This window comes from Jatrophihabitans sp. GAS493 (genome assembly GCF_900230215.1).
GTDB lineage: Bacteria > Actinomycetota > Actinomycetes > Mycobacteriales > Jatrophihabitantaceae > MT45.
The window spans coordinates 4651163-4708833 of the sequence record NZ_LT907982.1; the positions used below are offsets into that span (position 1 = coordinate 4651163).

General features: G+C 63.8%; 44 protein-coding genes and 2 pseudogenes (2 of these 46 running past the window's edge). 21 read left to right on the forward strand and 25 right to left on the reverse strand.

Features of this window, described 5'->3' with window-relative positions; translation table 11 throughout:
* Positions 1-56 carry the end of a transposase gene (locus tag CPH63_RS20915; RefSeq protein WP_096304667.1) on the forward strand. It extends 316 nt beyond the left edge of the window, so only the last 56 of its 372 coding nucleotides appear in the window; its start codon lies off the left edge, out of view; the stop codon is at positions 54-56.
* A gap of 136 nt (positions 57-192) precedes the next feature.
* Here the strand turns inward: CPH63_RS20915 and CPH63_RS20920 are convergent, their stop codons facing one another.
* The gene (locus CPH63_RS20920; protein WP_096304668.1) at positions 193-1272 is read right to left on the reverse strand and encodes a glycosyl hydrolase family 18 protein; all 1080 of its coding nucleotides are present in this window, start codon (positions 1270-1272) and stop codon (positions 193-195) included.
* A gap of 313 nt (positions 1273-1585) precedes the next feature.
* Between CPH63_RS20920 and CPH63_RS20925 the strand changes: the two genes are divergently transcribed.
* Together CPH63_RS20925 and CPH63_RS20930 are read left to right on the forward strand one after the other, a co-directional pair.
* Complete coding sequence (locus tag CPH63_RS20925; RefSeq protein ID WP_206745601.1) at positions 1586-2125, forward strand: sigma-70 family RNA polymerase sigma factor; 540 nt, start codon at positions 1586-1588, stop codon at positions 2123-2125.
* 103 nt (positions 2126-2228) lie between these two features.
* Positions 2229-2900, forward strand: a complete 672-nt coding sequence (locus tag CPH63_RS20930; RefSeq protein ID WP_096304670.1) for a response regulator transcription factor — start codon at positions 2229-2231, stop codon at positions 2898-2900.
* Between the two features lie 23 nt (positions 2901-2923).
* Here the strand turns inward: CPH63_RS20930 and CPH63_RS20935 are convergent, their stop codons facing one another.
* Positions 2924-4240, reverse strand: a complete 1317-nt coding sequence (locus CPH63_RS20935; protein ID WP_096304671.1) for a cytochrome P450 — start codon at positions 4238-4240, stop codon at positions 2924-2926.
* Between the two features lie 500 nt (positions 4241-4740).
* Between CPH63_RS20935 and CPH63_RS20940 the strand changes: the two genes are divergently transcribed.
* Positions 4741-5676: a hypothetical protein gene (locus tag CPH63_RS20940; RefSeq protein ID WP_157749704.1), complete on the forward strand. Its 936-nt coding sequence runs from the start codon at positions 4741-4743 to the stop codon at positions 5674-5676.
* Positions 5677-5748: 72 nt separating this feature from the next.
* Here the strand turns inward: CPH63_RS20940 and CPH63_RS20945 are convergent, their stop codons facing one another.
* The gene (locus CPH63_RS20945) at positions 5749-5931 is read right to left on the reverse strand and encodes a hypothetical protein (protein WP_096304673.1); all 183 of its coding nucleotides are present in this window, start codon (positions 5929-5931) and stop codon (positions 5749-5751) included.
* Positions 5932-6345: 414 nt separating this feature from the next.
* Between CPH63_RS20945 and CPH63_RS20950 the strand changes: the two genes are divergently transcribed.
* The 7 genes and pseudogenes from CPH63_RS20950 to CPH63_RS23850 all read left to right on the forward strand — a co-directional run.
* Positions 6346-8166, forward strand: coding sequence for an AMP-binding protein (locus tag CPH63_RS20950; RefSeq protein ID WP_096304674.1), 1821 nt, complete (start codon positions 6346-6348; stop codon positions 8164-8166).
* Positions 8163-8429, forward strand: a complete 267-nt coding sequence (locus CPH63_RS20955) for an acyl carrier protein (protein WP_096304675.1) — start codon at positions 8163-8165, stop codon at positions 8427-8429. Before CPH63_RS20950 ends, CPH63_RS20955 begins: the two co-directional genes overlap by 4 nt.
* Before the next feature lie 89 nt (positions 8430-8518).
* Complete coding sequence (locus CPH63_RS20960; RefSeq protein ID WP_157749705.1) at positions 8519-9655, forward strand: cytochrome P450; 1137 nt, start codon at positions 8519-8521, stop codon at positions 9653-9655.
* Between the two features lie 84 nt (positions 9656-9739).
* On the forward strand, positions 9740-10723 hold the full coding sequence (locus tag CPH63_RS20965) for a hypothetical protein (RefSeq protein WP_157749706.1): 984 nt from the start codon (positions 9740-9742) through the stop codon (positions 10721-10723).
* A gap of 83 nt (positions 10724-10806) precedes the next feature.
* Positions 10807-11931, forward strand: a pseudogene (locus CPH63_RS20970) (transposase).
* Positions 11931-12731: an IS21-like element helper ATPase IstB gene (gene istB / locus CPH63_RS20975; RefSeq protein ID WP_096304678.1), complete on the forward strand. Its 801-nt coding sequence runs from the start codon at positions 11931-11933 to the stop codon at positions 12729-12731. Before CPH63_RS20970 ends, istB begins: the two are co-directional and overlap by 1 nt.
* A gap of 273 nt (positions 12732-13004) precedes the next feature.
* Positions 13005-13466 (forward strand): annotated as a pseudogene (locus CPH63_RS23850) (transglycosylase SLT domain-containing protein); the annotation flags it as partial.
* Positions 13467-13724: 258 nt separating this feature from the next.
* On the opposite strand, the gene CPH63_RS23320 reads toward CPH63_RS23850, so the two are convergent.
* A complete protein-coding gene (locus tag CPH63_RS23320; protein WP_241895755.1) occupies positions 13725-13955 on the reverse strand; it encodes a hypothetical protein in 231 nt (76 codons plus the stop codon).
* A gap of 297 nt (positions 13956-14252) precedes the next feature.
* Entirely contained in the window at positions 14253-25433 is an 11181-nt protein-coding gene (locus CPH63_RS20985; RefSeq protein ID WP_157749707.1) for a hypothetical protein, read from the reverse strand.
* A 263-nt stretch (positions 25434-25696) separates the two neighbouring features.
* On the opposite strand from CPH63_RS20985, the gene CPH63_RS20995 reads away from it, so the two are divergent.
* The 4 genes from CPH63_RS20995 to CPH63_RS21010 all read left to right on the forward strand — a co-directional run bounded on the left by CPH63_RS20995 (position 25697) and on the right by CPH63_RS21010 (position 28629).
* Complete coding sequence (locus CPH63_RS20995) at positions 25697-26482, forward strand: methyltransferase domain-containing protein (RefSeq protein WP_096304681.1); 786 nt, start codon at positions 25697-25699, stop codon at positions 26480-26482.
* Positions 26483-26695: 213 nt separating this feature from the next.
* Positions 26696-27813, forward strand: a protein-coding gene (locus tag CPH63_RS21000) for an IS3 family transposase (RefSeq protein WP_096303177.1) whose coding sequence is annotated in 2 segments (ribosomal slippage) — positions 26696-26963 and positions 26963-27813 — 1119 coding nt in all. Because the reading frame shifts where the segments join, the coding sequence is not laid out codon by codon here.
* Between the two features lie 37 nt (positions 27814-27850).
* A complete protein-coding gene (locus CPH63_RS21005; protein ID WP_157749708.1) occupies positions 27851-28114 on the forward strand; it encodes a hypothetical protein in 264 nt (87 codons plus the stop codon).
* 233 nt (positions 28115-28347) lie between these two features.
* Positions 28348-28629 (forward strand): hypothetical protein, encoded by a 282-nt coding sequence (locus CPH63_RS21010; RefSeq protein WP_096304683.1) that lies wholly within the window; start codon positions 28348-28350, stop codon positions 28627-28629.
* 808 nt (positions 28630-29437) lie between these two features.
* Here CPH63_RS21010 and CPH63_RS21015 read toward each other — a convergent pair.
* The 12 genes from CPH63_RS21015 to CPH63_RS21075 form a co-directional block, all read right to left on the reverse strand.
* Positions 29438-29731, reverse strand: coding sequence for a hypothetical protein (locus tag CPH63_RS21015; protein WP_096304684.1), 294 nt, complete (start codon positions 29729-29731; stop codon positions 29438-29440).
* Positions 29728-30090, reverse strand: coding sequence for a hypothetical protein (locus CPH63_RS21020; RefSeq protein ID WP_096304685.1), 363 nt, complete (start codon positions 30088-30090; stop codon positions 29728-29730). The genes CPH63_RS21015 and CPH63_RS21020 overlap by 4 nt, the downstream gene beginning before the upstream one ends.
* Positions 30091-31551: 1461 nt before the next feature.
* Positions 31552-31761: a hypothetical protein gene (locus CPH63_RS21030; protein ID WP_096304687.1), complete on the reverse strand. Its 210-nt coding sequence runs from the start codon at positions 31759-31761 to the stop codon at positions 31552-31554.
* A 106-nt stretch (positions 31762-31867) separates the two neighbouring features.
* Positions 31868-32575, reverse strand: coding sequence for a CHRD domain-containing protein (locus CPH63_RS21035; protein ID WP_157749709.1), 708 nt, complete (start codon positions 32573-32575; stop codon positions 31868-31870).
* 2 nt (positions 32576-32577) lie between these two features.
* The gene (locus CPH63_RS21040) at positions 32578-32850 is read right to left on the reverse strand and encodes a hypothetical protein (protein WP_096304689.1); all 273 of its coding nucleotides are present in this window, start codon (positions 32848-32850) and stop codon (positions 32578-32580) included.
* A gap of 275 nt (positions 32851-33125) precedes the next feature.
* Positions 33126-33863, reverse strand: coding sequence for an anti-sigma factor (locus tag CPH63_RS21045; protein WP_096304690.1), 738 nt, complete (start codon positions 33861-33863; stop codon positions 33126-33128).
* Positions 33860-34429: a sigma-70 family RNA polymerase sigma factor gene (locus tag CPH63_RS21050; protein ID WP_096304691.1), complete on the reverse strand. Its 570-nt coding sequence runs from the start codon at positions 34427-34429 to the stop codon at positions 33860-33862. Before CPH63_RS21050 ends, CPH63_RS21045 begins: the two co-directional genes overlap by 4 nt.
* Before the next feature lie 312 nt (positions 34430-34741).
* Positions 34742-35485 carry a GntR family transcriptional regulator gene (locus tag CPH63_RS21055; RefSeq protein ID WP_096304692.1) on the reverse strand — a complete coding sequence of 248 codons (744 nt, stop codon included), beginning with the start codon at positions 35483-35485 and terminating at the stop codon, positions 34742-34744.
* Between the two features lie 181 nt (positions 35486-35666).
* Complete coding sequence (locus CPH63_RS21060) at positions 35667-37721, reverse strand: DEAD/DEAH box helicase (protein ID WP_256385803.1); 2055 nt, start codon at positions 37719-37721, stop codon at positions 35667-35669.
* A 92-nt stretch (positions 37722-37813) separates the two neighbouring features.
* Positions 37814-38704 carry a carbohydrate ABC transporter permease gene (locus CPH63_RS21065; RefSeq protein ID WP_096304694.1) on the reverse strand — a complete coding sequence of 297 codons (891 nt, stop codon included), beginning with the start codon at positions 38702-38704 and terminating at the stop codon, positions 37814-37816.
* The gene (locus tag CPH63_RS21070) at positions 38701-39681 is read right to left on the reverse strand and encodes a carbohydrate ABC transporter permease (protein ID WP_096304695.1); all 981 of its coding nucleotides are present in this window, start codon (positions 39679-39681) and stop codon (positions 38701-38703) included. Before CPH63_RS21070 ends, CPH63_RS21065 begins: the two co-directional genes overlap by 4 nt.
* 7 nt (positions 39682-39688) lie before the next feature.
* Complete coding sequence (locus CPH63_RS21075; RefSeq protein ID WP_206745603.1) at positions 39689-40843, reverse strand: extracellular solute-binding protein; 1155 nt, start codon at positions 40841-40843, stop codon at positions 39689-39691.
* A 679-nt stretch (positions 40844-41522) separates the two neighbouring features.
* Here CPH63_RS21075 and CPH63_RS21080 point away from each other — a divergent pair.
* Positions 41523-43172, forward strand: a complete 1650-nt coding sequence (locus CPH63_RS21080) for a phosphodiester glycosidase family protein (protein ID WP_096304697.1) — start codon at positions 41523-41525, stop codon at positions 43170-43172.
* A gap of 1091 nt (positions 43173-44263) precedes the next feature.
* Here CPH63_RS21080 and CPH63_RS21085 read toward each other — a convergent pair.
* A complete protein-coding gene (locus CPH63_RS21085) occupies positions 44264-44611 on the reverse strand; it encodes a hypothetical protein (protein ID WP_096304698.1) in 348 nt (115 codons plus the stop codon).
* Between the two features lie 205 nt (positions 44612-44816).
* On the opposite strand from CPH63_RS21085, the gene CPH63_RS21090 reads away from it, so the two are divergent.
* Entirely contained in the window at positions 44817-45920 is a 1104-nt protein-coding gene (locus tag CPH63_RS21090) for an SMI1/KNR4 family protein (protein WP_157749710.1), read from the forward strand.
* A 155-nt stretch (positions 45921-46075) separates the two neighbouring features.
* Positions 46076-46756, forward strand: a complete 681-nt coding sequence (locus CPH63_RS21095) for a hypothetical protein (protein ID WP_096304700.1) — start codon at positions 46076-46078, stop codon at positions 46754-46756.
* A 48-nt stretch (positions 46757-46804) separates the two neighbouring features.
* On the opposite strand, the gene CPH63_RS21100 is transcribed toward CPH63_RS21095, so the two are convergent.
* Positions 46805-48049 (reverse strand): cytochrome P450, encoded by a 1245-nt coding sequence (locus CPH63_RS21100; protein WP_096305329.1) that lies wholly within the window; start codon positions 48047-48049, stop codon positions 46805-46807.
* Positions 48050-48403: 354 nt separating this feature from the next.
* On the opposite strand from CPH63_RS21100, the gene CPH63_RS21105 reads away from it, so the two are divergent.
* The gene (locus CPH63_RS21105; RefSeq protein ID WP_157749711.1) at positions 48404-49675 is read left to right on the forward strand and encodes a cytochrome P450; all 1272 of its coding nucleotides are present in this window, start codon (positions 48404-48406) and stop codon (positions 49673-49675) included.
* Between the two features lie 13 nt (positions 49676-49688).
* Here CPH63_RS21105 and CPH63_RS21110 read toward each other — a convergent pair whose 3' ends face one another.
* Complete coding sequence (locus CPH63_RS21110; RefSeq protein WP_157749712.1) at positions 49689-49988, reverse strand: hypothetical protein; 300 nt, start codon at positions 49986-49988, stop codon at positions 49689-49691.
* A gap of 106 nt (positions 49989-50094) precedes the next feature.
* Here CPH63_RS21110 and CPH63_RS23855 point away from each other — a divergent pair, with 106 nt between their 5' ends.
* The gene (locus CPH63_RS23855; protein WP_172892261.1) at positions 50095-50844 is read left to right on the forward strand and encodes a 4'-phosphopantetheinyl transferase; all 750 of its coding nucleotides are present in this window, start codon (positions 50095-50097) and stop codon (positions 50842-50844) included.
* Here CPH63_RS23855 and CPH63_RS21120 read toward each other — a convergent pair.
* From CPH63_RS21120 to CPH63_RS22500, 5 genes are all read right to left on the reverse strand, one after another.
* Complete coding sequence (locus CPH63_RS21120; protein ID WP_157749713.1) at positions 50752-51846, reverse strand: cytochrome P450; 1095 nt, start codon at positions 51844-51846, stop codon at positions 50752-50754. The two genes, CPH63_RS23855 and CPH63_RS21120, sit on opposite strands and share 93 nt — an antisense overlap.
* A gap of 129 nt (positions 51847-51975) precedes the next feature.
* Complete coding sequence (locus tag CPH63_RS21125) at positions 51976-52716, reverse strand: thioesterase family protein (protein ID WP_096304705.1); 741 nt, start codon at positions 52714-52716, stop codon at positions 51976-51978.
* A 26-nt stretch (positions 52717-52742) separates the two neighbouring features.
* Positions 52743-53552, reverse strand: a complete 810-nt coding sequence (locus CPH63_RS21130) for an alpha/beta fold hydrolase (protein WP_096304706.1) — start codon at positions 53550-53552, stop codon at positions 52743-52745.
* Positions 53549-54565: a zinc-binding dehydrogenase gene (locus CPH63_RS21135; protein ID WP_172892262.1), complete on the reverse strand. Its 1017-nt coding sequence runs from the start codon at positions 54563-54565 to the stop codon at positions 53549-53551. Before CPH63_RS21135 ends, CPH63_RS21130 begins: the two co-directional genes overlap by 4 nt.
* 32 nt (positions 54566-54597) lie before the next feature.
* Positions 54598-55701, reverse strand: a complete 1104-nt coding sequence (locus CPH63_RS22500) for a class I adenylate-forming enzyme family protein (protein WP_172892263.1) — start codon at positions 55699-55701, stop codon at positions 54598-54600.
* A 423-nt stretch (positions 55702-56124) separates the two neighbouring features.
* Between CPH63_RS22500 and hutH the strand changes: the two genes are divergently transcribed.
* Positions 56125-57671 carry the 5' portion of a histidine ammonia-lyase gene (hutH, locus tag CPH63_RS21140; RefSeq protein WP_096304708.1) on the forward strand. 52 nt of this gene lie beyond the right edge of the window, so only the first 1547 of its 1599 coding nucleotides appear in the window; the start codon lies at positions 56125-56127; its stop codon lies beyond the right edge, outside the window.

A 57671-nucleotide genomic window follows, 5' to 3' on the forward strand; every position in this document is an offset into this window, starting at 1 on the left:
GCTTCGCGATCGGCTCCAAAATCCGCGAACCGGATTACCTCCCGCTTTCAGCCTGACGCGGCACTAGAATGATTGGGTTTCAGTCGAGGGACACGACAGGGCGCGGCGAAGCGGTGAGTACCACTTGTCGGTGGCCGCCATCGTCTGGCTCGGTCGGGAGACTTTGGCGTCGAGAATGCGATGGCCGGCGACTTAGCGGCTCGAGATCCGGTTGAATATCGACGAGTATTCAAATCCGGTCGGCCGGTCATAGTCATGAAGTTCCCAGAATGACAGCAGCTGGATTCCGTGTTCGGTCGTGTATGCCTGCAGATCTGCGGCGTCAGAGAGGCTGAGAAACTCCTTGTCGTCATTCTTGCCAGCGATCGGCGTGATTCCCAAACGCCCCCATGCCTCGGTCGCGCCGATCCGGTAGACCTTCTGCAGCTGGGCCACCGTGCTTCGAGCCGCGGCGAGGGTGTCGGTGAAGGCGTCCTCCCCATCGCCGAAGTCCATCGTCATCACGTTGACGGCAGCCACCCGAAGGCCAGTCTGATCGGCGTCGTGCAGCAGATCGAGTTGGGGCGACTCCATGCCCTGAGGGTCGACGGCGAGCGAGTACTGGATCTGCAGCACCGGATCCGATGCTTGCAGGGCGGCCAGGGCAACGTTGCGGCGATGGGTCGCGGCGTGGTCGTCGATAGCGCCGCCCTCGATGTCGAAGTCGAGGCGGGTAACGCCATACGTGTCCACAATCTGCTGATAGGCCGCGCGGAGCCGGACCGGGTTGGTACAGGTCTGGGCAAGTTCGCGGGCCGCGTCGCCGCCGAAGGAAATAATGACCTCGCCGCGTTCGCGTCGAAACGCCGCGATCTGAGCACGGTAAGCGCCGATGGCGTGACCGCTGGCGTCCCAGACGCCCGTGCAGTCGTGACTCGCCCGAATGAATCCGAGGATGTAGACGCGGGTGCCAGTCTTCGCCCGATCGGCGGCAATATCGGTGATGCTTGCGTCAGACACCTGCAGGAAAGGCGCTGCGAAGTGGGCGGGGAAGCCGACCGTCGTCTGGGGAATGGTGGCGGGTGAGTCGTGGGTGGGCGAAACGTGGGTATCCGAAGGCAGCGGGTGACTCTGCCGCCCGCATCCGGCCAACACGAAGCTGGCGAGCGCGGAGACGACGGCCGCCGAGATCGCGGCTCTTTTCAGGGTGAACATGCTGGCGTGCTTCCTTCCCGTTACGTATCGCGGATAGGTCGTCCACGACCGCCAGATGAAGGTGTGCAGCGGCGGCATCTGCCCACTCTGGCATCTGCGGCGTGCGGACCATGCACGGGGCGCGCTCTGCGTCGTAGAGCCGGCAGGCGCACACAGGCGAGTCGATCGGGTTGCCGCAGGACGCGATGGTGTGTGCAGGGCATCAGTTGTGGCTTGGTTGTCATGCGTACCCCACGTGCTCTCGGTCGTTGACGGTTGTGCTGACCGTGGTGAGGATGCCGATAATCGCTGGGCAGGTAGGGGTGTCCCTACCTCAGCCGGAGGGCGCGCACCGACCAGTAGGGGGCTGTACTCCGCTGTAATTCAGCTATGAATTTCCGAAGCTCTATGCATGACAACAGACAACGCATTTCAGACTTCATCGGACACCGAGCGACGCACCCGGGAACTTGTGGATGAACACCGCCAAGCACTTCTCGACTACGCCATGCGGCTCACGCATGGCGACTCGGTCTGGGCCGAGGACGTAGTACAAGACACTTTCATCCGAGCTTGGCGACACCTCGACCGACTCACGCCGGAGTTCGGGTCGGTGCGTGGGTGGTTGATGCGGGTCGCCCACAACAGGGTGATGGATGGATACCGGGCCGCTCGTTGCCGTCCGGTGACCGTCGACATCGACGAGTCCTACGGCAGCGCTACCGAGGATGGCAGCGAGGACATGATTCGCAAGTGGATGGTGACCAGCTTGCTCAAGAAGCTTCCTGAATTGCAAAGAGAAGCGCTGGTCGCGACCATTCTCTACGATCGGACCATGGCTCAAGCCGCCCAGGCGCTCGGCGTGCCGGAGGGAACCGTAAAGAGCCGTGTCTTCTATGCCCTTCGTGCGCTGCGCGGGGTGGCCACCGCTGATCTTCAGCTCACGGCGTAGCGGCACCAGTTCGACCCACTGGCCCTCGAGCTGAGGAAGGCCGTGCTCAGTATGGGAAGGTATGGTGGTCGTCTCGGCAGTGCGACGATCTGAGGAGACAAGCATGCGTGTGGCCGTCGCCGATGACAGCGTGCTTCTCCGTGACGGCCTGGTACTACTGCTAGAGGCCGCCGGTCACGAGGTCATGACCGCGACGTCATCCGGTACTGAACTCCTGGCCCAGCCGCAGATCGTGCAGGCTGAAGTTGCCATCCTTGACATCATGATGCCTCCCGAGCCGTTCGGTGGCCTGACCACCGCGAAGACACTGCGCGAACGCTATCCAGATATGGGCATACTTCTGCTATCGCAGTATGCTGAGGCGAGTTTCGTCAATGAAATGCTGTCGATCCACACTGCATCTATCGGGTACCGAATTAAGGATCGGATCGTCAGCGTAAAAGCGCTGACCGATACTCTGAACCGGATCGCCGACGGCGAGCTCGTGATCGAACCGGTACTCGCCGCCGCCTTGGTCGAGCGATCAGCTGGAAAACCTCGGAGCGGAATCGAGGCACTGACCGCGCGTGAACGGGAGGTGTTGCGTCTGATGGCCGAGGGGCGCTCCAACCCGGGGATCGCCGGTGAGCTCTATCTATCGGTTAAGGCGATCGAGAAGCACATAGCGTCCATCTTCACAAAGCTCGACCTTTCGGATGAAGGTGGCTCACAGCACCGTCGAGTGCTCGCCGTTCTGGCCTACCTGGACGCTCAACCACGCTGGACTGCAAACTAAGTCCGCGCTCGCATCGGCGTTAGTCAACGCTGCCGAACATGGAGCGTGAGTCCCACCGGGCGGAACACCAGGACCTCTTCCACCTGAAGTGTGTAGTCGGGTGGGAGTGTTAGGTGGTAGCGGCGGATTAGCAGTCCGAGTGTTAGTACGAGTTCGTGTAGGGCGAATTGTCGTCCGATGCAGGCTCGTTCGCCGGTGCCGAAGGGTTTGTAGGCTCCGGGTGGTCGGCGTTTTATTTGTTCGGGTAGGAAGCGGTCGGGGATGAAGGACTCGACGTCCTCGCCCCATACCGGGTCGCGGTGTACGGCTGGTAGCAGTACCAGGACCCAGTCCCCGGCGTGCATCGGATGGATCCCGCCGAGGACGGTGTCTTCGCGTGCCTGCCGGGCGTAGCCGGGTGCGGTCGGCCAGAGGCGGAGGGTTTCGTCGACGACTCGACGTAGGTATCGGAGTTTGGTGACTTGGTCGAAGGTCGGTTCGTCGTTACCCCAGATGGCGTCGACTTCGGCTCGGGCGCGGTCCAGCACTTCTGGATCCCTCGCCAGGTAGTACAGCGCAAAGGCCAGGGTTCCCGAAGTTGTCCCATAGCCGGCGGCGAGGAAGGTCAGCACCTGGTGTCGGATCGCGACCGGGTCAAGGAGGTCTGAGGCCAGCATGATTGCCAGCAGGTCCTCAGCTTGGTCGTTCGCCGAGGTCAGTCGGTGGGTGATGACGTCATCGACGACGCTGTTCATGTAGGCGATGTTCTGTTCCGCCCGCTGCGCGGCACGCGCACCGATCAGACTGCCCAGCATCGGTGGGCGGGTGACGGTGCGCTGCCCGTTGGCGACCGTGTCAGAGAGTGCGAGCACGAACGGGTGGGTCGGCCCCTGCTGGAAGGAGTCGAAGGAGTAGCCGAACCCGGAACGGCCGATGACCTCCAGGCTGAGTTTGGTGGTGTCGGCGACGACATCGACTGGGTCGCCGTCGGCCTGGTCCCAGGTCTCGATGAGCTGATCGGCGGCGTCCAGCATGACCGGGTGATACTGGCGCATCGAGGCCTGGCTGAATGCCGGCATGAGCAGCTCATGCCCGACCCGCCACGCCGGATCATCGCCGTCGGCGGAGAGCAGCCCGTCGCCAAGAAACGAACGCAGCACCGCGACGCTCGGGTGCACCAACTTCCTAAAACGCCGTTCATCGGACAATTCCGTGGCGAGCGCCGCACTAGAGACGAAAGTGAACTCAAGGTGGAACAGGCTGCGATGAAAAACTGGGCCCCGCTCACGGGCCATACGCGCGGAATCCTGCATAAAGGTCGTGACAAGACCCGATGCCGTGGACGACACGGGAACGGCCATGTGACCTCACTCCAAGCCACCGGAATTTCCCCAAGTCAAACACACCGAAGGCGCTTTATCTACTGCCCGTTGAAGTCCGCACCTAGCGGCGAGGTCTCTCCACGCCGCCACAACTGGGCGACAGAGGACCAGGCCAGGGTATCTCAACCGCTAAGAGCCAGACGCGCTCAACCACCTGAGCGTGAGCCCACTGTTCGGCAGTCATGCCCTTGTTGACCTGGGCGCGTGACCACGACGATACTTCGCGGAAGACTTGTGATGGACAGGACCGAGCGCGTTCGGATGCGAGGTACTTTCACCAGTTGGCCGGTTCCAGGGCCCCTGCCGGCGTGGGCTTACGTGACAGGTTGGATTGATTGTTGACTGAAGGCGTGCGTACCCCGACGGCTGTGAACCGACGACGAGTTTCACGATGAATAGAGGCGAAGATGCACCCAACAGGTGACGTGTTCGTCAGAAGTGCGGTCGTGAGTCTGCCAGCCGGCACTACTCATGTCAGCGTGGCGATTGAAGCAGGCACAGTATCGGTGCAAGAAGCCGAGAATTGCAGCTCCCCACTACTGCCAACCACGATTGCTACAACCGATGCGGTTGAATTGGCCGTGGAAGCTGGGAAGAAGGCCCTGGTGCACGCGGGTATTTCGGCTGCAGCTGTGGGAATGATCCTGGTTGCAGGGATGACTGAGTCTCCGTCCGAGTGGAAGCGGCCCGCGCGGGTCGCCCGGTTGCTTGGTGCAGATAGCTCAGTTGTGCTCGGCGTTCGTCAGATGTCCAACGGTGGAGCGATGGCGGTCCAGCTGGCGATTGCCCAGTTGCGCGTAGACCCGGCCCTGGGGACCGCAATGGTGATAACTGCCGATGCGCTGGGTGCCGACGCGCCGCAGCGCTGGCAACTTGGTGAGATCGGTGTTGCGCTGGGCGATAGCGGTACTGCTTTGATCTTGTCAAGCCATGGCGGGCCGCTGCGAGTTCTTTCGGCCGCGTCACGTGGGTATGTCGGCCACGAGGTTGGGTTGCCTGATGGGAATCCCATCGGCGCGAGCCCGGTCCGCAGTCCCGAGGCCGTCGCTGCAGGTCAAGCGCACCTCTTCCAGTTTCGCACGTGCGTAAGCTCGGCCGTGCGAGATGCTGCGCAGCAAGCAGGGATTTCCGTTGACGATCCTCGGATTGATCTGGTCGTGTTGCCGCGCGTCGAACGGCGACTCGCAGAGGTGTTGATGAGCGGCGTCCGGTTTCGTCAAGACGTGCAACCAAGGCGCGTGCATTTGGCATCAGAGGCCGGCCATTTGTTCTCGGGCGATTTGCTAGGCAATCTCGAATACTTGTTGCGAGAAGGGACATTGAGCCCAGGACGGATCGCGATGGTTTTGAGTGTGGGTAGTGGATTCGCGGTTACCTGTGTGATGGTAGAGCGCTCGGCGCATTCGTCGCTTTAGTCCGGATCCTTCGTAGCGATCTGCGAGATGCGGAGTCATCGTCGGGATTGTTGAGTCGGGTGTGAGCCTGATTCAGGATGCGGTGTTCTGGCCGATACGACTCGGGTGGCGCCGGCTCCACGGTCCGGTTTGATCGCCAGACAGACCACTTCTGACGGCAGCCTCGACCAGCAGCACGCCACCGGCATGAGACTCGACACCCGTCCCGGCCGCGTCGGTATGGACTCGCGGATCCAACCCGATGCTCTTCACCACGAAGGTGCTCCTCGTTCAACGACGATCTGGTCTCAACAACCTCGATCACCGCTGGACAGGAGCACTCTTCAATTCACCGGCACGCCGACACCATGAAAGTCCCAGGCTAGAGGCGATTGCACCTTGCGGGGACGGTCCTCGTCACCCCGGCACACGCTCGATGCGCTCGTCTGATGCACGCGCTGCGCTCGTTGCGCTGAACCGGCGGCCGTCGGACCCCTTGCCGGACTTGGTAGAAAGTCATATATTCGCCTGGGAAACATAGTCCTGACACAACGGTTGCGACACACGCGGTTGGGGGTGTGGTGGCGGAAGCGGTCGAGCGAGGCTACGTGCTGCTCCAGTCGGTATGCGGCTTGGACGGGTACCACGTAACCCGATTTCGCGTGAATGTGAGTTCCTTCCGCGGTAGATATGGCCATCGGCCACGCACATACGTTCTTGCGCGGACACTGGTCGAACGCCCACGATCCTGAACTCGGACCAGTCAGAAGCGTCGCGCAGAGCGACATCCAGAAAGTAGATGCGATGGAGCCCGAGCATGACTTCGCCACAGTTCCGGACCTCGTAGCATCGCTACATTGCAGTTCCGGTCGGGTTGTGTTCTGCGAGACCGGTGGAGAGTTGGCCCACGTGGACATTCCGGCCGCCGCCGAGCGGGGGGCAGCGAGGCTACGCAGCGTCGGCGTGGGCAAGGGCGATGTGGTTGGACTACTGGTACCCACAAGTGCCGAATTCATCTGTGCTTTCTTCGCAGTGCTTCTTACGGGTGCCGCGGTAGCGGCCCTCCCGATCCCGCCGGTTGTAATGGATCCCGTCGACGTCGCCGCACGGGTGGTGCCGTCGGTGAGGAAAGCAAGGATGCGGTTCCTGCTCGTTCATGGAGTGGGCGAGCCGGTCGGCCAGGCGGTGAGCGCCCGACTGAATGGGCATGGGGAATCGGTAGAGGGGCTGCTATGCAGTGACTTGCTAGCTCCGTTGGGTGCGCCAGTCCCCAATGCTGCGGGGATGATTCTGGCCGATGTCCCTCAGCCCGAGGACATCGCGCTCATCCAGTTCAGCTCCGGAAGCACCAGCGATCCGAAGGGGGTCATGCTCAGTCATCGGGCGGTTCTTGCCGCGCTGAGTTCTACCAATGCGCGTGTGCAGACCGTACCGTCGGACGTCGTGGTCGGCTGGGTCCCCTTGTTCCACGACCTAGGGCTGATAACGCTGCTGTCGTCGTTGGCGGCGGGCATCGAGGCCCGTCTCTTTAGCCCGATATCGCTGGTTCGCGCCCCGGAGGACATCCTTCGGGATATCGCTCGTTCGCGTGGCACTATCACGGGTGGTCCGAACTTCGCTTTCGATCGGATGCTCTCCGCCGCTGAACGTCTTGCCCCGGAGGAGGAGCTGGATCTGAGTTGTTGGCGCATCGCCCTCAATGGCGGAGAGACTGTACGCCCAGAGACCGTCCGACGATTCCGGCGAATTCTAGGTCCCCGCGGGGTCTCGTCTGCGACCATGTACCCGGGCTACGGGCTGGCTGAAGCCACGCTGGGGGTGACGTTGCCGCTGCCAGGCGTAGATCCTCGCGTGCTCACCATTGACCGGCGAAGCCTCGCCCCCGGGTCGCCAGTGGAGATCGTCGAGGACGCAACGCCGGGAATGACGGAACTGGTCGGACTCGGAGTGCCGGTCCCGGAGATCGAACTCTTCGTCCTGGGGCCGGATGGCACGGCTCTACCGGAGCGGCATCTCGGCGAGTTGTGCATCCGGGGAACGACTGTGACGAGCGGCTATCTGCACGACCCTGAGGCTACAGAGCGAGCGTTCACTGGCGGTCTCCTGCACACTGGGGACCTAGGATTCATCGATAATCGTGAACTGTTCATCGCTGGCCGGGTTCAAGAGATGATCATCGTCCGCGGGCGAAACATCTTCCCCTACGATGTCGAAAACGTGGTCCGCGATGTCATCGGCGTGTATCACGGCCACTGCGTCGCGGTGGCGAGACCCGAAGCCGAGGAGATCAACGTGGTGGTCGAGTCCGCGTCCTATGACGATGCCGACTCGGCCGCGGGGCTGATTGACGCCGTTCGGGCCGCGGTCGCCGCCCGACTGGACGTTCACGCCATTGTTGTGGAGATCGTCGCACCGCTCGCGTTGCCGCGGACCACGAGCGGCAAATGGAAGCGCAACCAGGTGCGGGCACAGCTAGCGCCGCAGATTGCTCGATTGGAGACGCCCGCATGAGAACTCCCACATTGACCGATATCAGGGACTCCGTGCGAGCTAGCCTGGCCGAGGTTGTGAGGATAGCGCCGGAGAGCGTCCAGATGGATCGTCGCCTCAACGAGTTCCCAGACGTCGACTCGTTGGCATTGATCGAGTTGATCACCGACTGCGAGCAACAATGGGGGATTCTCCTCGACGAGGACGAGCTGTTTGATATCCGAACCGGTGACGATCTTGCTCAACTCATCCTGCGCTCCCTCGCTTCGTTACCCACGGCATGACCAGTCCTTGTCTGGCCAGCCTTGACCTACCTCCGGCGACTCGTCCGGCGGCTGACGCCGCTTTCGCGTCGCTTCGCGAGCTTGCGCCTGTGCTGCCGGTGCAGCTGCCGGAGGGACTAACGGCGTGGGTGATCACGCGCTACGGCCTGGGACGCGCCGCGCTGACCGATCCCCGATTCATTAAAGATTTACGGAAGGTCCCGAAGACCGAGCATTCGCCGCGCGGGCGGCGCTACGCAGAGGACGTGTTCGCGGTCGAAGGTCGCCACATGCTAAACAGTGATCCGCCGGATCACGCTCGTCTGCGCCGCGTCGTTGCGAAGCATTTCTCAGCGAACGCCGTGGAGCAACAACGACGCGAGATCCAATCCATTGCCACCAATCTGGCTGCCACCTTGTCTAGTGAGCTGGTCACCTCGGCCCAGGTGGATCTGATGTCGACCTTCGCTCGTCCTCTGCCCGAACAGGTGCTGGGTCTTATCCTTGGCTTGCCCGCGCATAATCTGCCGATGGCGACGTCACTCACGCGCGCTCTCGGGCACCGCGAGAACCCTTCTACGCCGGCCATGAGAACAACATTCAATCAACTGGTCGACATGATCCATGACCTCATTCGCGACCCAGACTCCCTGGCCCCCACGTCGCTTCTGGCGAGTCTATGCAACGCAGTAGCGGACGGCGGATTGAGCCGTCGAGAGTCGGTCTCAACCTGTCTGATGCTACTGGGGGCGGGGATCTCGTCGACCGCGATCGCGATCGGGCATGGCGCCGCGATGCTGACTACCCACAACGCGCTGCTGCGACAACTCGTCAATGGCGGTCGTGCGAGTGAGGTTGTCGAAGAACTGTTGCGCCACCATCCGCCGTTTTCGTTTTCGCCGTGGCGCTACGCTCGCGAGGATGTGACGATCGAAGGTGTGACGATTCCGGCCGGCGCCGTCGTCTTTGTTCTGATCGCTGCTGTCAACCGCGACCCGCTGCTATACGAACGTCCCGAAGAATTGCTGATCTCTCGCAACCGTGTCGCGCATTCGTTGACCTTTGGGTATGGCAGCCACTTCTGCGTCGGCGCGCACCTCGCTCGAGCCGAGTTGGAGATTGGACTGCGGGCAATCTTCGAGGCGATCCCCACCCTGCGTCTCGCGTCCAGCTATGACAGCGTGCAGTGGCACGGACTTCTCTTCGACCGAGCACCGGTTTCGTTGCCCGTAGCAATTGGCGAATAGGTGCGTGGACGAGGCCCGGTCCAGACCGACTCGGCGGCAGGAGCTCTCAGGATTCTTGCTGGGCAGCGCTCGACCGATGAATGTATGGCCGAGTTGCTCAACTGGTTTGGATATGTGTGGGGCGCACTGAAAGTCGCTTGGATGCCTGTGCAACCAGGCTGGCCGGCCGCCGCCGCGTGGACCTTAAGTAGCGATTCGACAGTCGTTTGGCGTGACGAGATTCCTGTATATGACGGGACGAACGAGGTTGGACGACTCGTTGTTGCCAGTCACGAGGTCATTGGCGAGACTCGGGAACTCGTTGCTGCTGTCCGTCTGTTGGTCGCCCGATCGAGAGAGCAGGCGGCATCCCGACGGATGCGTGCTGCCGAGGTACAGTCCCGCCTCGACCTGCGCACGACTCGGCATCAGCTATTGGTCGCCCGGGATATCGAACGTCAGAACCTCGTTGCCTCCGTGCTTCGGCTCGCCGGTGCGCCACTGCGGGACGCGCGTCAGGTTGTTGATCGCCTAGACACCTCGCTCGTCTCATCTAGTCCAGACGTGGGTGACGTCCTAGGACGGCTCAGCGAGACACAGCAGGCGCTGGCTCATGCAAGTGAGACCTTCCGTGCCGTTACCAGAGCCATTCATCCAGTGCTGCTGGGTCAGCACGGGCCGCAGACAACGCTGAGGGAGATTGCGAGCTCACTACCAGCCACTGTCGAATTCAGCGGGAGCCTCGGCACCCGCGCCGCACCGGAGATCGAATCAGTGCTGTATTACGCCGCGGTGACGGTGATGACGACGCTCGGTGCCCTTGGAACGAATGTGTTGGCTCGATTCTCGCGGGACGGGGATCAGCTCACCGTTGCGTTCACGGTGACAATCGTTCCGTCGGCACGGAATCGTGTCGCCGCCGATCTGGTCACAAACTCGTTGGGTGAAGAGAATCAGCGAATTCGTGCGCTTGGTGGAGCACTGACCGTCGACTGCGTCGAAGACAACGTGATTGCTCGACTCTGGCTGAATGACGCACTCAGGTACCAACCACCAGCTCTGCTCACGGGACGAGGTCATCCCGAGTAGTCGGTCTGGTTTCTGTCGCTGCCGGGTGAAAACTAGGCCAGTGTTGCCGACTGAAATGAGGGCCATCCCTGACAGTGAGGGGTGTGCTTGCCGTGGAGGATTGGGCGGAGATCCGCCGGTTGAATAGGGCTGAGGGTTTGGCGGGTCGTGCGATAGCGCGCCGGCTGCGATCCGGGTGTTGTTGGCGGAGTTCCCGTTGATGCCGGCGTCGGTGATCGGTGAACGGGTCGGTTGGACCCGTTCCGCGAGTGTGCTGCGGGATCGGGTGTCGCAGTTGCGGCCGCTGTTCGCGCCACCGGATCCGGCGTCGCGGACGGGATATGACGCGGGCGAGTTGGTGCAGTGCGATCTGTGGTTTCCGCCGGTCGATGTGCCGTTAGGGCACGGCCAGTTGGGGCGTCCACCGGTGTTGGTGATGGTCTGCGGGTATTCGAGGGTGATGACCGCGGTGATGTTGCCGTCGCGGCAGGCGCCGGATTTGATTGCCGGGCACTGGCTGCTGCTGCAACGTCTGGGGGCAGTGCCACGGGCGTTGGTGTGGGACAACGAGTCCGCGGTCGGGTCGTGGCGGGCCGGGCGACCGAAGCTGACCGATCAGTTCGAGGCGTTCCGCGGGATGCTCGGCATCAAAGTGATTCAGTGCAAACCGCGTGACCCGGAATCCAAAGGTCTCGGCGAGCGGGCAAACGAGTATTTGGAGACGTCGTTCCTGCCCGGGCCGCGGGTTCAACTCCGCCGACAATTTCAACACTGAACTCGAGGACTGGCTGGTCCGGGCCAATCAACGTCAGCACCGGGCGTTGGGATGCCGCCCGGTCGATCGGTGGGACACCGATAAGGCCGCGATGCTGGCATTGCCACCGGTCGCGCCGGTGACAGGGTGGCGCAATAGTCAACGACTACCGAGGGATTGCTACGTTCGGGTCGATGCCAACGACTACTCCGTCCACCCGTCGGTGATCGGGCGTCGCGTCGATGTCAGCGCCGATCTGGACACAGTCACTGTCTACCACGCCGGGCGGGTGGTCGCCTCGCGTGAGCGGTGCTGGGCGAAGCATCAGACCCTCACCGATCCCGAGCACCGGATCGCGGCCGAGACGCTGCGCCAGCTGCCCAGGACAGCAGCGGTGGCAGTTGCCGACGAGGTCGAGCAGCGATCACTGACCGACTACGACCAGATCTTCGGCCTCACCGAAGACGTGGCCTGATGGCCACCCCCAAGACTGCTGCTGCGGCCCGCGATCTGAGCGGGGAGATCTCGTTTCTGACGCGGGCGTTGAAGGCACCCACAATGCGTGATGCGGTGGCCCGTCTCGCCGAACGAGCCCGGGCGGAGTCGTGGTCGCATGAGGAGTTCCTCGTCGCCTGCCTGCAACGCGAGGTGTCAGCCCGGGAGTCGCACGGCGGGGAAGGTCGGATCCGGGCCGCTCGGTTCCCGGCCCGCAAATCGTTGGAGGACTTCGACTTCGATCACGCCCGCGGCCTGAAACGTGACCTGATCTCCCACCTCGGGACGCTGGACTTCGTCACCGCCAAAGACAACGTCGTGTTCCTCGGTCCGCCCGGCACCGGAAAAACTCACCTTGCCACCGGGCTCGCGATCCGGGCTTGCCAAGCGGGGCACCGGGTCCTGTTCGCGAGCGCCAGTGAGTGGGTTGACCGGCTCGCCGTCGCGCACCGCAACGGCACACTGCAGACCGAGCTGATCCGGCTCGGGCGTTACCCGCTGCTGGTCATCGACGAAGTCGGCTACATCCCCTTCGAACCGGAAGCAGCGAACTTGTTCTTCCAACTCGTCTCCTCCCGCTACGAACGAGCATCGCTGATCGTCACCAGCAACAAACCCTTCGGACGGTGGGGCGAAGTGTTCGGCGACGATGTCGTCGCCGCCGCCATGATCGACCGCCTCGTTCACCACGCCGAAGTCGTCGCCCTCAAAGGCGACAGCTACCGACTCAGAGACCGAGACCTCGGCCGCTCCGCGGCCACAACACCAGACCAAGAATGACCAACAACAACGAAGGTGGCCCCGTTTTCAATCGGCATTGACAGTTTCTCCCCGGATTGGCTTGTGTGGCTCAACCCGGATCAACCAACCGGGTCAGACCACTCGTGCTGACGCATCGAGCCATCCGTCACCCACTCACTGATGCTGTACGAAGCACCGGTCTGCACATCCTCGTCGTCACACCAACCGTTGTTTGAACCTGACGTTCGGGCTCGGCCGTGAGTCTGGGGAAGTCCCTACGACAGTTGGAGAAATGTGATGTTCAGAGGACGTATGCTCCGCCCCGCGCTAGCCCTGCTCATCGTGGCGGTAGCCGCAGTGACGGTGCCAGCCGAATTCGCATATGCGTCGGGTTTCCGGTCGGCTCATACCACTGGTAGGGCATCGATTCCGGCGGCGTACCGGCAGTTGGTCGAGCGTGCCGGTACCCGGTGCGCTGCCGCTCCTGTGCGCATCATCGCCGCACAGATCGAGGCGGAGAGCAACTGGAATCCACACGCCGTCAGTCGGTCAGGAGATCGAGGCATCTCGCAGTTCCAGCCCGGAACTTGGCCTAACTGGTCCAGTCCGGGACAGTCCCCGTTCGATCCGTCCGCCGCAATTCCTGCCCAGGCGAAGTACGACTGTGCGCTGGCCGGACAGATGGCCGGTTGGCAACGACAGGGAATGCTTTCTCGTTCGATTCCGCTGACCAGGCTTATGTTGGCCGCGTACAACGCCGGCGCACATGGGGTGCTTCGTGCCGGCGGCATCCCGAACAACGGAATCACTCCCGGGTACGTCAATCGCATCATGAATCGCTCGCAGGACTACGCCTGGGCTGACAAGCCTGTCACCCAAGCCCCCCAACCGGCCGTAGCCAAGTCGCACCCGGTGGTGGCCAAACCGCGACCTAGCGCTGCCAAGGCCCGACCGGCCTCGGCCAAGCCGCATCCACCAGCCGTGCTTAGGCCGAGCGTCACGGTCGCCACTCCGGCTTTGAACTCAAGAGTGTCACAGAGTGGAGGTTTCAGCGCGCGGGGGACGGTGAGTCAGATCGGGACTCGGACCCTGTGGCTGCTCGACAACCACGACGGCTTCACCGTTGACGAAATGGTGCCGGTCATTGGCGCGCAGTGGGCCGCGGATGACCGCCCCCTCGGCGACACCTCCGACCCACTGCCGTTCTCGCTTAGCGTCGTCCTCGTTCTTGCCGATGCGAAGTGCGGTCAAATCCTTGGCCATGCGGCTGCGACGCCTAGCGACCACCTGGACGCTCTGCCCGCGGGCTGCACGATCGCCTCAACCATTCGTGTCCGGGTGATGAGTCGGTAGGCGCTCTACGATGAACCGCTCTGTTGACAGATTGCGCTGACGCATCCGACCGGGTGGGTCTGCTGCACGGATATGTGACAACGCCGTCACCGAACCGTGCAGCAGACCCCTTTCTTGCGGCGGGACGTAGTGCTGTACGAATGCGCGTGATGGATCTCCGTCGGCTTGATGTCCTCGCTGGCTCACGGGATCCGGGCTCTCCGCCGACTACGGGGTTCGCGGTGTATTGCCCCGATGCTGCCGGCCGCCGCGTCTGTTTGGGTCCGGTGGCGGATTCGTGCGTGTTGGGGGGCGTCGGGTACCGGTCGGGCGGCGAACAGGTGCTGTCTGGGCAGGGGTGGTGGTGGCCGGTTCTCCACTCTGAATTGATGAGTGCTGAGCCTGAGGCTGGGCGGAGCGCAGCATCTGCGCGAAGCGCTCCGGTTCGACGCTATGCACGAAGACTTCTAGGAGGGGACCATCGTCGCCGCTGATTTCGCTGACTGCGTGCGTGCCGTCCAGCCACGCCGTGATAGATCGGTGCGGCAAACCCGATCCTGACCGCACTGTCCTGCCTGGCTCGATCTGCCAACGCCCGTCGGCATCGGTCTGAGTCCTCACCTCGACAGCGTTCTCCAGTGGTGGTAAGTGGCGTATCCAGCGTTGCTGAGACTCGTGCACGATCCTGGACAGGCGGCGGTAAGCATCCAAGCGTTCGTCGGAGAGCGGATAGACGCTCACCTCGGGGTAGGGGCCGTTCGGGCCATTGACCACCCTGACCATATGCCTGCCGTTGTACCAGGCGTAGACCGGCTCGCCGGCGCCGATCGGGCGATCGGCGTAGCCGAACGGCATCCAAGGTTCACCTGGCTCTAGCTGCCAGAAGCCATCTGTTGTAGTCAGTAGAGTCACGGCAACCCCGTCAGCCAGCGGGCTTTCGTTCGCCCGCAGCCGTAGCTGGGCGTCCTGAGCTACTGCGAACTCTTGGTCTAGCGAACTAAGTTCGCGGGCGGTCATGGGGTACGGGAATACTTCGACCACAGGTTGGTCATCCCGGCGGCTCGTGCCCACGAACAGATGCGTGCCGGTGAGAAAAATCGTGACGTTTGGGTTTCGTTCGGAAACTTCGGAGTGCATCAGGGGTCCATGCGGGGTTACCCGCCACCCGCCACTGGCGTGCGGGCGACGCATAGCGGTTACCGCGCCGTCCACCATAGGCATGCCCAAGGCCACCCGGGCGCGGGCGTCGGCAAGTAGCGCGGCTTCCTGTCGGATGGCATGCAGCTGCGCGACAGTGAAATCATGATCCAGGAGTTCGATTTCGCTGACTCCGCTCCTTCTGGTGGTAACAGCGAGAACTCGGGCGTTGTTCACCGCTATCCTGACTGGTCGACTCCACTCATTTCGTGCAAACATCGCCTGATCGTGGCCGTAGCCGAATCGCCAGTCGCCAGTCTCATCCGTTCGACGAGTTATCTCGACAGCATTGTCAAGTAGCGGCTGGTCGCCGCGTAGCAAGCGTCGTCGAGCCTCAGCGAGCTGCGCGGCCTCATCTCTTAGGGTCTGGACTTGCTCGGGAGTTAGCTGATGTTCCTGGAGGTCCACGTAGGGATGGCCGTCAGGACTGGTCTCGTGGCCAAGCTGGTGCGTATCGGTCACCCAAGCGACGATGTATGCGCGTGCCCCGGCGGTGACGGATTGTGTCGTGACCTGATCGATCAAGCGCCAAAGGCCGCCCTCATTGGTGGCGCGGGTGACGGCGACGCCACCGGCCAGCAAAGCGCGTCCGCTCCGAAGGCGGGCCCACGCTTCTGCTTCTAGTCGCAGGTCGGGCAGGAGATTTGCGAGGGCGGGGTATTGAAAGAGTTCGACCAATTCCTCGCTCGAAGTTTGGGGGATGGCGGCTCGCACCTGCGCGCCGCGTACAGCGATCCGAACCAATTCGTTTGGCCGCCGGTTATGCGACGGCATCGCTGGCTCGCCCGCCGACAGCCGCCACGCTCCCGTGGCGTCGGTGCTCCGGATCGTTTCAACTGGGTCACTCAGAGAAAGTTCGGTGCTTCCGCGATCCGCGGTCGTGCCGGTCAGGCGCTGCGGCTGGCTCAACCGTTGCAGTTCTCTATCGTCTAGTGGGAATTCATGTATTTGATATAGGTTTGAATTGTCAGCAAGGACGGCGTTGGTGATCAAGTGCGTGCCGTCGACGTGCGCCCGAATCAGCGTATTGGATGGGCCGATCTCGACCCGGCGTCGGCGTTGAACCGGACGAACTGTGCCGTCTTCATCGGTATCGAGGGCGAGCTCAATGGCTCCCTCCGATGCTGGCATTTCCCTCTGCAGGCGATCCACTGCGCGCTCGAGGAGCTCGTTGTGGCGTTGCAGTCTGGCCATCCGATCAGTTGTTAGGCGGAAGGGGCGGACGTGGACGTGGCGCTCACCATCATCATCGATTGCGTCACTGACTAGGTGCCTACCGTCGAACGACAGCGACACGAGTCCCCCCTCTCGACGCCGTCCGGACGGCATCGGCTCGTCCTGCGGCTCCAGTCGCCACTCTCCGTCAGCGATCGTGCTGCGACGCGCCTGGACGGCATTGTCGAGTGCTGGCTGGCCGCGCGTCACTCGGCCTCGCACTTCGGCGAGTAGATGCCCTGGCTCGTTCTGGATCAATTCGTCGGCGGCATCCTGCCATGTGGCGTCATCGTTGTTGCGGAGGTTCCTACCACCGGCAGGCAGGCCGATGACACGAACCTGATCGTCGATCGTTAACTGATTCCACCATCCGAGTATCTCGATCGGCGCGCGATCGGATCTTACGAGATCGAAGTTGAGGCCGATTCGCGGAACAGCGCCGGGCCGGAGCACGCCCTCGCGTTCGCCTTCCTCTCGTGAGAGAAGAGAGGGATGGACATCGAGCGGTAGACGCATGAGCGCTTCATCGACGTCCCAATTCACGTAGGTACTGTTCTCGTGTTGTCGGGCTCCTGGAGCTTGAAGGAGGTAAGCCACCACTACCGCAGCGCGTAGGAAGGGGTAGGCCTCTATCGTCGTGGTGCCGTCTGCCGTCGTCTTTACGGTGAGGCCGAGACGGGTAGCGATCTGCAGCACGATGTCGAAGAGCAGATGCTCCGTCTGGTGACCCAATGACCCTTCGAGCTGAACGGCTAGCGCGAATGCTTGACGGTCAAGGCCGGCGAGGAGGCTTCGCAACGCTTCGCGTTGCAGGTCAGAAACTGCGCGTTGCGGACCGTGGACCGGGAGATATCCATGCGCACGGGCGATCCGCTCCCAGCTCGGCACGCCCGTGCGATTGCGATGTCCGAGTCGTCCGCCGTTTTCGCGCACGGGCCGGTTGGTTGCGCTGGCAACGGCGCGGAGATTGGACCGCAGCGCGTCCACCTGCTGCTGCAGCTCATCAAGCGTCCCACCGCTCGAACTCCGCGCGGATCGCATTAGGCCTGGCAGGTCGTTGTGCTGCCCTGATCTTAACCTGGCGAAGGCGTCATTTCGGAGCATGCCGAGTTGCGTGCCCAGCGCGGCCGTCTCCACCTGCTGTCGGCCTGCGGCGTCTAGTGTCGCGTGCCAGCTCCAGGCTGCGGTCACGCTTGGATTCGCGATGGTGGCGGTAGCGGCGAGTACGACGGCGGAATCGTCAGCTGCGAGGAGGACGACTTCACCGAACTGCGGCCGCCCGTCGCGGAATCCCGTCGTGGTTTCGGTGCTGAGATCCACCGTAGATACCGTCGTTCCATTGACGTGCACGGTACCGTCGGGAAGCAACGTCGCCGTGGTGATGTGGGTGGGCCACCTCGTCAGCCCAAACGGTCCAACCCTCCCGGCGGGGCGTGCCGGCTCCGGTTGGTACGCCGTGGCAGAGAGCGTGTTGAAGATCCGCGCCGCCCACTGAGCATCGGCGGCTGTGACCAGCTCGGCGAGCACAGCGTCGGTGATCGAGGCACCTTCAGTTGAGAGGCGCGTCAGCCAATCGCTGAGATTTACCCGATGTTCTGAAGCGTCGTCGCCCTCGGTGAGTGTGACCGCGCCGGTCCCGGCTGGACGGACCGTGGTCGAGCGGATCGCAATCGCGGTGAGGTCTTCGGCTGCTGCCGGGAAGTCCGAGTCAAGGTTGAATTGGCGCCAGACTCGGATGGCCTGCAGCGCATGCTGCACGTCTGCACTTAGGCCGGAGTAGGTGGGCACGCCGCGCAGGCTTTCGGCGGATGTCCCGAGAAAATCGACTACCAGGCTTACCCAGGTGCCGGCTCGAGCATCTAGGTACGGGCTCCGCTCGTTCTCCGGCAACGACTGGTCGCGCAGGACCGCCTTGAGCCTTGCAATATGCCGGCTCAGTGTCCCGGTCGGTCCGTCTGCTAGCAGACGGGACCGCAGCAATGTGTCGAGCTGGCTGATCCACGGTCTCAGTTGCGCGATTCCAGTGTCCGGTGGCCACTCGTGATGCAGGGAGCCAGCACTTGGTGCGGGGCTGAGTTGCTCGTGGATCGGACGCGCGAAGCCCGCAACTTGCGCCGAGAGTGGACGTGTTCTGACCCAGGCCCCGATCGACTCGGGTGCTGCCTCTGCCGGTGCGGTGCCCTCGATCTGTTGGTTCAATCGCCGCAGGGTTCGAAGGTCTTCTGCATGCGTGCGGATTGCGGCGAGATCTTGCTGAGCCTCGGGTAGCTCATCTAGCGCGCGTGGATCGAGTAGGTGCACCTGATCGATCTGGTGAGCGCGGAGTAAAACCCTCTGCACAGCACCCCAATCAAGTTCCGCGGACGATTCGGTCTGGGTGCTGCCGGTGCTTTGAGATCCGCTTGCCGATTGATTGTCGGCGGATTCTTGCGATGTCCCTTGATCGCTCGCCTGATCGTCGGCAGAAAGACTGTCCCGCAGCGCCTGTAGCTCCTCGGGAGTGAGCGAGTAGGTATAGACCCGGACGTGGTGAGTCCCGTCAGCTGCGTGGAAGTCGCTGACCAGGTGGGCGCCATCAACCCAGACGGCAATCTCTTGGCCAGCCATCACGGTTCCCGAGCTCATCCAGTCGTCGTCATCGGCCAGCCGCCACTGCCCGTGCAGACCGGTGGTGACGTACAGCTCGACTGCGCCTGCCAGCGCCGGCTCGCCTCGCTCCACCCTTGCTCGAACCTCAGCAGCCATCCGCCTCGGATCGATCTGGATCAGTCGGTCGTTGTTGTCGAGCCATAAGTCGTCGTCGCTATCAGGTGGCGGACGCAGACCGAGCGCGACTTGTTGGGCAACCGGGAGTCCGTGCCACCACTCGAGAAGAGCGACCGGATCGTCGTCTGCGCGAAGGTGGTCGAGGTTCAGACGAATAGTGGGAGTGAGGATCGATGAGCGCTGACCGCGGGCGCCGGCCCTCCAACCGACATAGAAAGTGTTCCCTGGCGCTCGAGCGCCACGGACGGTGCGTGCGTAGGCGATGAAGAGCATGTGGTGGAAGTACCGGTGCGCTTGCGGTGAGGTGTCGCCGGTCTGCTCGCCAACCTGGATCGCAATGTCGCGAAGGACACCATTGGTAAGCGGCCCAACGCGTCCGAGCGTGTCGACGGCCTCCATGAACCTGAGCCGATCCGGTTCGCGGTAGAGACCGCGCAGTCGCCGGCGTTGTTGGTCGCTAACGGTGCCCGCCGGATCGTGGACCGGAACCCATCCGGTAGGAACCCCTCTCGTTGGGGCCTGACGGCCCGGCTCGCGCGTGTTGCTGGGCGCCGAACTGAGCGTGGCGGTCAGAGCATCGACGTGCCGACTGAATTCTCTTGCGCTGATACGGATGTTGGGGTGACGGGCGTCGCGAAGTAGCTGCTCGGATTGTGGGTGGTCTCCGCGCCGTAGTGTAGTGAACGCGGCTTCGCGAAGCTGCGCCATCCGCAGGCGTAGCGCCGACCGAGTGATGTGTTGCCGAGTGTTGAGCCCTGTCACAAACTGGTGCGTCCATCCCGCACGAGTGATGAGAACCGCGTGGTTGCCGGCGCTGATGACTAGTGTGTCGCCTGGTACCGGGCCGGCGCTCCGCGTGGCTGATCTGCCCCGGATCTGCGTAACAACGTGCCCGTTGTGGAGTTGGACGCTTCCGTCATGTGTCAGCGATGCCGTGAGGAAGTGTGTGGGCCAGGTCGAAAGGCCGAATGGTCCGGTCGGCCCGTCGGGACGCGACGGACCTGGTCGGTATGCTGCGCTGGGTACGCTGCTCAAGACGCGCGCGGCCCATACAGGGCCAAAGGCGGCGACAATCTCTACGATGAGGGTGTCCGTCATCTGGATCTCGCCTCTCGAGAGTTGGGCCAGCCATTCGCCGAGATTGACTGTGTCTGTGCTCGATTCAGCGGTCGCATCAACGGGGGTTATGCGGATCGCTGAGAGGTCGTCGGCCACGGAGGGAAAATCTCGGTCGCCGTTGGTCCGCCGCCAGCTGCGGGCCGCCGCTAGTATCCGCGGAACCGGCTCGCCGATACCGGCGTGGCCCGGGGCGTTTGGCGTACTTGCGCCCAGCGCGCCGAACGGCCGAGCCTCGGCTAGCCACTGTTCGGCGCGGATCTGTACGTAAGGGTTTCGGTCGGCGACCGGCAGAGCAGCGTCCCGGTTGATGGTTTGCAACCGGACAATGTGGCGACTCAAGGATGTGAGGGCGGCGCGCTCTGCTCCCGCACGCACGCGAAGACGTCGTGTCTCGATCAGCTGGTCAAGTAAGCCGGGGAGTTGGGTGATAGTGGCCTCGTCCGGCAGTCGGGCGCGGCCCAAATCGGGTTGGGGCGTGGCGTCGAGAAGGGCCTGCGCCGCACTGACCCAGCGAACCGCGTGCGGGACCAGCAGCGCTGTACGTGTCCACGCTGCCGCGTGATCGCTTGTCGTCATGGGCGCAGCGGCCGCGAGATCGTCGTGAATCCTTTGCACTACTTGAAGATTTGATGCGTGGAGGTGAAGGGTGCGCGGGTCGCGGTGGGCCTGTGGCAACTCCGGAATCGCATCGGGATCCAGCATTCTCACCTCGTTCATCCACTCGAGCCGAAGCTGCATCCGCTGTGCCGTGGCCCAATCCACCGCAGCCAGCACCTCGTCGGTGCCCAGGCGGGTATCGCCGGTGACCCGAACCGACGGGTGTGCAGGTGCGGCTGCCGCGGTGTTGGGCCAGGCGGGTTCGAGAGTGTTTTCCGACCTGAAGGCATGGATGGTGGTGAGTTGGCCGGGGTTGAGGTCAGTGGCCGTCCCATTTTCGTGGTGGAGAACGATGGTTATGCCGAAGATGTGGGCCGTGCGGTCTACGACGAGGTCGTATAAGTCGCTGTCCCACGATTCGGCGGTGCCGCCTCGGCGGATGGAACGATTGACCATTTCCGCCACATTGAAATCCCCGGGGTATCGCATGCGATGGGAGCGGATGGCCAAGCTGAGCGCGGCGTAGAACGATTCGGGCGCGGCCCCGGCGGTCATGAACAGGGCACTATCTGCGGGCGGGGGTTGGTAGTTGTTGACGACGAGATGGTTCATGTGCGGTTCGAACCAGTCGGCGAGTACATGGCGAATGTTGACAATCACGGAGTCAATGTCGGTGACGGTATTGGGATAGCGGAATCGGGCGAATAGCCGGGAAAGGAACTCCGGCGTGAGGACGGAGGCTAGGCTTTCCGGCCAGCAGTTGCCGACGTGGCGAACCGCGCCGACGGTCAACCAGGTACCCAGTGGTTGATAGATCTGCTGTCCGGGTCGAGGGCCAGTCGTCGCCCCGTTCTGCGGGGCCGACACCTCATCCGATTGCGCGGCGCCGGCAGTGGGGTTGAGGTCTAGGGCGCGTGTCGCAGACGTAATCCTGACAGTCTCATCGCCGGTCGGACTCGATGGCTGGTTGTCCAACCGGCGGCGACTTGGTGGTGGTTGGCTGTCCTCGGAGTTAGAGCTCTGCTCTGCTCGCCGCCGCCGCCGGCCATCATCGGCACCGGAGCGGTTTCCCGGAGTGTCGTCTCTGTCCGGGCGGCGTTGGCCAGGTTGGTTGCGTCGGTTGGAGCGGGGGGGTGCGCCGATTGACTTGGCCTGGGAGGGGTCGAGCGGGCCGGTGCCTCGACCGCCGGGAAGGCTCGTGTCCGGGGCGGTCGTGACGATGCGGCGGTTGCGGCGGATTTGCATATGCGCGGTGTTCGCGGAGTCCAGCGCCTCGAAGTCCTCCTCCGGGTGCTCGGCAGGGACCGGCTCACGCTCGCTGAGGAACCCGACGTCGCGTATCCGGACCCCGTGCACACCGAAATCGAGGAGGGTGCGCCCGTCGGCGTGGTTGAGTAGCAGGTAGATATGCCGGGATTCGCCTGGCGGGTCCACCACCACCCGCGCAATCGCACCCGCGCCGACCTCGTCCAACCGCCTGGCCACTTCCTGCCACCGAGTCGGCGCCAACGACCAGTCCGCGTGCATGCCGTGCTGACGCGGCCAGCTATCTTGGCCCGTCTCCCGCCACAGACCGAGCTGGCTAGCGAACTCGTCCATCCGATCCATGCACCAACTCTCGGCCACCGCCGCCGCGACCCCGACCCGCTGCCCATCAGGCTGTGTGAGCAACCGCTGCCGCGCCTCGTCATGCACCGATTCCGCGGCCTGCTCGATATCCGCGCGGGACAGCTGCGCCACATCTACGGCTGGCTCGAACAGTGAGCCGCCTCGCTGGGGACCGGTGCTGGTGTTGTTGCTGCGGCTGGGGTTGTTGGCGGGGTCGGCGAGGTGTCGGAGTCCGGTGGTGGTGTGGATGTGGGGGGCCCAGGTGTTCCAGTTGTGGTCGGCGGTGGGGTGTCCGTGGGTGGTTTTTCGGGGGTTGTGGGTGGTGATGTGGGTGGGGAGGAGGGGGCCGAGGGTGTCGGTTCGTGGGGTGCGGAGGGTGCGGTGGACGGCGCGGGCCCAGGTGCCGGGTTCGGCGACGGTCCCAATCCCGATCCCGGTGGTGGTGGGTGTGGTGGTGGGTGTGGTGGTGGGGAGGAGGTGTCCGGTGGGGGTGGTGTGGAGGGTGGCGGCGAGGCCTTGGAGTTGTTCGGGGCCGGTGCCGGTGAAGGCCCAGACTTGGCCGTGGGGGGCGGTGGTGGTGCGGCGTAGGGATTGGGTGAGGGGTTCGGCCAGGTGCGCGGTGTCGCAGGCCAGTAGCACGATCGGGAGGGTGGTGGGGTTGATGTGGGTGATCAACGCGGCGAGGTGGGGTGCGGTGAGGATGGTGTCGTTGTCCAGTCGGATCCCGCCGTGGGCGCCGATACCGACGACGGTGAACTCCTCAGCGCCCATCCGGGTCCGGTCCTCGGTGTGCGCGTCGGCCACCTCGATCAGGGACGGGTCGTGCCTGGCCCCGACGACCAGGGTCCGCCCACCCCCGACGATTTGTAGGTCACCGCTTTGCAGCAACCCACGGATACCGGCCCGCACCGACGCCGTATCCCCGACCAACACCCCCGCCCGCCCCGACCCAACATGACCCGGCCCAACATGACCCGGCCCAACATGACCCGACCCCACATGACCCGGCCCCGCATGACCCGGCCCAGTGGGGGCCGGGTTGTGGGGTGCGGGGTTGGTGTGGGGTGGTGGTGCGTCTGACAGCGGGGTCGTCGTCAGTGGTGGGTCTGCTGGTGGTGTCGTGTTTGTCGTGGTGGTGGTGGTGTCGGGGGTGGTGGGTTGGGTGGTGTAGGCGGGGGGTGGGGTGCTGGCCCGGCTCGACGGGCCGCTCCCCGACCCGGTGACCGGGTCCAGGGTGAGCGGGCCGGTGAGCGGGCCCGGGGTGAGCGCGGGTGTGGGTGTGGGTGTGGTGGGGGTGGTGGGGGTGGTGTAGGCGGGGGGCAGGGTGCTGGCCCGGCTGAGGCTCGGCTCCCCACCGGGGGTGGTGGTGGGGTCGGGTTCGATGCCGGGGTTGGTGTTGGTGATGGTGGCGTTGGGCAGGGCGGTGGTGTTGGTGACCAGACTGCCGGTCACCCCGCCACCAGTCACCCCGCCACCAGTCACACCATGGCCGGTGGTGGTGCCGGTGGTGGTGCCGGTGGTGGTGCCGGTGGTGTGACCGGTGTCCCCGGGCCCGTGTCTGTGTCCGGGTCCGGTGGTGGCGTCGATGAGAGTGGGGTGGGGCAGCAGCAGCCCGTGGGTGTGGAGGTGGTGCAGCAGAGATTCGGAGGTGAGACCGGCTAACGCACCGAACCCGCCGGAAGTGAAGTCGTAGCCGTTGGCCTGAGGCTGCCCGGTAGCGATGGTGGCACCGAGCCCGGTGAGGAACTCATGCACCCCTTCCGCGGTGAAACGGTAAACCGCGGCCCGTAACCCGGCCGAGACCGCCCCCCCACCATGAAACAGAATCCCCTCCGCGATCTGGGCCGCGGCCTGCTTCACACCGGCCACATCAAAACGAGCCGGGACCGGCACCCCGGCCATCACCTTCGCCACCACCCCATCCACCTGCCCCACCCCCAACCCCGCCCCCTCCTGCGAGACGGGCAACCCCGCCTTCTGCGAACCAGGCAACCCAGCCTTCTGCGAGACGACAGCGGGAAAGGTGAAATCCTTCTCCAACAACTCCTTCTCCGGCAACACCTCCGGCAACTTCTCCGGCAACTTCTCCAACAACTCCTTCTCCGGCAATGTGTGGGGCAGTTTCTCCGGCAGTGTGTCCGGCAGTGTGTCGGGTAGGTGGGGGTGGGGGTGGAGGTGGGGGGCGTGGTCGGTGTCGGCGAGGTAGGTGCGTAACAGCGCCGCGATTCTGTGGCCGAGTTTCTCCCACATCTTCTCCAACGGCAGGTGCAGCAACCCCCCGACCGTGCCGACCACCACCGCCATCACGGTGGACTGGTTGTTCCAGTGGGTGCGGTGATCAGCGAACTGGATCACCTGCACCAACGCGTCGAGACTGTTCTGCAACGCGATCCCCGTCACCACCGCCGTCGCGATATGACCAGCAGTGGAGACCAACAACTCCCGCAGCGTCTGCCCGGCCGCTTCCTTCGCCAACGTGATGATCGCCGCCGCCACATCAAGACCGATCAACCACGCCCACGTCAACGCCCACGCGATCGTGCTGATCAACAACAAGATCTCCATGATCGAAATCAACTTGACGTACTGCACCTGCAACCCGGTGTCCAACGTCAAATCCGCTAACCCGACCAACCCATCCGACAACAACGGCAGATACGCCTGATCACCCTGCACATACTGCGCTAACGCAACCCCCAACCGCCGCTGCGCCTGACCCGACCACGACGCATTAATCCGCGCCACCGCCGCCCGGATCTGCGGCGCCGCCGCCAACACATCCCCCGAACCCGCACGCAACCCATCCGCCCACCCAAACAACAACTGCTCATTACCCGCCGGAAACTGCTCACCGGTCAACACCAAAAACAACCCACGCCACGCCGGCGGCACCACCAACTCATCCACACCCACCACCCCCAACCCACACCCACACCCACACCCAACAAACCCACTCCCCACACCCACACCCACAAACCCACTCCCCACACCCACGCCCAACACCACCCCCCACGTTCACCGACGAGGTAGCCGTCGGGGAGAGTTCGGCGGGAAGGGGCGGCGCCTGATGACGGCCACGCTGAATCGCGACGGTTCTGGGCACTACTTCGTGGATGCGATATCTGCAGCACTGGTGACACGGCGCCGCCCTTTGTGCTCTGCTTGCGGGCATGACCGGATATTCACTACAACTGAACGGAAGTGAACGCGAGCGTTTTCGTGTCCTGGCCCGGATGGCCGCGTTGGATGAAGCCGCGGATTGGTCCAGCGCTGGGATCGTTGAAGGAGCCCGCATCGCTGACGTCGGATGCGGGCCCGGCGCGACTCTGCGGTTGCTTGCAGAGCGGGTGGGGCCAACCGGCCGTGTCGTGGGAGTGGATGCCGATCCGCGCAGTGTCGAGGTGGCTAACGCAGTAGTGGCCGCCATGCCGCAGGCGTCGGTTTGCAACGGCAGGGCTGATGCGACAGGGCTGACACCAGCGACATTCGACGTCGCTATGTGTCGACTGGTGCTTACGCACAACGGCGGGCGTGAGGCTGCCATCGTTTCCCACTTGGCTTCACTGGTGCGTAGTGGCGGTTGCGTGTATCTCGCCGACACCGATATCAGTAGTAGTTGGGTGACGGATCCAGTGTTCACTGAGATGGCCGATCGATTCTCCGACTTCCATACGGCGTGCGGCAATGACGTTTCGGTTGGCCGCAAGCTCGGCGACCTCATCGAGGCCGCCGGCTTGAGCGTCGAGCGATATCGCACCACCGGCCACGTCCGCCGAGTGCCACCTGGGACGCGCGGGCCCGTCTGGGCGGCCAAGGATGCCATGCTGGCTGCGGGTGTTATCGATGCCAGTGATGTGGAACGGTATGAAGCAAGATTCAATCGTATCGAGGAGAGCGGAATTCGACCTTGGGCGTTTATGCCCGTCTTCGTCGCAGTCGGACGCCGCGACGCCTGACCCGACTCAGCTGCGACAACCGAGTCGCCCGATAAGGTCCGTTGCGTCGCCGCCGCTTGGTGATCCGAACATGGCCGAGAGACCGCGGACGCGACCGGTGACCGTGAACGCCACCGGGCTGACCCCCGGCCTGCATGGCCTGACCCCGGTTGGTTGATCCAGGTCGAGTGAGAGTCTTGCGGCCCACGTTGTGGGCAGGAAGGCTTGACCACGATGACTACGAGGAAGCGGCACAGCCCGGAGCAGGTCGTGCGGAAACTGGCGCAGGCTGATCGGATGCTGGGCGAAGGCAAAGACATTGCCGATGTCTGCCGGGAATTGCAGGTCTCTGAGCAGACCTATTTCCGGTGGCGCAACCAGTTCGGCGGCCTGAAAGCTGACGACGCGAAACGGTTGAAGGACCTGGAGCGGGAGAACGCCACCCTGAAGCGGCTGCTCGCCGACGCGGAGCTGGAGAAGGCCGCGTTGAAGGAGATCGCCCGGGGAAACTTCTGAGCCCGGAACGCCGGCGCGCGGCCGTTCACCACCTCATCACCACGATGGGCGTGAGTGAGCGGTTCGCGTGCCGGGTGACCGGGCAGAACCGCACCACACAGCGACACGAACCACAGGCGGCGACGCCGGCCGATCCCGACGCGGCGCTGCGGGCTTGGTTACGGGAGTACGCGAAAACGCATCCGAGGTGGGGATTCCGCCGCGCGTATCACGACGCCCGCGGCGAGGGGTGGACGGTGAACCACAAGAAAATACAGCGACTCTGGCGCGACGAAGGCCTACGCGTGCCGCAACGCCGCCGCCGTAAACGCCTCGGCACCAGCACCGCCCCCGGCCTACCGAAAGCTGACGCACCGAACACGGTGTGGGCCGTCGACTTCCAGTTCGACGCCACCACCGACGGCCGACCGATCAAGATCGTGTCGATCATTGACGAGCACACCCGCGAATGCCTCGGTGGGCTCGTGGAACGGTCCATCACCGCTGATGCGTTAGCCGACGAACTGGACCGCGTCGCCGCCGGTCGTGGGTACCCCGTCGTGCTGCGCAGCGACAACGGCCCCGAGTTCGCCTGCGCGGTGATGACCGATTGGGCCGGTGAACAGGTCGGGCTGTCGTTCATCCCACCCGGCGAGCCGTGGCGCAACGGCTACGTCGAATCGTTCAACTCACGCGTCCGCGACGAATGCCTCAACATCAACATCTTCTGGTCCCTGGCCCACGCGAGGGTCGTGATCAGCGACTGGAAACAGGAATACAACGAACATCGGCGGCACTCGGCTCTGGGCTACCAAACCCCAGCCCGCTACGCTGCCATCTGCACCCACCGAAACTGACTCTCACAAACCGTGGATCAATTCACGGGGTCCGGCCATGCATGCTGCGCATATCCACACCGGGACCTGCACCACCCAAGGCCCACCGGTGTACATGCTGAGTGATCTCACCGCCGACTCCCATGGTGACATCACCAATCAAACCCGCACCATCACCGGTGTCACCACCGGTCCCCCGAGCAGCGGCTGGTACCTCAACATCCACCGAGGCGACAGCAACTCCATCCTCACCAACGGCCAACCCGCCCTCAGCTTCCGGCCCCTGCTCTGCACCAACATCCCCACCACCGGCGGAACCTGACACCGCGTCTTCCCTGGACCAGTCCGGATCCGGTCTGGTCCAGGGAAGAGGGGCGGGTGTCGACCCACCCCCACCCGTCGAGCACCTCACCTCGCCGAGAGGCCGATCCCGACGCCGCCCGGTGTCAGAGCCGACAACAACGACCACCCGCTGCAGTAGCCCCATTCGGTAAACCACCGTCCCTGCACCATCCGTGTACAGATCAAAGCACCACCCACAAAAGGGAGACCGTCATGATCACACAACAGAGCGTCATGATCACCCGTGACCAGCAGTCCGCACCGACCGGTGACACGGTCCGAGCAGCGGCGCAGCGCCTCTACGACGCCGAATGCGCCCTACACACCGCCCACCAAACCCATATCGACGCCTGGATCAACGCCGCCAACAACAAACACGCCGACGCCGACGCCGACGCCGACGCCGACGTCGACGTCGACGTCGACTACCACCGAGCCATCGGCTCGGACCTAACCGGCAGCGACACGCCACCACCCGCAACTGAATGCCGCTGAACTACACACCCTCAGCGCGGCTGAGCCCCTGCTGATGCTGCCGGTCGGCGGGCCCAACCAGCGCAAATTTGCGCTTACCAGACTCCTGCGGGACGAGTGGCTATTCGGGCTCACCCGTCCGCAGGATACAAATCCGACGCGGGCTGCCTCGTGCCGTTGCTGTTGGTCGACACAAGGTCCAACTCACCCCCAGAGTGAGGACTGCAGCCCCTGGCTGCAGCAGCCCATTGTCGGTGCATAGGGTAGGCCCGCTCAACCCCTTGAGCGGGCCAACCCACCAACACCCTCCGCAAAACACTACAACTGCGGTGCGGGGTCAAGCCCCCTGAACGGACACCTGAGCCCTGCAACAGCCTTGCATCCTGTCGCGCTGGTTCAGCGGCTGCGTCAAGGCCGATATCGATCGACCTTCCCTAATGGTTGCGTGGAGAGTTACGTGGAGTCACCGCCGCGGGCAAGTCCCGAGGGGCGTTCGGGCTCTGGTACGGTCGCGCGAGTGCTGGTCGGCGGTGATGACCGTGATCAACTGGAGGAGCTGTCCGCCCTATAGATGCACGTATGATCGCGAGGATCTCTTCGTCACCGGCGCTGACGTTACGCGAGGAACACGGTCGGTGACGCGGCAACGTCAGGTGAGTCAGCGACGCCCTTCCGCACGCCTGACGCCGGAAAATTGGTGTGTTTCCGACACGGAGGGGTCGATCCGCCACGTTTGGTCGTTGCCGTCAGCGTTTCTGCGACGGCAACGGCGCGGTCGGGTGACGACGTCGGAATCCCCCACCCGGCACGTGGGTAGGGCTGCGCGGTGTCAGTTGCTGGTTGGTGTGGCCCGGTGCGTCAGGTCGGCGTGGCTGTGTTCGCGGCGGGCGTCACTCACGCCGGGGTCGAGGGTGGTATCGAGGGCGGTCAGCAGTGCGCAGGCCTGGTTCAGGTGGGTCACGACATCCTCGAGCGCGATGCGGGTTGGCCGGTCGGCGGCCGGCCCGGTCATCGCAGCGAGCTGCGCCGCTGCCTGTCGCAGCATGCTGCGCCACGCGTGGGTGGCGCCGAGCAGTTCCGGTGTGTTGGCCGGGGCCGGGAAGTGCTGGTCGACGCTGGTCATCGGGTTCCTCCGAGCGCGATGAGCCGGTCCTCGAACGCGCCGCCGCAATGTTGGCAGTACCGCCATTCGACCTCGTCGTCGCGGGCGTGGGGTCGCCAACGGGTCATCTCGTGACCGTGTTGGTGGCAGTCGACGAGGTTGCTGCAGATGCGGCACAGCCGCCCCTCGGCGCGTTCGGTGCAGCCGCCGTCGTTATCGCTGTCGTTCTTCTTATTGTCGTTCTTGTCGTCGGGTAGGTAGGCGCGGGCCTCGGCCGCAGCGGCGACGTGCGGCGTTCCCGCGTCGACGCAGTTCGCACCGCACCTGGCGCAGCCGATCCAGACGCATAGTCCGGCCCGACCGCGGGGGTGGCTGGTCATGACGCCTCGACCGTTGGACCGTCGGGGGGCGTCGGTGGGTCGAGGGCCGCCGCCGGGTGGCTTGTCGGGTCGGGGATCATTGCCGCCCTCCTCCGGCTGCCCGTGACCGCTGCGTACGGTCGTTCGCCGGCGGCGATCCAGGCGGTGATCCAGGCATCGACGTGGGTGTGATCTGCGATCTGTAGCTCGGCGCCATGACGGCACCGGGTCGCTGCCGGAACCTCGGTGGTCTCTCTCTGTCGCTGGCCGCAACTGATCATGACAATCTCCGTTCAGAGCACTCGAACCAACCACGGATGACCGACCGCAGATGTCTCACCAATACATCTGCGACACCGGGAGGCCTCGAACGGTTCCGTACTGAATACCAGGGCCCGCTGCCTCCCATCCCGGATCCATCGGCGCTGACGGCATCGCTTCTACCGACGACCGGCGACCGACGCTCACCGGTCCGACGCGGCAGGTTCCTTTGATCTGCGGGCTGTACCCGAGGATGAACTCCGCGACGAACCACACCCAGGCGCCAAAACGCCGGCCGCACCAAGGGCCCGGGGAAATTACCTGTCCGGGTGACAGGGGATGAACCGCTGCGACTTCGTCGCCGCGAAGCACGACGGTGACCCCGACGGTGGATGTTCTTCCTGGTTTTCGCTGGGGGTTAGTGGTGGTGGGCGTCCATGCTGGTCTGGTCTGGAACGGCCTCGTGGTCACCCATGACCACCGCCCCGCATGTCACCCGCGTGGCTCTGCGCCGGATGAACTCGATGGTCGTGGGTGGCCGTGGGTCTGGCTGAAGCCCCTGCGACCGTCGGAGACCGCCGCACTGATTCGTCGCCTCGCGCGGGTCTTTGAGTTGGTAGGCAACCCGGTGCAGCTCATCTATCAGGCGTCTAACGATGAAAGATGGATGACGACGTCGCTTCGTGTACCACGGCCCGTATCGCCAAAAGAAGCCCAACCCGACCGCGAGCCGGTAGAGCAGCGGCGGGCAACACCGCGCTCACGCCGACGTCCCTGCTTCCCGGCGACGTCACGGCGCGTAGCACCAGAAGGGTCGGATGGACGGCTGGCCATCAGCGCGCCCAGGGCGCAGCGGCCCTCACAGCGCCCCGGGCGAGGGGGTCAAACGCGACGACCAGGTCGAGAACGCAGCGTCAAGCGGTCATCCTGGCCTCAATCGCGGTGGCACGTCAAGAAAGGCGACCGCGGCACAAAACCCGACCGCAGACCGGTCGTCCGATCAGCTACGTCGGGCTGGATGCGTCGTTTCTGCGCCGTTAGTACTGCTTTTCACGGGGCTGCATCAAGCTCGAGGCCCAAGAGAAGCTGAAGTTCGTCCCACTCGGGTCCAGCGGAGAAGGGTCGTAACCAGTCGTGCCTTCGTACGAACTCGGCGACTGCTCGTCGGCCTCGGGGCCGAACCGACCGATTGGCTGACCGTTCACACTAGCGCCCGGCTCCTCAGCTGGCACGGTTGAGCGAGGATCCGCTCTCGGCGACCGCATGCTGGTATTCGATGTCGGCTTCGTGGAGTTTGTCGTTGGCCGCCGCGATCCAAGGATCTACGTGTGTTTGATGCGCGATGTGCAGTGCGCACTCCGCGTCGTACAAACGCTGTGCCGCGATCCGGACGGCGACCTCACCTGCCAGCTGGTGGCCATGATCAATCATCACGATCTCCTTTAGGGTGCTTGAAATCAATTGACGTTGGGCGAGCCGACTACGGCTCATTGAGAAATAACCGGGCCGCACCAGGTCTCATGCGGAGGCCGCGGCATCAGGCCGAGCCGCTGGTGGGGAGGTCCGTGCAGAGCAGGGGACGAAAGCTGAGTGCGGGTTTGCCGTTGACGAGGATGGAGTTGCTGCCGCCTTGGTGGATGTTGATGTACCAGCCGGCAGCCGGCGGCGGGCTCGTGACACCGGTGATAGTGCGAGTCTCATTGACGACGTTGCCGTTCTGGTCGGCCGTGAGATCGGAGAGCATGTAGATCGGCGCGCCCTGATCAACACAGGTACCGATATGGATATGCGCGGCGTGTTGCCCCGGAGTCAGACCGGTCGCGTTCACCGTGACAGTCACCGTCCCTGCCGCCGGGACATAGGAGAATGTCGCCGAACCGGCCAGGACACCGGTGGAGTTGCCATTGGGATCGACGCTGACCGGATGCAACCGGTAACTGGTGCCAAGCGGCGCCGCAGTCAGATCACCAGAGAAGGCGATAGGTTCCCCGGCCACCGCATTAATATTGTTGTCACCGCCGTAGCGCCCGAGACGAAGCAGGAAACGAGCACCGGACGGCAGCGGGCCGGCAAGCGTGTCCAGGCCATCGAGGATCCCATGCACCTGCCCACTCGCGTCCGCAGTAAGGGTGTCCAACCGGACAATCGGCGCAGTACTACCCGACCCAACGATCTGCGCGGTATGCACCGACCCCGGCGTCAACCCCGACACATCCACCCGCACCATCACACGACCCCCAACCACGTTCAAACCAACACTGCCAACCGGCTGCGCCGCCAACCCAAACGCTTCGACATCACTGCAGCTCGTGCAGAATATTCCTTAATAGCAGTGGCATCGTCCGCAGGCGTCGCGGCGGCGCTGGACCGGGACAGGTGCACGTCGGCCCGCTCCGGGGCGGCGGTCCCGCCCTTGTGGGCTTCGCTCGCGGCCATCGAAGCACCTACGGAGCCGAGCAAAATCGCTCCGACGAGTGTCGAGAAAATGATCGTCTTGCCTGTCAGCGGTCTAAACGACATCTGCCTGGTCCTTATCAGAAAAGGGAGTTATCAATGAACCGGTCGTAAGCGTTACGGGCAATCAGCCATCGGGGTTCATTCGTCTGTCGAACGCAGTGTCCAAACGTCGCTTTCGCCGATCAGGGCGGGAGGGACGGGCGGCCACCGCGGTGGCACCGGAACCGCCGCCGCTCGTCAGATGACGCGGCGCCGCCAATTGGGGTGGCCGCGACATCGACGGCGGGCGGGAATGGCGCACGCGCGAGTGCGCTCAGGTGACCGAACCGGGGTGTCGTCTAGACGGCGACGGTGACTATGTGTGTTCCGGAGAGCGTCCGAACCTGCAGTTGCTGGACATCGCTAAGCGGCACAGCTGCGGACCCGGCAACCTGAGTGCCTCGGGAACCGCTGCCACCAGGCTCGACCGCCCAACTGCTCACGACCTGCTGTTCGCCACTTCGAGATACCACAATCAGCTCGCAACGCGCGTTGCCCGGCTCATCGGTCACCCGAGCGGTAACACGCGAGTAGCCATTCTCGGGGGTGAGCGTCGCAACGATTGACACCCCACTCACCGGATCACGGGCAGTGCGAGTTGTTGAACCCGGCCCAGCCACAGAGGCCGTTTCAGGAGCACGGTCGTGAGAGTTCAACGCGGCACCGGCCACGCCGCCGCCAATGACCAACACCGCGGCGATTGCAGCAACAGCGAGCATGCGCTGCCTCCTGGCGCGCGATCGTTGCGAACGCAGCGCGAGCAGCGTTCGCGGCAGGATCAGCTGATTCTCCAACTGTGCTCCTTCGGCCTCCAGTTGAGCGAGATCCATCTCGCTCATTTCACCGGAACTGGGCTCTGTCACTTCGTTGCCTCCTCTCAGGCTGTCCAGGCGATGGCTGACGGCGGTCAGCTCGGCCACCTCCTGCCGGCATTCGGCACAAGTGCTCAGATGCATGGCGGCTAAGTCACGTTCGTGCTCGTCGAGAATCCCGCAGATGTACGCGCCAAGAAGAGACCTGTAGTGGATCTCGTTCATGCTGACACCTCCTGCCCAAGCGTCCCGCGTAGCGCCCTGAGTGCGTAGTAGGTGCGCGATTTGACCGTCCCAGGCGGAATGCCGAGTGCTGCACCAGCATCTTGGGCCGACTTGTCCTTCAAGTAGACCTCAACCAGCACTGCACGATGCTCAACGGACAGCGAGGCCAGTGCCTTCTCCACGGTGAGCTTGTCATCCATCTCCCGCGCCGGGTCATCTAGCGGCTCGACCCCGGTGACTTCGGCCAGCTTGCCGTCGACTTCGACCGGGCGCACCTGCCTGGCCCTGACCATGTCAATCCACACGTTCCGCGCCACCGTAAATAGCCAGGCCCGAACTGAGCCACGGTCGGCCGATAGGCGCTCGCCTTGGCGCCACGCTCGAAGCAACGTCTCCTGCACGATGTCCTCGGCCTGCTGCTGGTCACGACACAAGCGGCAGGAGTAACCCAGCAACGCTCGTCCGTACTCTTGGTAAAGCATGATTACGAGCGCTTCATCGGGCGTGCGTTCCGGCGCCGCAAGACGTCCCCGTCGAGCCGGCCCAGAACCAAAACCGAATGACATGTGCAGTCTCCTGCGCCCCGATTCGCTACCGCGCATGCAACGCGCATACGCCGCCGCAAGCAATACGAGCGAACCTACGGCTAGGTTCACACTAAACGTGATTCGGCCAGGAAGCGCCACTGGTCTCGGTCAAGCCCACGAATTTCGCCACCGGCAACCCGAACCCTTCTGGGAGCTGGCCCGGACGCGGGCGGCCAGGCCCGGGGTTGTTGTTCGAGATCGAAAGCAACGGCCCGTGTAAACGTCACCGGCAGATCCGCCAATCGATGTCAGGCGGTCTACGGTCGGGACCGTGCTGCCGGCGTGGATGCTCTAAGCAAACTCGGTCGGCGCGGCCGGCAGGTCGGCGACGAAGGTAACTCGGTCCCCGCGATACCAGCTGGTGACCCACTCCAGCGGAGCGCCTGTGGCGTCACGGCTGTGCCTTCCCAGGACCAACATCGGGGCCCCAGTGTCGGTGCCGAGCAGAGCCGCCTCTCGTGGTGAAGCGGGAAGCGTCGAGATGAGTTCCGCTGCACGAGCCGGAACAACGTTAAAACGTTCCCGCAGCAATGCGTACAGCGAGTCGTGTGAGCGGATGAGACGGGCCAATCCAGGAAACCGACTGGCCGAGAGGTACGAGGTCTCCACCGCAATCGGGCTCCCGTCAGCCAGTCGCAGGCGCTCGATCCGGACGGCGAGTCTCCCATCTGCTAGGTCCAACCGGGCCGCCACCTCATCAGTCGCGCGCACCCTGGCCGCCGAGATCAACTGCGTGGTCGCGGCAAATCCGTTAGCCGCTGCCTGCTCGGTGAAGCCAGCGAGATACAGCGGCCAGCTGACCTTCGGTTCTGCGATGAATGTACCGGCGCCCTGCCGCCGCACAAGCCGTCCTTCACCGACGAGATCCCCCAGCGCCTGGCGCACCGTGGTTCGCGATGTCGCCATTGCACTGGCGAGGTCGCGTTCGGTCGGTATCACCGAACCGGGGGGCAACGGCCCGATCAGCTCAAGTAGATGCCGTTTGACGATGTAGTACTTCGGCTCCCGGATCTGGTTCGACTCGACGGAAGTCACGTCCGCGGTTCCTCTCTGGGTTCCTGCTCTCTCGTTACCGGGCCTGTTGACGGCAACTCCGCCCCGTCAGGCAACGCCAACTCGATGCACGCGACTCGGCGCGGCCGGCGTCTGTCGAGGTTTGCTGTACGCCATTTCCTGAGGGCGGCATGCATGACACCACCAGATTCGCATCGCATCGTCACTCCTGAGAATTGGATACTTCTAGCGCGTCCTGGCCGTGATGAACCGCTCGAATGAGTGAGTCCCGCTTACTGGCCGGCGCTCGGCGGGGAGCGGTTCGGCTCGGCGTTAGTCGAACGGGGCTGGCCCGCCACGACCATCCGGGAAGCACAGCGAGACGCGAGGCACGTTCCGGAGCGAGACGGCCCTTGCGGAAGGCCTCGCGCTGCGCCTTCACCCACGGGCCGAGGCCGAAGCCGTCGACGCGAAAGCTCTGCGGCACCCGGCTGGTGCCGCAGGCCTGCACGTACCGCTCGAGACTCGCGAAGGCGCGTTCCCATGCAGCATCATGCGGTCGCCACGCCCAGCCGGGAAGTGACTCGAGGGCGCACTCTCGTTCTCGGGCCAGCAGTCCCCGCGCGCGCAGGGTTCGCTGTTCATGAGCCCACCCGCCAAGACGCGAACCCTCGTGCACCGTCGCCACCGGAATGCTGCTGTGCCCGGTCGTGCTGGACCAGCGCTGAAGCGACCCGTAGTGCTCCAGCCAGGGCGACGTGGTGCCTTCGACCAAGCGCAGGGCGAAGTCGGAGAGTTCAGCCATCGCCCTGGCGTCAGAGACGGCGAACCGCAGCGGCCCGTCCGGTAGGTTCGTCGACGCCAGCCATCCAGGTTGCCGACGGAACTCGACGGCCCGGGCTCGCAGCTCGGCAAGTTGAGCCGACAGGCGAGCGTCCTGGTCCCGCAACACGCGCAGGATTCGTAGTGTGTCGGCAAAATGCACGTCGGTTGAGGTCAACCGCAGCCGACGGGCATTGTCAGGTAGCAGCACCGGCAACACGACGAGTCCGCGGGTCTTACCCGGATGAGGCCGCATGACGCGCCCGACAGCCTGCGTCACATCGACGAGTCCGCGGCGTGGATCCGCGAACAACACAGCGTCCAGGGCCGGCAGGTCGATTCCTTCGGATAGGCACCGCACGTTGGTGGCAACTACTGCGTGCCCCTCAGTCGCGTCATCAAACCGGCGGAGCACATGTCGTCGCTCGTGAGCCGCCATACCCGAATAGGCGGCCGACGCAGACACACGAATATTGCTGCCGCCGAGGTCCTGACGGGCCAGCAGCGTCGGAAGGACTGCAGCGTACATCCGCGCGTCGCGAACTCTCGAATGAAAAGTGAGCACTCGCCGAATACGGTGACGCTTCATCGTGCGGCCGAGCGCGATCGTGGCGGCCAGCAGCGCCGGCGATACCGAGCCTTGAAAACGCGATGCCATGACCACGTCGGCCGCTGCACCTAATGCGACCCGTTCAACAGATCGCACACCGACAACGGCAATCTGGTAGTCACAGAGAAGTCCTGATTCGATGGCCTCAAGCATCGACAGCCGGTAAACCACCGACCCGAAGGCAGCAACGTCGTCCATGTCCAGGAGCCCGCTCTCCGTCTCGTCGCGACGCGTACGAGGCGTAGCGGTCATGAACAACCGCGTCCGGAGCACCCCCGAATCCTGAGGTCCATGTCGGGCGAGCGCCGCTGCGGCAGAAGTGGGTGAACCCGCGCAGTGATGTGCCTCGTCAATCACAGCGAGGTCGAAGACTACCCCCGCCTCCCGCGCCGCTCCCAGTGCCCGATCGACGCTGGCATATGTCGCGAACGCCGCGGCGACCTGCCTGCCCTCACACCAGAGCCGCAGTGTCCGACTCAGCGCAGCGACGTCGGTGGTCACTGGAGCGTTGAGCGCCGCAGCGACCTCACCGCGGTCGTCCGACACCGCATCCTCACCGCTGCCCAGGGTGTGGTCGCTGCAGGCGAAGAGAACGGTCAGGTCGTGGCCGGTCGACCGCCACCGTTCGGCCGTCTGCCGGATGAGTGCCAGGGTCGGTACGACGACCAAGATGAGCCGCGCCCGCAACTCGGTCGCAACCCCGATACCGACGAGAGTCTTGCCCGTTCCGCACGGCATGATGACCTGGACGCGATCAGCCTCGCGCAGGCCGTCGACGGCGGCTCGCACGGCGGCCGTCTGATGGGGTCGAAGGCCTATATCCTGACAAAACGCAGTGTTTGACACGATGGTGATTCCCCGATCACTTCTAACGTCGCCGCCAGGCGCGCGGATGCCGCCGAGACGGCGCGGATGCGACAGATACCTAATGAATTTCGCTACTTGACCGATCCGGCGGTCAGACCACCGACGACCTTGCCCTCGATGAGACCGAAGAGAATGATCACCGGGACGGTTGCCACCGCAGAGGCAGCGAAGAGGTGACCCCAGTCGATCTGGTACCCACCGATGAAATTGTCGAGGGCGACACCCAGTGGCTGCTGCGACTGCCCAGAGGTAAGAATCAATGCGACGACAAACTCGTTCCACGCCGCGATGAACGTGAAGATCAACGCGGTGACCACACCGGGTAGAGCCAGCGGAAAGGTGATATGCGTCAGTGCCCGGAATCGCCCGGCGCCGTCGACCATCGCCGCCTCCTCCAGTTCCTCGGGGATCGAGGCGATGTAAGCGTTCAGAATCCAGATCGCGAACGCCATGTTGAAGCCGGCATTCACCAGAATGAGGGCCAGCACTGGATTGACATGGATCAGCGCGAACTCACGGTAGATCCCGACCAGCATGGCCGTTGGCTGGAACATCTGGGTCACCAACACCAGCAACAGAAAGGCGTTTCGTCCACGGAACCGATGTCTCGCGGTGTAATAGGCGGCCGGCAGCGAGACGGCCATAACCAGCAGCGTCGCTCCGCCGGCGATCTTGAGGCTGGTCTGGATGTTTCCGCCGAGCCCGATAGACCAGAGCGTCGTGAAGTTCGAGAACGTCCAGTGCGAGGGGAAGTAGCTCGGGTCGCGCAGCTCATCGGTCGGGCGCGCAGCGGTGACCACCATCTCGGCATAGGGCACCAGAAACACGATCGCGATGAAGTAGGCGGCCGCCGTGCAGACCGCCACCTTGAACGAGGGGAAGCGACGTACCCGTCGGCCGCGGTCCGGGCCCGCCCCATCCTGCGATGCGACGGGTACGTGTAGATCAGAAACGCTGCTCATAGTGCGTCCTTCCCGCGCCGCGTGACCCGCATGAAGGCGAGCACGACGACAATGACCAGACCGAAGTTGACGACCGACATGGCCGCTGACTCGGGAATGCTGCTCGCCTTCACCTGGTACATGAAGATTGTGGTTGTCGCTGTCTTGTTACCGGGCCCGCCCCGGGTCATCGCCCAGATGATCGGGAAGCTGTTGAAGACATTCATGATGTTGATGAGCACGGCGACGCTGAGGGCCGAGCGGAGCAGCGGAACGGTGATGAAGATGTAACTCCGCAAGCCTGATGCGCCGTCGAGCTTGGCCGCCTCGTAGACGTCCTCGGGAATCGTCTGCAGGCCGGCGAGAATCGCGTACGTGGTAAACGGCACTGAGACGAAGACTGCGACACCGATCATCCAGATGAACGCAGCGCCCGGACGCCCAAGCCAGTCGGCCTGGCTGCCGCCGAGCGAATGAACCAGGCCGACATCATGCAGGAAGAGATTGATCAATCCCGAGTCCCGGTTCAGCATCCAGCGGAAGACGATGCCCGTCATGAATACCGAAGCCGCCCAGGGCGCGATCAAGGCCATTCGTGCTACGCGGCGTCCGGGAAAGTGCTGGTTGAAGAGTTGAGCCAACGCCATCGAGATCAACATGGTCGCGAGGACAACGGCCACCACCCACACCAGCGTGCGTTCCAGGATCGCCGCTAGGTCGGGCTCTTTGAAAAGCTTGGAGAAGTTCGCGCCGCCGGCCCAGCCGTGATCGAAGCCGATCGCATCGATCCTGCGGAAGGCTGTCCGCACCATCAGCACAACTGGCAGCAACACCACAAGCAGTATCAGGGCGAGCGCAGGGCCAATCCAGATCAGCGGCTGCAGCCGGTGTAGGGAAGTGGGAAGAGAGCGTCTCCCCCGCGGTTGCCCGTCCCCGGGGGCCGGCTCCGGTTGGGAGCCGGCCCGCCGAGTCGTGCGAACCGTCACGTCGGTCGCCATGTACTTGTCAGCTACCAGACGTCGCGGTGTGCTGCAGGTCGCCCAGCACCTTAGCCGGATCGCCGGTGACTGCGGTGCCGATGTTCTGCTTCACCGCCGGCAGCACGGTCGCTGTCCAGTTTGCACTCGAGGGGAACTGCACTGTGTTCGGCAGCGTCTTCACGAAGGTGCCCAGAACAGGATCGCTATCAAGGGTGTCGGCCGCCGACTGCGAACCCGGTAGCAGCGCGTACTCCTTGGCGAACGCCAGCTGGTTGGCGTCGTTGAGCGCGAAGTCGAGGAAGCTCTTGATGGCCGCCTTCTTCGTGGCATCGCTAGTCTTGAAGGCCTGGATCGCATCAGCCACACCGAGCGTCTTGAACACCTGACCGGTACGGCCGGGGATCGCGGCGGTCGCGTAGTCATCTGTGCTTAGTTTCTTCGCGGCCGCGATCGTCTGTGTGAGGAACGGACCGTTGAACTCCATACCGACCTTGCCGGCTGCGAAGTCGGCGGCCGAGTCCGCAGTTCGGTTGTAGGTGGCGGGGTTCGGCACGGTGAGGCCGTCCTTGGTCAACTCCTTCAAGAACTGGAACGTCGCGATGTTTTCACTACTGTTGATGACGTAATGGCCCGAAGCGTCCTGCCAGCCGCCACCGTTGCCCAGCATCCACAGGTAGGACTCGGCCTGCGCCTCCTCGGGTCCGAGCGGCAGGGCGAATCCGGTATATCCCTTCGCCTTGAGCGCCTTGGCGTCCGACTCGACCTCGGCCCAAGTTGTGGGTGCAGTCGCGAGCCCGGCATCGGCGAACGCCTTCTTGTTGTAGAAGAGTGCGCGAGCTGATGTTGTGAACGGCAGCGCGTACTGGGCGCCGTTGACGCTGAAGCCGGACTTGAATGTCGCGATGCCCATGTTCGGGTTGGAGACGATTTCGCTCACCGGCATGGTCAGGCCGTCCGTGGCGTACTGCGGGAAGAACTCCCCCTGCAGGATGTCCGGGTAGTTGTGGTTCTGCAGCTGCGTCTTGACCTTGGTGTCGTAGTCAGTCCAGTTGATCGTGTCAACGTCAACCGTGATCTTCGGGTTCTGCTTGTGGAACGCAGTGGCGATGTTCTGCCAGTACGTCTGCGTGGTATTCGACTGGCCGCTGCCGTAGTCAGCGCCGGTCAAGTGCAGCGTCACCGTGCCATCGTTGCTCTTGGAGCCCGACGAACTACACCCGCCGAGCACTAGTGCGGACGCCACTGTCACAGCGATCGCAAGTTTGCGGTGTTTCACTCTTGCCTCCATTGTCAATGCGCCTGCGAATGCGGCGCTCAGTCTGCGTTGCGGCATCCCCATCGATCTGCCCCGCGTGTAGCGAACCATAATTGGTCTGCACCAATTGGTCAAGACCTCAACTGTCCTTTTCGCAACCACCTGCGACCTGCCCGATGCATCCACGGCATTAGGCGGGCGGATTGTTCAGATGTCGAGAGGCCGCGGTGCCCGATGCGGGCCAGATAGGCGGTTCGCCAGGACGCGTCCTTGACCTGCAGCAATTGGTCTACCAGTAGACCAATTGCACGAGGTCTATTGGTGCCGAGATGTCCAGCATTTTGCCTGCCGCCTACAACAGTTGAAACTTCATCCACTTCTTCCATTGCCTGCTCGACCCGACCTGAACGAATCATTCGCTTCCTGGGTGAACCAGATCGATCCTCACGGACGTGCTGTAACTACAAGGGAGTGCGCCCGGAGGACCTCCGTCATCCGGGCGCTTCAAGCGCTGCCCAAATTTCGATCGGATTCCAATGTCAAGTTCTCGTAAATTAACGCGAATAAGTTGTCCAGACCAATTTGGGGTGGTAGAACCTAACGCATGATTTCCAATACCCGCCGCAGTGGCACGGCTTGTCTGGCCACAATCACCCTGATCTTTGGTGGGATCGCTGTTTCAGCGCCGCCCGCATTCAGTTCACCTTCCACTCATCGCCAACACTCACAGGGAGCGAATAGCGTCCTAAACCTAGGCGCGGCAGACCTGCCGGAGTCGCGCACCACGACCTCGCTCCAGCCCGGCGTAACCCTGACGACCATCCATCGCGGCGTCGTCGATACGACTGACACCTGGACCGTCGAGGTGTACAGCGCCGACACCTCGAACCCGGATCCCGACGCGCCCAAGCTGGCCATCACCGCCGAAGCGGAGGCTGACCAGACCGCGGTAGCACTCACCGCAGTCGGCCTCACTCCACGGGTCGAGGCAGTGAGGACTCCTCGGACGGTCGACACAGGCGGCCTGCTCGGCTACCGCACCCGCGTCGGCTCATTCACCACCTCGGCCGACGCCGCCGCAACTCTCGCCACGGTGAAGGCAGCCGGGTTCAACGGTTCCGCGGTGTACACGGGCTGGGACGATGACGCCGGCGCTGCGCCGTCAGACGGGCCGTGGAACCTCGACGTCATCACGATTGACCCGAAGCGCTTCACCGGGCAGCTCGTTGGCGACTACGGGAAGGACCTCTTCAATCGCGATACCACCTCGTCCCTCGCAACCGCGGCCGGAGCAACTGCCGCCATCAACGCGGGATTCTTCATCCTCGATCCAACCGCCGGCGCGCCCGGAGACCCTGCCGGCGTTGCCGTCTACAAGGGTGTCATCGAGCGAGAGGCGACCAATGGCCGCCCAGCCTTCATCGTCGACGGCGACACAGGTCGTAGCGCGATCGCGCGCCTCTGGTGGCGCGGCTCCGTGGATGGACAGCGACATGCTTCCGTGACGCTCTCCGGGCTGAACCGGGTGCCGGGGCTCATCCGCAACTGCGGCGAACCCGGCGATCTCCCGTTGGCCATCCCGCAACAGGACGTCACCTGCACCAAAACCTCGGAGACCGTCGCCTTCGACAACTCCTACGGCGCGACAACTCCCAGCGGCGCAGGTACCGAGGTGGTCCTCGACGCCGCAGGTCGGATCCTGTCAGTGAACAGCACACGCGGGATCTCCCTTCCCGCTGGAGACCGGTCCGTCCAGGCCATCGGCGCCGACGCGGCCCCGCTCGCTCGTCTGGCCACACAGAGCCGCCGTCTCCAGATCAGCAGCGCGCTTTTCACACAGAGTGGCCATCGTCTCCAGTTGCGATCGGACGAGACCATCGTCAACGGAGCACCGGAACTCGTGCAGGACGGGCGGATCCACGCCACACCGGGTCAGGACGGTGCGGTGCATCCTGGCCAGCCCAACTACTACTATGGCTGGGCGCACAAGCGGAATCCACGCACATTCGTCGGCATCGACGCGCAGGGACGAACCGTGCTCGTAACGGCCGATGGACGGAGCACGAACAGCCTTGGCCTGTCGATCTCCGAAGAGGCCGCCGTGGCCAAGTCGCTGGGGCTGCGCGACGCAATGAACCTCGACGGGGGCGGCTCAACAACCGCGGCCATCGACGGAAGCGTCATCAATGCACCCTCAGATGCGACCGGTGAGCGACCGGTCGGCGATGTGCTGGAGGTGCTGCCGCCGGCATAAGCCGAGGTCATCGGCCCGGGCGGGGACTGCGTCGGGGCCCTTCAACACGGGGGTGTTGAAGGGCTCCGCGCGGTCCCCGCCTCTCGGCACGTCGATAGCAGTCCACTGGGATCGACCCGCAACGTCATAACTGCCGCTGGCGAAGGGCTCGGACAGGCCAAAGACCCTATCCGCGCTACTTGAGGTAGTAGACGTGGTCGGGTCCCTCGTGCATCCGGGCAGCCGAACGCCAAGAGGCAGAAGACCGGCGAACCTTGCGTGGGAAGCGCATCGACCGATGCAAAATTCCGCCAGGACCGCCCTCATTCGTGGGGCCGACGTTAGCCGCCAGCTCTGCGTCGAAGTAGTGCAGACCGCGACAGTGCACCCGGTCGCGCTGTACTACCTGCGGCTAAGTGAGCGCTGCTTATGTCGGTGACGTGTGTGTCGTTTTCAGGATGAGTTCCAGGTAGCGGCACCCCTGGCGCCAACGCGTTGAGGAGATTGCCGATGAACGACCTTCGGAGCAAGACACGGTGGGATCGCTCTCGGCGTCGGGCAGGTCAATCGGCGCTGGGCTGACGTGGATGCGCGGCAAAAGCGCCTCGACAAGATCGGCATCGAAGGGACCGACGCCCGAGATCATCGCTGACAAAGGCGCTGTTCGCTGGTCTTACCCGACGCGATGACCCACACACCATCTGGGCCGACAGACGGCCAGCCAAGCCTTGCACCGTGCACGGGATCTGACGTCAGGCTAGCCGGCCGCAGCGCCGGTGCGGCAGCCGGCGAGAGTAATCCTGGGACGCATTTTCCGTTCCGACGTTCATTCACCACTACGCTCTCCCGATTGGCTGCGGGTTGGCCGCCGCACTGTGCATCTCACACACGCTCAAGGATCGAGCATCGTTCACGAGGTTGGTCCCGCCGGCCAGTCGCGGGTGCGGGCCGTCCGTCTCTCGCGGACCAGCCGGTGTGCCTGTCTCCTCAGTTGATTGGACGCCGAATACCGACGGACCCCGATGGAACTGGGCGGAAGCACCATTTGCGATTTACCCGACTCTGCCCATCGCAGCCCCAGTCGTCGACCACGACCTCCGAAGGGGAACGCGCTAACCCGTGGAACCAACCAGCTGACTCTTGACGATCCGACCGTCTGTCGCGTACGTGAACGGGTCGGGAAGCTTCGTCACGTAGGCCACCAGTGCAGTAAGCACCGGTTGCGCCTGCTGATCTACGTTCGCCGCTCCGGTGAAGACTGTGAAGCCGTCACCGCCGTTGGCGACAAACGAGTTCGCGGTGGCGGTGAACGTCTCACTCTGATCGTTCGGTATCGGATGGGAATCGTCACCCGGCGAGCCCGCCAGGGAAGTTGAGCCTCCGACCGCCACAATTCCAGCGGCGATGGTGACCGTTGTACCTACCAGTGCGATCGATCTGCGCAGAATGTAGTGCCTCATTTCGACTCCGAAGAATGTAATTGGTCTAGTCCATATTGGACTAGACAACATTGGAGTTTGCCCGACAATGGGCCGACAGTCAACAGGCCGAAGAACATCACTTGCACGTGGCGTTCGTCAAACGCCCATATTAATAGCTGGGTTCGGAGTTTGAGCGGGTTCCCTCCTGGCCGCACCGTAGCTCGACCCAGGTTCCGGGGCCTCCGTGAACGCCAGCCGCACGCAAGCCGTGAATTGGGGTGTGAGCGAATCGAGCAGCCTATCCGTACAGTGGCCGGCATGGATTACGTCCTACGCGCAAGAATGGCAGCGCACGGCGACGGAAGAAGATGTGGTCGCGGCGGCGCTCACTGACGCCGGCCATATGATGCGTCCGCCCGGCGATCGCGCCGTCGAGCAGGCCGAGGACCGCCTGGGCGTTCGGCTTCCGCCGTCGCTACGAGCCCTCTACCGGGTGTCGAACGGACTGATTGAGGTCGGGCCGAGGGCTGGTCTCCTTCTTCCGGTCGGCCATCTCAATTGGGTGCCTGACGTCCAGCCCATCGAGTGTCGAGCGGCATCGGACGACCTGGCGTACGACCCGAATGATCGTGCCATGATTGGGCGGGCGCTGCAGATAGGACTCTTCCAGCGCGGAGTCGGATCCTGGCTCCTCGACCCACTAGGCAGCGACGGCGGCGAATGGCCGGCATATATCTGGTCCCATTTCGAGCGCAGCGTCGAGCGCTTCAACGGCTTCGCGGAACTTATGGCGCATCTGCGCGACTTGCTAGATGTGTTTCGCACGAGGCGGATAACATCGGTCGACGAAGTTCGTGATGACCGGGTCACTACTCGCGACACCGATAACCTCCCGACCGACATCACCCAGTGGCGAAACCTGCTGGCCGGTCTCGGCGCGGCGCAACCACAACTGGCGGGCACCGAGACGCGGCTGCAGGAGCGTGAGCGCCAGCTGCAGTGCCGGCTCCCGCCCTCCTACCGGAACTACTTGTTGGCTACCAACGCTTCGACCTCGTCGGCCTTCCCTCAGATCTATGAATTGGGCGCGGCGGGCTGGTGCGCCGACACAGAACCGCAGCTCGCCTCGGCCTGGAATTGCTTCGACTACGTCGCGCCGCTGCTGGGTCGCGCGTTGCTCATCGGTGACGACGGTACCGGCGGGTACGTCCTCCTCGATCCCGGCGAGGTCGATGGCGATGGCGAGTGGGCCGGGTACTATTTCGCTGCCGGCGATGCCGGCGACCTCGACAAGTACCGCAGCTTTGGCGCGTACCTGCACGAAGCGAGTCGAGACTCCGGCCACTAGTCGACGTCGCAACCCACTACCAACCGCGGGCGTCGGCTCGCTCTCCACAGAGCCACCAAAGATCGAACCAGCTCGATTGAACCCTCACGCGGACGCCATCCGTATCTCTGTATATATGGACCCACTCGAGAGACCAACACGAATGAGGTTGAGTCATGATGCTCGTTGATGCCGCCGGAGGTCTGGACGTGAAGTCCCCCCAACCGTGGTCCGCGATCGCCGGTTTGGCGGGTCGGATACCGGATGACCAACTGCTGCGTACACGTATGGCCATTGGCGACGGCTGCCCCCGAGCCGCGCTAGCGGAGATCGCGGAGGCGGTCGAAGCCGAACGGTTGGCAATCACCAATGCGGAGCGCTCGAACTTCAGTCGCTTGGCTCGTATGTACGGAGTCGATCCGACACCATTCGACGCGGCCCATCCTGCTGCATGCGATTCGACAGATTACTGCTTCGTCGCGCCCAACCTTCACGACTCGTGGAGAGACGCCGGTGACGATCTCGCGGTTCTGGCCGCAGCAGGCGCGACGGTCACGCGCGGAACGGCACCGGCCGAGACCCAGTCGCTGATGCTTCCTGACGGGCTATTGCGAGTCCGTGCGCTGTGGAGGGTAACCCGCTTGTCTCCTCATCCAGCGGCGGGCGTCTCAGACGTGCGGCTCATCCAACTTCGCCGCGACGCCGATCCGATCGCGGCGACCATGGCCGCCACCAACGCCTTGCGCAGACACGGCGATCACCTTCCGGCAGTGGAGGTATTCGGCGAAGGCGAGATGCTCACGCGGTATCAGCTCTCAGCGATGGAGTGCGCAGTCGCGATCTGGACGGCTGGATAGACGGCCACCTGGCGGCTGCAGATCGAATCGGATCTAACCAGCGGACAACTAATGAGCAACCGGACAGGTGTACTGCACCGGAAGCGCCTTGATGCCATTCATCCACGAGGAGTGCAGTCGCTTCGGTTCGCCTAGCATCGAGATGTCGGGCAGGCAATCAGCGATGGCATCGAAGATCAGCGAGATCTCCAGACGGGCCAGGCTGGCACCGATGCAGTAGTGCGGCCCCGAACCGCCGAAGCCTACGTGCGGATTCGGATCGCGAAGAATGTCGAACTCACGCGGCTTGGTGAAGACCTCCTCGTCGAAGTTCGCCGAGGCATAGTAGAGCCCCAGTCGGTCGCCGGCCTTGATCGCTTGGCCACCGACCATCGTGTCCTCCAGGGCCGTGCGCTGAAAGGCGACGATCGGCGTTGACCATCGAACGATCTCGTCAGCGGCCGTCGCAGGCCGGTCCCGCTTGAAGCGCTCCCACTGATCGTGGTGCTCCATAAAGGCAACCATTCCGTGACTGATCGCATGACGGGTCGTCTCACTGCCGGCCACCGATAGCAGGACCGTAAAGAAGCCAAACTCGTCAGGCGACAGTTCGTTCCCGTCGATGTCTGCGGTGACGAGCTTGGTAACGATGTCATTGGCGGGACAGGCCCTACGCTCGAGGGCCATGTCCATGAAGTAGTTCTGCATCTCGATTCCAGCGACCAATCCGGACTCCGGAGTGGAGTCCGGGTCGTCGTAGGAGACCATCTGGCTTGACCACTCAGACAATTGCTCGGTCTCCTCCGGTGGCACGCCGAGCAATTCGGCGATCGCCTGCAACGGAAGTCTGGACGCGACGTCGCGGACGAACTCTCCCTGCCCGCTCACCAACGCTTCCTCGACGATCGCGCGGGCCCTTTGCTGAAGTGCCTGCCGCAGACCGTTGACCGCACGGGGCGTGAATCCCCGTGAAATGATTCCTCGCATTCGAGTGTGTTTCGGTGCGTCCATGTTGAGCAGGCTTACCCGCTGCATATCGATATTCTGGCGAGGTATTCCCCGCCGAAACCTTATGATGGATGTGTTCACGTAGGTCGAGAATATCGAGTCCTGCCGCGAGACGTCCTTGACGTCGGCATGCCGGGTCAGCACCCAGTGACCATCGTCGTCGAACCCGTCGCGACCTCGGGGCTGAGACTGCCACCATACCGGTGCGGTGCGTCGCAGTTCGGCCCACTCCTCATGCGGCAAACTCTGCGCGTACATGTTTGGATCGTTGACGTCGAACCCGTCCGGTAGCTGCGGAAGTGCCACCCGAGCCTCCTGTGAAGCCAAGAAGATCTGAAACACGGCTACTTCGCATTGAAGCACAGTCCTAGTGGCACGTGAACCCCTTTCGAATGGCGGGCAGGAATTGATGTTGAAGACGTCTCGCATCCATTTAGCTACTCTGCGTGCACTACAAATCGTCGCGATAGGGTGATTTGCGTCGATGTGGACTTCGCGCCATTCAGTGATCGAAATTCGGTGGCTCAGAAGCGCACCCCATGGACTGGCGTCTCCATGTCACTTACGATTGATCAGCGTTCCGTTCCCATGAATATGGGGCGGCGCATCACCGCAGATGAGCGGCGGCCACCTTCGCAATTTCTTGTTTTGAGGGTCCTAGTGTCGGACATCGATCGCGCGACGCGCTCACCAACCAGCCAGGTTGGCAAGTCGCTGAACCGCACGCTCCTCAAAGCCATGTCGGAGGATCCACTATTCGGACCGGCCGCGGCCTGGCGGAGCCTGCGCGAGCAGAGCCCAGTGCTGTGGAGTCGGGTGATGCGCTCGCACGTGGTCGTCGGCTACGAAGCGGCGAAATCCGTGCTTCAGTCCCACGAATTCGACGTTGCCCATGCCGCCTGGCAGGACCTTGTCACGCCAGGCTGGCGGATCAACGGTGGCATGGTGACCTGGGCGAAGAGTTTCATCCAGGCCCCGCACGAGACACATGCTGCACCTCGAAAGGGTGCTCAGTCAGTGCTCTCGCCACGACGGGACGAGTTCATGCGGGCCTGCTCGCAGCGGCACGCGCGGCTGCGAGCATCGCAGCTTCCGACGGCAAAATCCGGTTTCGACCTGGTGACGAACTTCGCCCAACCCATGGCGCTCGGCGTGCTAGCGGATGTTCTGGAGTTGTCGATCTCCGATACCGGACGGCTACTGACCTGGGCTACCGACTTCATGCGCTCGCGTGAAATTGGTCGAAGTGCCAGCCTCCAACGCCGATCGGGCGAGGCGGCTGAGCACATTGAAGCGCTCAGCCGCGAGGTGTACGAACATCCCCTGACCCGCTCCGGCGTCACCGGTCGGATGCTCGATGAGATCCACGACGGTCGCACCTGGACGATCGAGGAGCGGGTGAGCCTGCTGCTGACGCTGATCATCGCCGGCTTTCGCACCGTACAGGAGTCGATCTGCGCGGCCTTCGTACTCGTCGAGACCCACCCGACTCAGCGAGCGCAGGTGGTCGATGACCCGTCCTCCTTCACCGAGTCCGCTGCGATTGAGACCCTCCGAATCGCGCCGCCAGTTCAGCTGGTGGCCAGAATGGCCCGTACCGATATGGAGGTGAGCCGGGTCGCGATCCAATCCGGTGCCTCCGTCCTGGTCTCGATCGTCGCCGCCAACCGTGACCCGGAGGTCTGGGGTCAGACCGCGGAGGAGATGGTTCTGACACGTCGGCCCGAAGCGAACCTCACTTTCGCCTCCGGCGCGCACCTCTGCCTGGGTGCAGGCCTCGCCAAGCACGAGATCACCGCGGCGGTTCAGGCCGTGTACCAGCGCTGGCCCGACTTTGGCCTGGCGGTGAAACCATGGCGCGACTACGGCGCGAACTTCTCCGAGTTCACCGAACTGCTGTGCACGGTTACGCGACGAGCAAGGGCGTCATGAGTCGCTCCAGTACCTACAGCTCGTCCGACCCACCCCGATCACCGCTGCCTCCGCGTAGGTCATCATCCCACCGGGTGAGGCAGCGATAGAGCACATCCAGCAACCGGCGGCCGCCACCGAAGTCGATGGGGGTGCTCGATTCGCCGGGGAGAACGGGTAAGGCACTCTCGACTTCAGCGGCCAGTTCCATCTGGCGCACCGAATCCACTGAGAGGACAGCGAGATTCCACTCATCAGCCAGGTCGCGCTCCATGGCCTCCAGAACCACGTCAACCCGGCGCCTGAGTTCGGCCATTGTTTCAGCGACGCTCATGATCTGCTGCGAATTGTCCGATGAGGGCGGTGATTCCTGTGGCATTGATGGTGCTCCTCGATCCTGCCCGCACTAGATGGACGATACGGCGATTGTATCGCCAGCGATGATCGAGTTGATTCTGCCTCGATTCGTGCTCTGGGCCGAGGAGTTCGGAGATCCGCCGGATGCAGTCCTCCTTCCGGGTGAGGATTGGCCGGTACAGGCGACAACGTCAGAGCGTCGCCGCGCCTACACAACGGCTCGACATTGCGCTCGCAGGGCCCTGGGCAGGCTCGGGCTTCCGCCGCAGGCGATTCCCAAGAACCTTGACGGAACTCCGCGCTGGCCCAGCGCCGTCGTCGGGAGCTTGACGCACTGCGTCGGCTACCGAGCGGCAGCAGTCAGTACCACGTCGTTGGTGGCTGCGCTCGGTATCGACGCTGAACCGAACATTGCGCTGCGTGCGGGCACCCTCACCGCGGTTGCCGACAGACCCGAACTCGCGAACCTGGACTCGCTCAGCTCGGACGGCATTCACCCGGATCGGCTGCTGATCTGCGCGAAGGAATCGGCCTACAAAGCCTGGTTCTCGATGACCCGAAGCTACCGGCCGTTCCCCGACGTAGTCATTGAGTTCGCCCCGGGACAGCGCACATTCACAGCCCAGGTGCGCCACTGTCGGCAGTCGGAGGGCGGCGCTTGCCCAACCGAAATGACCGGTAGCTGGACTGCGAGCGAGGGCCTCCTGCTCACCGCCGTGGTCGCACCACGCGCGAAAGCGCTACCGCCCCCACGCGAGCGGAATGGGGTCGTAGCCATCGACGATGTGTCCGGTCCGTTTGACGAGTTCGCTTCGCTGCACCGACAGGCGTAGTCCTGGCAATCGGCGCACGAGCCGAGGAAGCAGAAGCTCCAGCTGAAGCCTCCCGAGCTGTTCACCGACGCAGAAGTGCGGACCCCAGCCGAAGGAGAGATGCCGCGAGGGGGGACGGGCCAGGCTGAAGGTGTCGGGGTTTTCGTATCGAACTGGATCGCGGTTTGCCGGACCTATCATCGGCACCACCGGAGTTCCGGCCGCAATGGTCACTCCAGCCAGTTCGACATCCTCCATCGGCGCCCGGGCAAAGCTCATGAGGCCGGTCGGGTGAAGTCTGAGTAGCTCATCTACGACGGCCGCGACGCGCTCCGGTTCGGCGCGCACCGTCGTGCGCGCTTCGGCGCTCTCGAGAAGCCCGATCAGGCTGGCACCGATCGCTACGAACGGATTCTCGATACCCCCGACGACATAGGGCAAAACGTTGTGCGCGATCAATCGCCGCGTGGCACGATCGTCGCCCAGTTGCTGAAGCATTCGGGGTATCAGCCCGTCGCCGTTCTGTCCGGCCGCCCCGCCGGCAGCGGCTCGCAGGCAGACCATCGTCAGAGTGCGCACGGCGTGCTCCAGCTCCTCGGCTTCTGCGCCCTCAATCGCGACCGTCGCGTCCACAGCGCGACGTAGACGCCTGGGGTCGCCCAGATCGGTCCCTAGGATGATTCCCAGGCACTGCACGGCAAACGGCTCGGCGATCGCGGCATTCAACTCGAAATGTCCATCTCCGGAGCAGACCGTCGCGATCAATCGATCCGCGAGATCTTCGAACTCCTGTCGTTTGGCGACGAGCACCTCTGCGGTGGCGCCGGCGGAGAGACCGCGTCGTATGGCCAGATGTTCAGGCCCATCCATTCCTGACGCCCCCCACTGACCCATCCCTGCGTTGAGCGTCGTTCCCCCACCGGTGAAGGTCGCGCTTCGGCTGAAACGAGGATCAGCGAAGACAGCACGAACTGCCGAGTCGGAGAGCGCGACGGCGAGTTCCCCGAACGGCTCAACTGTCACCAGAACAACCTCCGCGCCGGGGGCGTGATCGGCGGCTGCGGCAGCAAACAGGCGATGGCTGATCCATCCGCCGGCGCCCGAGCAGGAGGGCGAGTTCCCATCATCAGACACGACCGATTCCCACACCCTTCACTCGTCGATCGGAGTGATGACTCGACGTGCCTGCCGAACTTGCGCGATGGTGGCACCACGACCGTCGCGAACGAGCCCCTCGTCCATCGCCAATCCCCCGTCATACCAGTCGGTTCGCTGGGTCACCCTCATCCATGCCCGCGGATCGGGAATGACGCCGGACAGATGGGCAGTGAATTCCACCGTGGGCTGAAAGAGCGGGGTGGTTCGGGTCGCCAACAGCGACGGTGGCAGGGCGTCCATCACGATACCGAGTTGGACGAGCGGATCGAGCTCGTCCACGAGGCGCACCCACGCATCCAGCTCCGGAACACTCCCGCCCCCGAGCGGCCGATTCGGCCCGATGGCCCGAACCTCCATATGCTGCCCGACGGGTACCAAATCCAGCGGCGGCAGGAACGGCTCACCTTCGCCCTCCGCTACCGAGCTTGGCGGCGACTCGGGCCATCGGTCTATCGCCGGTGCGCCTCGAATTGTCAGCACCCGCGCGACCACCGAGAGTCGGCTTCGTTGATGGATCTCCACCCGCACCGACCCCATCGCCCCGCTACGATCCAGCTCGGCCGTCACGTCCATCGGAGTAGCGGGGCGCACCGCCTGCAAGAGGTGCGCAGAAATAACGCGAGGAATCGAATCCGCGGCGCGAGCCGCGGCGCTCATCATCGTGCCGAGCAGCACGCCACCGTGAACGGCCGCGAGCGAACGCCAGGTTGCATCGAACTGAACGGTCTCGCTCATCGATTCGAGAGTTTCGGACAACCGACTCACCCACCTAAGAAGTCAGTGACAAGCGAGCGAATGCGGCGGCAGTATCCGGACAGGCTGCGCTGCTCGCCCAACTCACACAATTCACCGAAGCGAAACGTCGAGGCAAGTTCCTCGGCGTACCGGAAATCGTGTACCCGGTCATCGTGTTGCCCGAGCACGAGGACTCGGGCCGACGATCCGCTCAATGCGACCCGATCGATACCTTCGTTCGACCGCTCGAGGTCGGCCAGCGCTCCGACGACCGGTGCCTGCCGGATCAGTTCCGCCGCCATTGCGTGGGCGAGTACGCCCCGCGGGTCAGTGGTGTTCATCCAGGTCGGCTGACCCTCGATGATTCCCTGCGTCACCGCCTCCACGTCTGCGGCCAGGATGATCGAGCGCATCCGAGTGAGCGGACCATCATCGCTCTCCGGCTGCGCGAAGACGGGCGATGGAAGGATGAATACGGCCCGATCGAAACGCCCCTCGTCCTCGGACATAACGGTGGCCAGCACCTTGGCCGCGAACGAGACCACCACGGCCCGGGTCGCCTCGAAACGGTCCGCGACTGTTCTGAACTCGTCGGCCAATCCGGCGATGGACCACGGGAGCTCTGGTCGCACCATCGTCTGCCCGTGACCACGGAAGTGAAGGTAAACCGTCGTTCCGGGGGCGCCCGCCACGAACCGCCGGGTGTCGGGGATCGTCTTTGTGAAGCCGTGCCCGACGATCGTCGTCCCGCTGCCGTCGGCGTGTTCGACCAAGTACTCGATCTGGCCTTCGCCGGTCGTGAGAAGCCCTGCTTCGCTCACCGTCGGTCCGGTCATACTGCACTCACGCCGTTTCGAGAATCGCGGCAACGGAGTTGACCATCGAGTGAGAGGACGATCTTGCCGACATGCCGGGCGCGAGCCATGTGCTCGAACGCGCAGACGGCACAGTCGACGTCCCAGACCGACACCGGTGGCAGCTTGACGGCTCCAGCCTCAATGAGACGGACGGCTTCACGAAGTATCGTCTGTCGGCGCCGCGGCGCGACGTCGTCAAGATGCACGCGCCGGTACCCGACATCAGGAAACCGCGCCGAAGCCTTCGCGTCCATATCCAGCCCGAGCTCCAGAAACGTTCCGCGCGGCTTCACCAGCCGTAGCGACGCCTCGACGAACGGCCCCGCCAGGCTGTTGAGGACGACGTCGACGCCGCCACCGGACTTCGCACGGATGTCCGACTCGAAATCGAGAGTCCGGGAGGAACTCAGGCGGTCACTGCCGAGCCCGTATTCGCGCAGTGCTCCCCACTTCGACGGGCTGGCCGTACCGAACACCTGCGCCCTCAACCAGATGGCGACTTGCAGCGCCGCCAGGCCCACGCCTCCAGCGACCGCGTGAATGAGCACTCGGTCGCCCGCCCCCACCCTCGCGATGTCCCGAAGCGCATAGATCGCGGTGAGGTAGGCGATCGGGACAGCCGCCGCCTGTTCGTAGGTCCAGTCGGCCGGAATCGCCGCCGTCGCGCGACGGTCCGTCACGACATACGGCGCGATCCCGTCGGTGGCTACCGCACAGACGCGATCTCCGACGGCCGGGGTCTGAACCGCCGCCGCAACCTCACTCACCACCCCCGCGACCTCATGACCCAATGCCAAGCTCGCACCGCGATAGTGGCCGACCGCGGTGAGCACGTCGCGGAAGTTCAGTCCAGTGGCGTGGACAGCGATGCGAACCTGCTCACCGGTGAGTGCGACCGAGTCAGCGTCGCTGGGGCGCACCGCGAGTCGGGTGAGACGGCCCGACGTGGCGATTCCGACCTTCCAGTTAGTTACCTCCCGGGAAGTCGTCAATGCGTGCCCGCATTCGGGCGGCGCGTTACTCGTCACGGATCGACTTCCGCCACCCGCGCCGGTGCCAGTCGTAGCCGTTTGCCGGTGGCCGACCGCGGAATGGAATCGACTCTTCTGATCTGACGGGGGGTGACCGAGAAGTCGGCCAGACATCGCTGGAGTGCGGCCATGTTCAGCGTCAGGCCCGCGGCCACGACGACGTCGAACCCCTCGCCACGCACGTGATCGAGAGTCGGCACGCACGCGACATCGCCGTCAGCGACAACCGACTGCAAGCGGTGCTCGAGTCGGTCGAGGTCGATCCGACGGCCATTGACCTTAAGCAGCCGTTCACGGCGGCCGGCGAAGCGGAATGTCCGTGCGCCGGTGCGGGTGATGTAGTCACCCGTCTGGTAAGTGAGCTGCCGTCGCGCTGCCTCGCTCGGCCCGTCTGAGCCGCGGTGTGCGAGCCGTGGAGAGCGAACCCCCAGCAGTCGTTCCTCCTTCGCTCTACCCGGGTCTGCCAAATCGACCGGATCTGCGAAGTCGACGTCGGAACAGAGGGTCCAGTCCGGCTCATCCAGGCCGTGCGTACGCGTGGCGACGGCCCCGGTTTCCGTCGAACCGAATATTTCGACTAAGCGCTGCTCATCGGTGAACCCACGCGCGAAGTAGTCGCCAATCGCAGGAAGAACGGCCGTGCTATGGATAACCGTCATTTGCTTCGGGGAGATCCAGCCAATTGCCGGGTTGAACAATGTCGCAAATGTCGGCGGTATTGCAGCGACGATATAGCGCCCATCCGCAGCTAGAACTGGAGGCCTGTCACCGGGGGCCACATAAGTGATAGGCACTCGCAATTTTGACGCCAGCAGCACCGTCGCCATCATGCCGTACAGATGCGAGGGTGGCGCGAACGATATAACCGAATCGGGATGGGAACCTTCGACCGTCGCGCCGATCGCCCTCGCTACCACCTCGGCCTCCGACCAGAGCTGCTGGGGCGTACGAGACCAGCCGATCGGCTCACCGGTAGTGCCAGACGTCGAAAACACGACATTTTCGGTGACCAGGGCGCGGAAAATCTCCGCCGGTTCACCCTCAGCACAGCGTCCCCAATCGAGCGTCCACGACGAAGTCGACAGCGGCGAATGCATGCAGGCGAGCTGACTGGACCCCCGACCTGGGCCCAACAAATCAGCCGGATCGACGCTTCGGGGTATCGACGCAGACATTCCTCCCCCATCAGCGGGCGTCTCTGCGCGACGGTACGTGAGTCGAACGGACCTGCGCATTAAATCGACGCATTTCGGGTCGTCAGGTAGCAATTCGGAAGCTCAATTCCCGAATTGCAAGTGTCACTCTTCGTATACCAATCTTGACACCATGGACCGCTTGCCGTCAATCGATCAACTAGACGATCTCGACAAGATCGACTACACACGGAACCACGGCGATTACCGAAGGTTACAAACCCGGCCGCGCGAAAACATGCGCTAAGCGAAAAGGTTTCCCACGGCGACGTCCAGCCGTATATTTGGCAGCGAAGTTCGCCTGGGCCAAGCGGCGTAAGGACCTGTATGACCGTAGTCGTCGATGGACACACCTTGAGTTTGGCTGACGTTCAACTCGTCGCCCGGCAACCGACGACAAGTCTGCAAGCGTCTGAGCAGTCAATGGCTGCGGCACAGCAGTCGCGCGAACTGAAGGAACGGCTTATGGCCGATCGCCTGCCTATCTACGGCATTACCACAGGCTTCGGCGACAGTGTCACTTCTCAGATCGCCCCGGAGAAGGCGGCCGATCTGCAACGGAATCTGATTCGGTACCACCTGAACGGCACGGGTTCGGCGGCACCGGAGGAGGTCGTCCGTGCGACGATGCTGATCCGCGCGAATTGCCTGGCCCGCGGTCACTCCGGCGTCCAGCCCTCGATCGTGGAGCGGCTCCTGGAACTTCTGCGACAGGGCGTCTTACCGGAGATTCCCGAGCGTGGCTCGGTCGGCGCCAGCGGCGATCTTGTGCCGCTCTGCTACCTCGCGTCGGTCGTGATCGGTGAAGGACCGGTGCGATATGGCGGTACCGTCCGGGACGCGGCCGACGTGTTGGACGAAATCGGGCTCAAGCCGATCGTTCTCGAGGCGAAGGACGGGCTCGGACTCATCAACGGGACATCGTTCAGCACCGCCTACGCAGTGCTGGCTGCTGGCGATGCTGCCCAGTTGGCGGCTATCACAGACATCTGCACGGCCCTTGCGTCCGAGGCCCTGCTTGGAAACCGCGGCCATTTCGACCCGTTCATCCATCAGCAGCGGCCACACCCCGGCCAACTGGTCAGCGCGGCGAACCTGCGCGGCTTGCTGGCCGACTCCGAACTTGCACTGCCTCACAGCCAGATCGTCGACATGAACGATCCGCTGATCGTCGGCGGGCATACTCACACAAATCGCAGCATTCAGGACCGCTACTCGATTCGTTGTGCCCCCCACGTAGCCGGCGTCCTTCGTGACACCCTTACCTGGGTCGAGACGTGGCTCGACACGGAGATCAACTCCTCCACCGACAATCCACTCTTCGATGTGGCCAGCGGCGCGGTACACAGTGGCGGGAATTTCTACGCCGGCCACGTCGCGCAAGCCATGGATTCCCTCAAGGTCGCGGTGTCAAGCGTGGCCGACCTGTTGGACCGGCAGCTTGAACTCATGGTCGACGAGAAGTTCAACAACGGTCTGACGCCGAACCTGATTCCGCGGCGCGAGGGCGATCACTGGGAGGCCGGCCTGAACCACGGTTTCAAAGGAATGCAGATCGCCGCCTCAGCTTTGGCTGCAGAGGCACTTAAGGGATCCGGCCCGGCCAGCACGTTCTCACGATCCACCGAAGCTCACAACCAGGACAAGGTCAGCATGTCGGCTATCGCCGCGCGTGATGCTCGTCTGATCGTCACCCTCACTCGCGAGGTCGCGGCTATCCACCTGCTCGCGGCCTGTCAGGCCCTCGACCTGCGTGGGGTCGAGCAGATGAGTTCGCGCACCCACCCGGTTTACCGGCAGATCCGGCGGTATGTACCGTTCGCCGACACCGATCGCCGTATGGATGGGGACATTCAGACCGTGGTGGCACTCAT

Bases quoted from the DNA above. Each gene is read 5' to 3' on its own strand.
- CPH63_RS20920 (WP_096304668.1), bottom strand. From the start codon at position 1,272: ATGCCGCCGCTGCACACCTTCATCTGGCGGTCGTGGACGACCTATCCG.
- CPH63_RS20925 (WP_206745601.1), top strand. From the start codon at position 1,586: ATGACAACAGACAACGCATTTCAGACTTCATCGGACACCGAGCGACGC.
- CPH63_RS20930 (WP_096304670.1), top strand. From the start codon at position 2,229: ATGCGTGTGGCCGTCGCCGATGACAGCGTGCTTCTCCGTGACGGCCTG.
- CPH63_RS20935 (WP_096304671.1), bottom strand. From the start codon at position 4,240: ATGGCCGTTCCCGTGTCGTCCACGGCATCGGGTCTTGTCACGACCTTT.
- CPH63_RS20950 (WP_096304674.1), top strand. From the start codon at position 6,346: ATGGCCATCGGCCACGCACATACGTTCTTGCGCGGACACTGGTCGAAC.
- CPH63_RS20955 (WP_096304675.1), top strand. From the start codon at position 8,163: ATGAGAACTCCCACATTGACCGATATCAGGGACTCCGTGCGAGCTAGC.
- CPH63_RS20965 (WP_157749706.1), top strand. From the start codon at position 9,740: ATGGCCGAGTTGCTCAACTGGTTTGGATATGTGTGGGGCGCACTGAAA.
- istB (WP_096304678.1), top strand. From the start codon at position 11,931: ATGGCCACCCCCAAGACTGCTGCTGCGGCCCGCGATCTGAGCGGGGAG.
- CPH63_RS23320 (WP_241895755.1), bottom strand. From the start codon at position 13,955: ATGGCCAAGGATTTGACCGCACTTCGCATCGGCAAGAACGAGGACGAC.
- CPH63_RS20995 (WP_096304681.1), top strand. From the start codon at position 25,697: ATGACCGGATATTCACTACAACTGAACGGAAGTGAACGCGAGCGTTTT.
- CPH63_RS21005 (WP_157749708.1), top strand. From the start codon at position 27,851: ATGCATGCTGCGCATATCCACACCGGGACCTGCACCACCCAAGGCCCA.
- CPH63_RS21010 (WP_096304683.1), top strand. From the start codon at position 28,348: ATGATCACACAACAGAGCGTCATGATCACCCGTGACCAGCAGTCCGCA.
- CPH63_RS21015 (WP_096304684.1), bottom strand. From the start codon at position 29,731: ATGACCAGCGTCGACCAGCACTTCCCGGCCCCGGCCAACACACCGGAA.
- CPH63_RS21020 (WP_096304685.1), bottom strand. From the start codon at position 30,090: ATGACCAGCCACCCCCGCGGTCGGGCCGGACTATGCGTCTGGATCGGC.
- CPH63_RS21030 (WP_096304687.1), bottom strand. From the start codon at position 31,761: ATGATTGATCATGGCCACCAGCTGGCAGGTGAGGTCGCCGTCCGGATC.
- CPH63_RS21040 (WP_096304689.1), bottom strand. From the start codon at position 32,850: ATGTCGTTTAGACCGCTGACAGGCAAGACGATCATTTTCTCGACACTC.
- CPH63_RS21045 (WP_096304690.1), bottom strand. From the start codon at position 33,863: ATGAACGAGATCCACTACAGGTCTCTTCTTGGCGCGTACATCTGCGGG.
- CPH63_RS21050 (WP_096304691.1), bottom strand. From the start codon at position 34,429: ATGTCATTCGGTTTTGGTTCTGGGCCGGCTCGACGGGGACGTCTTGCG.
- CPH63_RS21065 (WP_096304694.1), bottom strand. From the start codon at position 38,704: ATGAGCAGCGTTTCTGATCTACACGTACCCGTCGCATCGCAGGATGGG.
- CPH63_RS21070 (WP_096304695.1), bottom strand. From the start codon at position 39,681: ATGGCGACCGACGTGACGGTTCGCACGACTCGGCGGGCCGGCTCCCAA.
- CPH63_RS21080 (WP_096304697.1), top strand. From the start codon at position 41,523: ATGATTTCCAATACCCGCCGCAGTGGCACGGCTTGTCTGGCCACAATC.
- CPH63_RS21085 (WP_096304698.1), bottom strand. From the start codon at position 44,611: ATGAGGCACTACATTCTGCGCAGATCGATCGCACTGGTAGGTACAACG.
- CPH63_RS21095 (WP_096304700.1), top strand. From the start codon at position 46,076: ATGATGCTCGTTGATGCCGCCGGAGGTCTGGACGTGAAGTCCCCCCAA.
- CPH63_RS21110 (WP_157749712.1), bottom strand. From the start codon at position 49,988: ATGAGCGTCGCTGAAACAATGGCCGAACTCAGGCGCCGGGTTGACGTG.
- CPH63_RS23855 (WP_172892261.1), top strand. From the start codon at position 50,095: ATGATCGAGTTGATTCTGCCTCGATTCGTGCTCTGGGCCGAGGAGTTC.
- CPH63_RS21125 (WP_096304705.1), bottom strand. From the start codon at position 52,716: ATGAGCGAGACCGTTCAGTTCGATGCAACCTGGCGTTCGCTCGCGGCC.
- CPH63_RS21130 (WP_096304706.1), bottom strand. From the start codon at position 53,552: ATGACCGGACCGACGGTGAGCGAAGCAGGGCTTCTCACGACCGGCGAA.
- CPH63_RS22500 (WP_172892263.1), bottom strand. From the start codon at position 55,701: ATGCATTCGCCGCTGTCGACTTCGTCGTGGACGCTCGATTGGGGACGC.